General features: G+C 64.5%; 43 protein-coding genes, 1 tRNA gene and 1 CRISPR repeat array (1 of these 45 only partly in view). Of the genes, 7 read left to right on the top strand and 37 right to left on the bottom strand.

The genetic code is table 11. The features are described 5' to 3' along the window. Window positions 1-34: 34 nt before the first annotated feature. The 3 genes from CK625_RS03865 to CK625_RS03875 form a co-directional block, all read right to left on the bottom strand. Window positions 35-3,754 carry a nitrate reductase subunit alpha gene (locus CK625_RS03865; protein ID WP_095538887.1) on the bottom strand — a complete coding sequence of 1,240 codons (3,720 nt, stop codon included), beginning with the start codon at window positions 3,752-3,754 and terminating at the stop codon, window positions 35-37. 152 nt (window positions 3,755-3,906) lie between these two features. Continuing rightward, a complete protein-coding gene (locus CK625_RS03870) occupies window positions 3,907-5,298 on the bottom strand; it encodes a NarK family nitrate/nitrite MFS transporter (protein ID WP_095538888.1) in 1,392 nt (463 codons plus the stop codon). 108 nt (window positions 5,299-5,406) lie between these two features. Then, window positions 5,407-6,633 (bottom strand): MFS transporter, encoded by a 1,227-nt coding sequence (locus tag CK625_RS03875; RefSeq protein ID WP_429001289.1) that lies wholly within the window; start codon window positions 6,631-6,633, stop codon window positions 5,407-5,409. Window positions 6,634-6,925: 292 nt separating this feature from the next. Between CK625_RS03875 and CK625_RS03880 the strand changes: the two genes are divergently transcribed. From CK625_RS03880 to mog, 4 genes are all read left to right on the top strand, one after another. Beyond that, the gene (locus CK625_RS03880; RefSeq protein WP_095538890.1) at window positions 6,926-7,174 is read left to right on the top strand and encodes a MoaD/ThiS family protein; all 249 of its coding nucleotides are present in this window, start codon (window positions 6,926-6,928) and stop codon (window positions 7,172-7,174) included. A gap of 13 nt (window positions 7,175-7,187) precedes the next feature. Then, a complete protein-coding gene (mobA, locus tag CK625_RS14055; protein ID WP_238945483.1) occupies window positions 7,188-8,363 on the top strand; it encodes a molybdenum cofactor guanylyltransferase MobA in 1,176 nt (391 codons plus the stop codon). A gap of 201 nt (window positions 8,364-8,564) precedes the next feature. After that, complete coding sequence (locus CK625_RS03895) at window positions 8,565-9,836, top strand: molybdopterin molybdotransferase MoeA (RefSeq protein ID WP_095538891.1); 1,272 nt, start codon at window positions 8,565-8,567, stop codon at window positions 9,834-9,836. 8 nt (window positions 9,837-9,844) lie between these two features. Continuing rightward, complete coding sequence (mog, locus tag CK625_RS03900) at window positions 9,845-10,462, top strand: molybdopterin adenylyltransferase (protein ID WP_095539086.1); 618 nt, start codon at window positions 9,845-9,847, stop codon at window positions 10,460-10,462. A 123-nt stretch (window positions 10,463-10,585) separates the two neighbouring features. Here the strand turns inward: mog and CK625_RS03905 are convergent, their stop codons facing one another. From CK625_RS03905 to CK625_RS04005, 21 genes are all read right to left on the bottom strand, one after another. Further along, the gene (locus tag CK625_RS03905) at window positions 10,586-14,140 is read right to left on the bottom strand and encodes a mechanosensitive ion channel domain-containing protein (protein WP_238945484.1); all 3,555 of its coding nucleotides are present in this window, start codon (window positions 14,138-14,140) and stop codon (window positions 10,586-10,588) included. Window positions 14,141-14,438: 298 nt separating this feature from the next. Next, window positions 14,439-14,786, bottom strand: a complete 348-nt coding sequence (locus CK625_RS03910) for a winged helix-turn-helix domain-containing protein (RefSeq protein WP_095538893.1) — start codon at window positions 14,784-14,786, stop codon at window positions 14,439-14,441. A 151-nt stretch (window positions 14,787-14,937) separates the two neighbouring features. After that, a CRISPR array of direct repeats spans window positions 14,938-16,740; the repeat unit is 29 nt; unit sequence CGGTTCATCCCCGCTGGCGCGGGGAACGC. A gap of 67 nt (window positions 16,741-16,807) precedes the next feature. Further along, window positions 16,808-17,104, bottom strand: a complete 297-nt coding sequence (cas2e, locus tag CK625_RS03915) for a type I-E CRISPR-associated endoribonuclease Cas2e (RefSeq protein WP_095538894.1) — start codon at window positions 17,102-17,104, stop codon at window positions 16,808-16,810. Window positions 17,105-17,119: 15 nt separating this feature from the next. After that, a complete protein-coding gene (gene cas1e, locus CK625_RS03920) occupies window positions 17,120-18,007 on the bottom strand; it encodes a type I-E CRISPR-associated endonuclease Cas1e (protein ID WP_095539087.1) in 888 nt (295 codons plus the stop codon). 48 nt (window positions 18,008-18,055) lie between these two features. Then, a complete protein-coding gene (gene cas6e, locus CK625_RS03925) occupies window positions 18,056-18,670 on the bottom strand; it encodes a type I-E CRISPR-associated protein Cas6/Cse3/CasE (RefSeq protein WP_095538895.1) in 615 nt (204 codons plus the stop codon). Next, a complete protein-coding gene (cas5e, locus tag CK625_RS03930) occupies window positions 18,645-19,313 on the bottom strand; it encodes a type I-E CRISPR-associated protein Cas5/CasD (RefSeq protein ID WP_095538896.1) in 669 nt (222 codons plus the stop codon). Before cas5e ends, cas6e begins: the two co-directional genes overlap by 26 nt. A gap of 2 nt (window positions 19,314-19,315) precedes the next feature. Continuing rightward, window positions 19,316-20,449 carry a type I-E CRISPR-associated protein Cas7/Cse4/CasC gene (cas7e, locus tag CK625_RS03935; protein WP_095538897.1) on the bottom strand — a complete coding sequence of 378 codons (1,134 nt, stop codon included), beginning with the start codon at window positions 20,447-20,449 and terminating at the stop codon, window positions 19,316-19,318. Beyond that, a complete protein-coding gene (gene casB / locus CK625_RS03940) occupies window positions 20,446-21,009 on the bottom strand; it encodes a type I-E CRISPR-associated protein Cse2/CasB (protein ID WP_095538898.1) in 564 nt (187 codons plus the stop codon). Before casB ends, cas7e begins: the two co-directional genes overlap by 4 nt. Further along, window positions 21,006-22,586, bottom strand: coding sequence for a type I-E CRISPR-associated protein Cse1/CasA (gene casA, locus CK625_RS03945; RefSeq protein ID WP_095538899.1), 1,581 nt, complete (start codon window positions 22,584-22,586; stop codon window positions 21,006-21,008). Before casA ends, casB begins: the two co-directional genes overlap by 4 nt. Continuing rightward, window positions 22,583-25,255 (bottom strand): CRISPR-associated helicase Cas3', encoded by a 2,673-nt coding sequence (gene cas3, locus CK625_RS03950; RefSeq protein ID WP_238945486.1) that lies wholly within the window; start codon window positions 25,253-25,255, stop codon window positions 22,583-22,585. The genes casA and cas3 overlap by 4 nt, the downstream gene beginning before the upstream one ends. 96 nt (window positions 25,256-25,351) lie before the next feature. After that, the gene (gene typA / locus CK625_RS03955; protein WP_095538901.1) at window positions 25,352-27,184 is read right to left on the bottom strand and encodes a translational GTPase TypA; all 1,833 of its coding nucleotides are present in this window, start codon (window positions 27,182-27,184) and stop codon (window positions 25,352-25,354) included. A 71-nt stretch (window positions 27,185-27,255) separates the two neighbouring features. Continuing rightward, window positions 27,256-27,762, bottom strand: a complete 507-nt coding sequence (locus CK625_RS03960) for an O-acetyl-ADP-ribose deacetylase (RefSeq protein WP_095538902.1) — start codon at window positions 27,760-27,762, stop codon at window positions 27,256-27,258. A gap of 33 nt (window positions 27,763-27,795) precedes the next feature. Beyond that, the gene (locus tag CK625_RS03965; protein WP_095538903.1) at window positions 27,796-28,392 is read right to left on the bottom strand and encodes an excalibur calcium-binding domain-containing protein; all 597 of its coding nucleotides are present in this window, start codon (window positions 28,390-28,392) and stop codon (window positions 27,796-27,798) included. After that, window positions 28,382-29,365, bottom strand: a complete 984-nt coding sequence (gene truB, locus CK625_RS03970; protein WP_095538904.1) for a tRNA pseudouridine(55) synthase TruB — start codon at window positions 29,363-29,365, stop codon at window positions 28,382-28,384. The genes CK625_RS03965 and truB overlap by 11 nt, the downstream gene beginning before the upstream one ends. Further along, window positions 29,362-29,742, bottom strand: coding sequence for a 30S ribosome-binding factor RbfA (gene rbfA / locus CK625_RS03975; RefSeq protein WP_429001290.1), 381 nt, complete (start codon window positions 29,740-29,742; stop codon window positions 29,362-29,364). Before rbfA ends, truB begins: the two co-directional genes overlap by 4 nt. Before the next feature lie 17 nt (window positions 29,743-29,759). Continuing rightward, window positions 29,760-32,642, bottom strand: coding sequence for a translation initiation factor IF-2 (gene infB / locus CK625_RS03980; RefSeq protein WP_095539088.1), 2,883 nt, complete (start codon window positions 32,640-32,642; stop codon window positions 29,760-29,762). A gap of 26 nt (window positions 32,643-32,668) precedes the next feature. Next, on the bottom strand, window positions 32,669-34,177 hold the full coding sequence (nusA, locus tag CK625_RS03985; protein ID WP_095538906.1) for a transcription termination factor NusA: 1,509 nt from the start codon (window positions 34,175-34,177) through the stop codon (window positions 32,669-32,671). A gap of 129 nt (window positions 34,178-34,306) precedes the next feature. Continuing rightward, on the bottom strand, window positions 34,307-34,942 hold the full coding sequence (rimP, locus tag CK625_RS03990; RefSeq protein WP_095538907.1) for a ribosome maturation factor RimP: 636 nt from the start codon (window positions 34,940-34,942) through the stop codon (window positions 34,307-34,309). A gap of 468 nt (window positions 34,943-35,410) precedes the next feature. After that, window positions 35,411-36,187 (bottom strand): DUF6683 family protein, encoded by a 777-nt coding sequence (locus CK625_RS03995; RefSeq protein WP_095538908.1) that lies wholly within the window; start codon window positions 36,185-36,187, stop codon window positions 35,411-35,413. A gap of 246 nt (window positions 36,188-36,433) precedes the next feature. Beyond that, window positions 36,434-36,518 (bottom strand) — tRNA-Leu (locus CK625_RS04000). A 103-nt stretch (window positions 36,519-36,621) separates the two neighbouring features. Next, window positions 36,622-37,086 (bottom strand): MaoC family dehydratase, encoded by a 465-nt coding sequence (locus CK625_RS04005; RefSeq protein WP_095539089.1) that lies wholly within the window; start codon window positions 37,084-37,086, stop codon window positions 36,622-36,624. Between the two features lie 301 nt (window positions 37,087-37,387). Between CK625_RS04005 and CK625_RS04010 the strand changes: the two genes are divergently transcribed. Together CK625_RS04010 and CK625_RS04015 are read left to right on the top strand one after the other, a co-directional pair. Next, window positions 37,388-38,896 (top strand): reverse transcriptase family protein, encoded by a 1,509-nt coding sequence (locus tag CK625_RS04010; RefSeq protein WP_172425080.1) that lies wholly within the window; start codon window positions 37,388-37,390, stop codon window positions 38,894-38,896. Window positions 38,897-39,035: 139 nt separating this feature from the next. Next, entirely contained in the window at window positions 39,036-39,377 is a 342-nt protein-coding gene (locus tag CK625_RS04015; protein WP_095538910.1) for a rhodanese-like domain-containing protein, read from the top strand. Between the two features lie 28 nt (window positions 39,378-39,405). On the opposite strand, the gene parC is transcribed toward CK625_RS04015, so the two are convergent. After that, window positions 39,406-41,808 (bottom strand): DNA topoisomerase IV subunit A, encoded by a 2,403-nt coding sequence (gene parC / locus CK625_RS04020; protein ID WP_095538911.1) that lies wholly within the window; start codon window positions 41,806-41,808, stop codon window positions 39,406-39,408. 238 nt (window positions 41,809-42,046) lie between these two features. Between parC and nrdF the strand changes: the two genes are divergently transcribed. Next, window positions 42,047-43,006, top strand: a complete 960-nt coding sequence (gene nrdF, locus CK625_RS04025; protein WP_095538912.1) for a class 1b ribonucleoside-diphosphate reductase subunit beta — start codon at window positions 42,047-42,049, stop codon at window positions 43,004-43,006. A 7-nt stretch (window positions 43,007-43,013) separates the two neighbouring features. Here the strand turns inward: nrdF and dprA are convergent, their stop codons facing one another. The 12 genes from dprA to CK625_RS04090 all read right to left on the bottom strand — a co-directional run. Next, on the bottom strand, window positions 43,014-44,393 hold the full coding sequence (dprA, locus tag CK625_RS04030; RefSeq protein WP_095538913.1) for a DNA-processing protein DprA: 1,380 nt from the start codon (window positions 44,391-44,393) through the stop codon (window positions 43,014-43,016). A gap of 31 nt (window positions 44,394-44,424) precedes the next feature. Next, window positions 44,425-45,321: a LysR family transcriptional regulator gene (locus CK625_RS04035; protein WP_095538914.1), complete on the bottom strand. Its 897-nt coding sequence runs from the start codon at window positions 45,319-45,321 to the stop codon at window positions 44,425-44,427. 28 nt (window positions 45,322-45,349) lie between these two features. Continuing rightward, the gene (gene prmB / locus CK625_RS04040) at window positions 45,350-46,258 is read right to left on the bottom strand and encodes a 50S ribosomal protein L3 N(5)-glutamine methyltransferase (RefSeq protein ID WP_429001294.1); all 909 of its coding nucleotides are present in this window, start codon (window positions 46,256-46,258) and stop codon (window positions 45,350-45,352) included. A gap of 32 nt (window positions 46,259-46,290) precedes the next feature. Beyond that, window positions 46,291-47,505, bottom strand: a complete 1,215-nt coding sequence (gene dapE / locus CK625_RS04045; protein ID WP_095538915.1) for a succinyl-diaminopimelate desuccinylase — start codon at window positions 47,503-47,505, stop codon at window positions 46,291-46,293. A 189-nt stretch (window positions 47,506-47,694) separates the two neighbouring features. Continuing rightward, window positions 47,695-48,678: an Acg family FMN-binding oxidoreductase gene (locus CK625_RS04050; RefSeq protein ID WP_095538916.1), complete on the bottom strand. Its 984-nt coding sequence runs from the start codon at window positions 48,676-48,678 to the stop codon at window positions 47,695-47,697. Between the two features lie 89 nt (window positions 48,679-48,767). After that, the gene (locus CK625_RS04055) at window positions 48,768-49,934 is read right to left on the bottom strand and encodes a PilT/PilU family type 4a pilus ATPase (RefSeq protein ID WP_095538917.1); all 1,167 of its coding nucleotides are present in this window, start codon (window positions 49,932-49,934) and stop codon (window positions 48,768-48,770) included. 134 nt (window positions 49,935-50,068) lie between these two features. Beyond that, entirely contained in the window at window positions 50,069-50,701 is a 633-nt protein-coding gene (locus CK625_RS04060; RefSeq protein WP_238945487.1) for a class I SAM-dependent methyltransferase, read from the bottom strand. A gap of 569 nt (window positions 50,702-51,270) precedes the next feature. Next, window positions 51,271-52,611: a 3-deoxy-D-manno-octulosonic acid transferase gene (locus tag CK625_RS04065; RefSeq protein WP_095538918.1), complete on the bottom strand. Its 1,341-nt coding sequence runs from the start codon at window positions 52,609-52,611 to the stop codon at window positions 51,271-51,273. A gap of 195 nt (window positions 52,612-52,806) precedes the next feature. After that, complete coding sequence (locus CK625_RS13580) at window positions 52,807-54,561, bottom strand: hypothetical protein (protein WP_143326170.1); 1,755 nt, start codon at window positions 54,559-54,561, stop codon at window positions 52,807-52,809. Between the two features lie 131 nt (window positions 54,562-54,692). Next, complete coding sequence (locus tag CK625_RS04080) at window positions 54,693-56,852, bottom strand: type IV pilus secretin PilQ (RefSeq protein WP_095538921.1); 2,160 nt, start codon at window positions 56,850-56,852, stop codon at window positions 54,693-54,695. A 10-nt stretch (window positions 56,853-56,862) separates the two neighbouring features. Then, complete coding sequence (locus tag CK625_RS04085; RefSeq protein ID WP_095538922.1) at window positions 56,863-57,402, bottom strand: pilus assembly protein PilP; 540 nt, start codon at window positions 57,400-57,402, stop codon at window positions 56,863-56,865. Window positions 57,403-57,405: 3 nt separating this feature from the next. Next, window positions 57,406-57,671, bottom strand: the final stretch of a protein-coding gene (locus CK625_RS04090) for a type 4a pilus biogenesis protein PilO (protein ID WP_238945488.1). 358 nt of this gene lie beyond the right edge of the window; the window shows 266 of its 624 coding nt (coding positions 359-624); the start codon falls outside the window, past its right edge — the gene reads right to left on this strand; its stop codon occupies window positions 57,406-57,408.

The following is a 57,671-nucleotide window of genomic DNA, read 5'->3' on the forward strand; positions in this document are numbered from 1 at the left end:
CCAATAGCGGCAAGGCGTGTGGCGCACCGCGCGCTCAGCGTTGATCGGCATGTGCGACCTGCCTGGGCGCATCGGCCGGCTCGTCCATCCAATCGACCTTGTTCATCTTGCGCACGATGACCCACTCGTCGCGGTTGCTGCCCACGGTGCCGTAGTAGTTGAAGCTGTAGGCCAGCTGGGCATAGCCGCCGATCATGTGCGTGGGGTTGAGCACGGCCTTGGTCACGGAGTTGTGGATGCCGCCACGGATGCCGGTGCTCTCCGCCGCAGGGGTGTGCACCAGCTTTTCCTGCGCGTGGTACATCAGGATCATGGTCTCGGGGATGCGCTGGCTGACCACGACACGGCAGGCAATGGCGCCGTTGAGGTTGAACACCTCCACCCAGTCGTTGTCCACCAGGCCGGCGCGCTTGGCGTCGGCCTCGGACACCCACACGTGCGGGCCGCCGCGCGAGAGCGTGAGCATGCGGATGTTTTCCGAATACGTGCTGTGGATGCCCCACTTCTGGTGCGGAGTGAGGAAGTTCAGCGTGATCTCCGGGTTGCCGTTGGGCTTTTTGCCCAGCAGTTTCTTGGTGGTCTTGGTGTCCACCGCCGGGCGGTAGACACAGAAGCCGGCGCCGAAATTGCGCATCCACTGGTGATCCTGATAGAACTGCTGCCGGCCGGTGAGGGTGCGCCACGGAATCAGCTCATGCACGTTGGTGTAGCCGGCGTTGTAGCAAACCTCCTCGCTTTCCACGCCCGACCAAATGGGCGAGGTGACGATCTTGCGCGGCTGCGCCACGATGTCGCGAAAGCGGATGGCCGTGTGCTCGCTGCTGTTGATCAGGTGGGTGTGGTCGCGCCCGGTGGCCTTGCCCAGCGCCTGCCAGGCCTTTTTGGCCACGTGGCCATTGGTCTCGGGCGCCAGCGTCAGGATCATTTCGGCCGCCTCGATGGCCGTATCGATCCTGGGCTGGCCCTTGCCTGCGCCATCGGGCTGCACGCCGTTGAGCTTGCGCAGGAAGTCCACCTCATGCTTGGTGTCCCAGGCCATGCCCTTGCCGTTGTTGTTGACCTTCTCCAGCAGCGGGCCGACAGAGGTGTATTTTTCGTAGATGGCGCCGTAGTCGCGCTCCACCACCGTGATGGCAGGCATGGTCTTGCCGGGGATGGGATCGCACTCGCCGAGCTTCCAGTCCTTGGGGTCAAAGGGCTGGCCCAGCTCCTGCGGGCTGTCGTGCATCAGCGGCGTCAGCACGATGTCCTTGCGCACACCCAGGAAGTCCCGGGCCAGTTCGCTGAATTTCTTGGCCAGGCCCTTGTAGATCTCCCAGTCCGAGCGGCTTTGCCACAGCGGCTGCACGGCCTCGGTCAGCGGGTGGATGAAGGGGTGCATGTCGGAGGTGTTAAGGTCGTCCTTCTCGTACCAGGTGGCGGTGGGGAAGATCACGTCCGCATACAGGCAGGTGGTGTTCATGCGGAAGTCCAGCAGCGTGAACAAGTCCAGCTTGCCCTCGGCGGCGGGGCGCACCTTGACTTGCTCGGGCTTGATGCAGTCGGCCTCATCGCTCATCAGGCCGCTTTGCGTGCCCAGCAGGTACTTGAGCAGGTACTCCACGCCCTTGCCCGACGAGCCCAGCAGGTTGGAGCGCCAGATGAACATGTTGCGCGGGAAGTTCTTCGGGTTGTCCGGGTCGTTGCAGGACATGTCCAGCGTGCCTTCCTTCAACCCTTTGACGACATAGTCCGCCGCCGACATGCCAGCGGCCTCGGCCTGGTCGGCCAGATCCAGCGGGTTGGTCTCCAGCTGCGGCGCGCTGGGCAGCCAGCCCATGCGCTCGGCCTTGGCGTTGTAGTCGATGGCGGCCATGTTGGCCCATGCCGGATCGGTGCCCGGGGCCAGCAGCTCTGCCGCAGAGAGCTTTTCATGCCGCCACTGGCTCGAATGCGCATACCAGAACGAAGTGCCGTTCATCTGCCGCACGGGCCGGTGCCAGTCCGTGGCAAAAGCCAGGGGCAGCCAGCCGCTTTGCGGGCGCAGTTTCTCCTGGCCCACGTAGTGGCACCAGCCGCCGCCGGATTTGCCGATGGTGCCGCACATCATCAGCATGTTGATCAGGCCGCGGTAGTTCATGTCCAGGTGGTACCAGTGGTTCAGGCCCGCGCCCACGATCACCATGCTGCGGCCTTTGGTGTCGTGCGCGTTCTGGGCGAACTCGCGCGCGACCTGGATCACCAGCTCAGGCTTGACGCCGGTGTGCTTCTCCTGCCATTTTGGGGTGTAGGGTTTGTCGTCGTAGTAGTCCTTGGCGACGTTGCCGTCGCCCAGGCCGTTGTCCACGCCGTATTGCGCCACCAGCAGATCAAACACGGTGGCCACCAGTTGCGTGCTGCCGTCGGCCAGCCTCACGCGCTTGACGGGCACCTTGCGGTAGATCACATCGTCGTGCTCGCCACCGTAGTAGGCAAAGCCGACCTGCACGATGTCGTCGGCGCGCTCCTTCAGGCTCATGGCCGCATGCACATCCTGGCCCTGGCCGCTGTGCTGCCCGCGCGTCTCCAGATTCCACTTGCCGCTGCCATCCCAGCGAAAGCCGATCGAGCCGTTGGGCGCGCACAGGCTGTCGCTCAGCTCGTTCCACACCAGGGTTTTCCACTCCGGGTTTTTGTCTTCGCCCAGGTTACCATCGAGTTGCGAGGCGCGCAGCGTGTACTCCGGGCGGTAGCCCTGACCATCGTCCTTGAGGCACACCAGCATGGGCATGTCGGTCAGGCGGCGGCAGTAATCCTGGAAGTAATCCGAAGGATTGTCGACGTGGAATTCCTTGAGGATGACGTGGCCCATGGCCATGGCCAGCGCCGCATCCGTGCCCTGGCGCGGGGCCAGCCAGATGTCGCCGAACTTGGCCATTTCGCCAAAGTCCGAAGAAATGGCCACCGTCTTGGTGCCCTTGTAGCGCACCTCGGTGTAGAAGTGCGCATCGGGCGTGCGCGTCATGGGCACGTTCGAGCCCCAGACCAGCAGGTAATTGGCGTTGTACCAGTCTGCGGCCTCGGCCACGTCGGTCTGCTCGCCCCAGGTCTGCGGGCTGGCCGGCGGCAGGTCGCAGTACCAGTCGTAGAACGACAGCGGCACGCCGCCAATCAGGCCCAGGTAGCGCGCCCCGGAGGCGTAGCTGACCATGGACATGGCAGGAATGGGCGAGAAGCCGATGACGCGATCGGGGCCGTATCGCTTGATGGTGTAGGCATTGGCCGCGGCCACCAACTCATAGGCCTCGTCCCAGGTGGTGCGCACGAAGCCGCCCATGCCGCGCTGGGATTTGTAGGACTGGGCGCGTGCGGGGTCTTCGACGATCCAGGCCCAGGCGGCGATCGGGTCCATGCTCTTGCGCGCCTGGCGCCACAGCTCGGCCAGCGCGCCGCGCATCATCGGGTACTTGATGCGCTGGGCCGAATACACGTACCAGCTGTAGGAGGCGCCGCGCGGGCAGCCGCGCGGCTCGTGGTTGGGCAGATCGGGGCGCGTGCGCGGGTAGTCGGTCTGCTGCATCTCCCAGGTGATCACGCCGTTCTTGACGAACACCTTCCAGCTGCACGAGCCGGTGCAGTTGACCCCATGGGTCGAGCGCACCACCTTGTCGTGCGCCCAGCGGCTGCGGTAGGCATCCTCCCAGCCGCGGTCTTCCTCCACCAGCATGCCGTGCCCGCCCGAGAACGACTCACGCCTTTTCTTGAAAAATGTCAGACGGTCCAGAAAGTGGCTCATTGTTTTTTCTCCATGGGGCGCCAGGTCTTGGGCCTGGCAGGTCTCATCGTTGGGTTCAATCCACTGTAGAAGTCTTGGCCGCCGGCCGCCATTGCCCAGTGGCACGACAGCGCGCAGCCAAAGTGACTAGTCACTGCGAAGAGGGCATTGGCTCAACATGGCACGGGCGCGTTGCGGCGCGCGTAGAACCACCAGGTCACCAGCACGCAGGAGACATAAAACGCGATGAAGCCGTACAGCGCCGCCTGCGCGCCGCCGGTCATGGCCAGCGAGGAGCCAAAGCTGCGCGGGATGAAAAAGCCGCCATAGGCGCCGATGGCGCCGGAAAAGCCCAGCACCGCCGCCGACTCGCGCGCCGCATCGGTCAGGGCCTGCTTTTGCGCCGCCGCGTCGCGGCCCTTGGCCGCCTCGGTGTGCTGGTGCAAAAAGATCACCGGGATCATGCGAAAGGTCGAGCCATTGCCCACGCCGGTGAGGGCAAACAGCACGATGAACATGGCCAGGAAGCCGCCGAAGTGCCCGCCCTGGCCGCCCTGGCCGGGCAAAAAGGCCAGCACGCCCAGCACCGCGGCGACCATGCCGATGAAGGTCCACAGCGTCACGCGCGCGCCGCCGAGCTTGTCCGACACCCAGCCGCCCAGCGGACGCGTGAGCGAACCCACCAGCGGGCCCAAAAAGGCATAGGTGGTGGGGTTGACCTCGGGAAACAGCGTCTTGGTCAGCATGGCAAAGCCCGCCGAGAAGCCGATGAAGGAGCCGAAGGTGCCGATGTAGAGCCAGCACATCAGCCAGTTGTGCTTGCGCTTGAAGATCACCGCCTGGTCGGCGAAAGAGGACTTGGCATCGGCAATGTCGTTCATGCCGAACCAGGCCGCCACCGCCATCACGGCGATGGGCACGACCCAGATGAAGCCGGCGTTCTGCAGCCAGATGGGCGCGGCCTGCGGGTTGCCCTCGGGCACGTAGGGCTGGCCGCCCAGCGCGCCGAACACGCCCACGCCGATGATCATCGGCACCACGAACTGCACCAGCGACACGCCCAGATTGCCAATGCCCGCGTTCAGGCCCGTGGCCAGGCCCTTCTTGGCCTTGGGGAAGAAGAAGCTGATGTTGGCCATGCTGGAGCTGAAGTTGCCGCCGCCAAAGCCGCACAGCAGCGCCAGGATCAGCAGCGTGGTGTAGCTGGTGTCCGGGTTGCGCAGCGCAAAGCCCATGCCCAGCGCCGGGATCAGCAGCGAGGCGGTGGAAATGGCCGTCCAGCGCCGCCCGCCAAAAATCGGCACCAAAAAGGAATAGAACACGCGCAGCGTCGCACCCGACAGCGCCGGCAGCGCCGTGAGCCAGAACATCTGGTCCTTGGTGAAGCCAAAGCCGGCCTTGTCCAGATTCACCACCACCACGCTCCACAGCATCCAGATGCTGAAGGCCAGCATCAGCGCCGGGATGGAGATGATCAGGTTGCGGTAGGCAATGCGCTGGCCGGTGCTTTGCCAGAAGGCCGGGTCTTCGGGCTCCCAGCGGATCAATACGGACGAAGAGGACATGGGGCTTGTTTCCAGAAATGAAGAAAGACGATTGCGGCCATCAGGCATCAGGCGCTGCCCAAAACCTTGCTGCCAGTGGCAAAGGCTTTGAACAGAGGCGCTGAGGGCTCACTGGCGGCGGAAGCTGTAGTGCATGCAGATCAGCGACACGCACACCGTGCCGTACAGCAGCATGAAGGCGCTGGAGCGGATGCCGGTGAAGTCCAGCAGCGCGCCGAACATGATGGGCAGGATGAAGCCGCCCAGGCCGCCGGCCAGGCCGACGATGCCCGAGACCGCGCCGATGTTGTCCGTGAACTCATCGGAGATGAACTTAAACACCGAGGCCTTGCCGATGGCCATGGCAATGCCCACGATGAACAGCAGCGCCGTGAACACCCACACATTCAGGCCGATGTGAAAGCTCACCGGGCCATTGGCGCCCTGCATCGTGAAGTCCGTCTGCGGATAGCTCAGGATGAAAAAGCACACCCAGCACACCCACATCACCCACCAAGTGGTCTGGTAGGCGCCATAGCGGTCGGAGATCCAGCCGCCCAGCGCGCGCAGCACGCCGCCAGGCAGTGAGAAGCAAGCCGCCAGAACCCCGGCCAGCTCGATGCTGAAGCCGTACTCGCCGATGTAGTACTTGGTCATCCACAGCGCCAGCGCCACATAGCCGCCGAACACCACCGAGTAGTACTGGCAATAGCGCAGCACGCGCGGATCCTTGAGCAGCGCCAGCTGCTCGCGCAGGCTGACCTTGCTCTGCACCACGTGCTGCGGGTTGCTGGCCGAGAACAGCCAGAACACGATGGCCGTCACCAGCAGCGCCACGGCATACACCTTGGGCACGATCACCCAGGCCCCGCCCGCGGCGGCAATCAGCGAAGGCGCCAGCAGCTTGGTCAGCGCCGAGCCCGAATTGCCCGCGCCGAACACCCCCATCGCCAGGCCCTGGCGGTGCTTGGGAAACCAGCGCGCCACATACGGCGTGCCCACCGAGAACGAGCCGCCGGTCAGGCCCACGAACAGGCCCAGCACCAGGAACTGCCAGAACTCGGTCGCATAGGCCAGCAGCCACACCGGCACCACCGCCACCATCATCAGCGCGAAGAACACGATGCGCCCGCCATAGCGGTCCGTCCAGATGCCCAGCGGCACCCGCACCAGCGAGCCGGTCAGCACCGGCGTGGCCGCCAGCAGGCCGAACTGCGTCTCCGTCAGGTTCAGCTGCTCCTTGATCGGAATGCCCAGCACGGCAAACACCATCCACACCGCAAAGCAGATCGTGAAGGCAAAAGTGCTGGACAGCAGCACACTCATGGCAGTTCGGGACTGTGGGGCAGAGTTCATGGTCGGGACTCTTCTTCTTTCGACACGACGAAGGGGCAAGGCGGCAAGGCTGCAAGGCGACTCACGCTGCCTGCCCAATGGCATAGACAAGGCTTGCAGCGTAGGGGCTGGCCCATGGCCTGCCAATCCGCCGTCCGCACAGCCGCGCACGCCCAAAGTGACTAGTCACTTTTTCCCGCCCGCCGCACGCCCGAAGCGCCCTGCCACGCCCTTTGTGGCCGCCCTGCGCTTGCTACACTCAGCGCCGCCGCGCGCCCTGCGCCGCCCCTGCCCAGCCCAGCCCTGCCCCGCCATGATCACCATCGTCTATTTCGGCCCCCTCAAACTGCTGCAGCCCGCTGGCCGCGAGGCCCTGCCCTGGGCTGGCGGCAGCACCGAGGCACTGCTGCAACAGCTGCGCCAGCGCGGCCCGGACTGGGCCCAGGCCCTGGCGCCCGATCGCATCTTCAAGCTGGCCCTCAACCAGCGGCTGCTGCACGGGCCGGCCGAAATCGCCGATGGCGACGAGGTGGCCATCCTGCCGCCGGTCACTGGCGGCTGAAGGGGGGCGCGCCATGTCCCTGTTTCGCGTGCGCATCCAGGCCGAGCCGCTGGACCTGCAAGCCCCCGCCGCCATGCCCCAGGGGCAGTGCGGCGCCACGGTGCGCTTTGTCGGCCATGTGCGCAACGATGCGCGCCAGGCGCCGCTGAGCCATTTGCTGCTGGAGCACTTTCCCGGCGTGACCGAGGCCGAGATCGAGCGCATCGTCGCCCAGGCGCGCCAGCGCTGGGATTTGCAGGCCGCCACCGTGCTGCACCGCGTGGGCCGCATCGACGCGGGCGCGGCCATCGTGCTGGTCGAGACCGCCAGCGCCCACCGCCGCGATGCCTACGAGGCCAATGCCTTCATCATGGATTACCTCAAGACCGAGGCGCCGTTCTGGAAGCAGGAATGCTTTGCCGACGCCAGCGCGCACTGGGTGCAGGCCAAGGCCAGCGACCAGGCCGCGCAGCGGCGCTGGCAGGCCACGGCAGCGCCCGCCGCAGCGGTCAGCGCAAACGATCGCGCCATCGACACTGCCACCGGCAGCGCGATGGCCTGCACAACCAGCCAGACCGCCACCACCACAGCCACCGCCGCGCGCATCGGCGCGCTGATTCTGGCCGGGGGACAAGGCCAGCGCATGGGTGGCTGCAACAAAGGCCTGCAACCGCTGCTGGGCCAGCCATTGGTGCAGCACGTGGCGCAGGCGCTGCGCCCGCAGGTGCACAGCATCGCCATCAGCGCCAACGCGGACTTGCCCGCCTATCAGGCCCTGGGCCTGCCTGTCTGGCCCGATGCACCGCAGTGGCAGGGCTTGGGGCCGCTGGCCGGCATTGCCAGCGCCGCGCCGCAACTGCCCCCGGATCTGGACGCGCTGCTGGTTGTGCCCTGTGACACGCCGCTGCTGCCGCCACAGCTGGCCGCGCGCCTGGCGCAGGCGCTGTTTGCACGCCCTGGCTTGGCCGCCGTCTCGGCCGCCACCGCTTCGGGCCGCCACCCCAGCATCAGCCTGCTGCGCCCGGCCCTTTTGCTGGGCCTGCCGCAGTACCTGCAGGCCCAGCAACAAGGCCAGGGCGACCTGAGCCTGCGCCGCTGGCTGGAGCCGCGTGGCTGGCAAACGGTGTTCTTTGACGACGCCCAGGCCTTCGCCAACCTCAACGACCAGCAGGCCCTGCAAAGCCTGCAACAACAACTGCAATCGCGCTAGGGGGTGTTGAGATACGGTTTGCGAAGCGCTTGTTCGGGGCAAGCGCTGCCCCGCTGCGAAGCGAGAATGCGCGCAAAGCTCAAGAGCTTGCAAGCGTTTTCAACCCAGCTGCTGCGCAGGCCCAGCCGGAAACACCACCGCAATACTGAACTTCAATAGCACCCAAGCCGCCCGGCAGCCCCAAAGCACCGAAGCACCGCCATGTCCAAAGACCTGCTCGACTACCACGACGCCCTGAACACCTTGCTGCAAACCCACCAGCCCATGGTACGCAGCGAAACCCTGCCGTTGGCGCAGCTGCACGGCCGCATCCTGGCCGAGGATTTGCCCGTGCGGCTGGACGTGCCCAACTTCGACAACAGCGCCATGGACGGCTACGCCATCTGCGGCGCAGACCACAGCAGCTGGCAGGTCGTGCAGCGCATCGCCGCTGGTGACTCAGCCCAAGGCCCGGCGCTGCAACCCGGCCAGGCCGCGCGCATCTTCACCGGCGCGCCCATCCCCGCTGGCGCCCAGGCCGTGCTGATGCAAGAGCACGTCACGCACGATGCCAGCCAGGGCGCGATTGCGTTGGCGCCCGGCCAGGCGATCCGCCCCGGCCAGCACATCCGCCGCCGCGCCGAAGAGCTGCAAGCCGGCGCCACGCTGCTCTCGCACGGCGCGCGCCTGAACCCGGCCACCATCGGCCTGCTGGCCATCCAGGGCTATGCGCAAGCGCCGGTGCTGGCGCCGCTGCGCGTGACGGTGTTTTCCAGCGGCAACGAGCTGGTGCAGCCGGGCCAGCCGCTGCAGCCGGGGCAGATCTACGACAGCAACCGCGTCATGCTGCTGAGCTGGTTGCAGGCGCTGGGCTTTGCCGCCATCGACGGCGGCGCCCTGCCCGATGCGCTGGCCGCCACGCGCGAGGCCCTGCAGCGCGCGGCGCAGCGCAGCGACGCCATCCTGTGCTCGGGCGGCGTCTCCGTCGGCGAGGAAGACCACCTCAAGCGCGCGCTGGAGCAAGTGGGCACGCTGGTGCAATGGCGGCTGTTCATCAAGCCGGGCAAGCCCTTCACCTGGGGCCACATCGCCCGCAGCGCCCAGGGCGGCATGGATGAAGACGCGCCGCCCTGCCGCGTGTTCATGCTGCCGGGCAACCCGGTCTCCAGCCTGGTGACCTTCCAGCAGCTGGCGCTGCCGGCGCTGCGCCGCCTCAGCGGCCTGGACGCGCAGCGCGCCCGGCCGCTGCAATGGCAGGCGCGGGCCAATTTCAACCGCAGCAAGCCCGAGGCGCGCCGCGAGTTCGTGCGCGTGCGGCTGGAGCCAGGCCCGCAGGGCTGGCAGGCCACGCCGCTGGCGCAGCAAGGCTCGAACATGCTCTCGGGCGCAGCGTTTGCCAACGCCCTGGCCGAGACCGCGCCGGGCGCCCAGATCGCCCACGGCGACGCCCTGACCGTTTATCCCCTGTTTGACACCCTGTTCGACATCTTGTGAGCCAGGCCATGACCGCTGCCCCCCACCCCTCCCCTGCGGCCGATACTGCCGATGCCGCCCTGCCCTGCGTGCGCATCGGCCTGGTGGCCGCCAGCGATCGCGCCAGCAGCGGCGCCTACGCCGATGAAGGCCTGCCAGCGCTGCGCCAATGGCTGGGCCGCGCCGTGCGCAACCCGATGGAGTTCGCCCAGCGTCTCATCCCGGACGAGCAGCCGCTGATCGAGCGCACCCTGATCGAGCTGGTCGATGAGATCGGCTGCGATCTGGTGTTGACCACCGGCGGCACCGGCCCGGCGCCGCGCGACGTCACGCCCGAGGCCACGCTGGCCGTGGCCGATCGCGTCATGCCCGGCTTTGGCGAGCAAATGCGCCAGATCAGCCTGCACTTCGTGCCCACGGCCATCCTCTCGCGCCAGGTTGGCGTGGTGCGCGGCCGCGCGCTGATTCTGAACCTGCCCGGTCGCCCGCGCGCCATCGCCGAGACCCTGGGCGGCCTGCAGGGCCAGGACGGGCAGACCATCGCCCACGGCATCTTCGCCGCCGTGCCCTACTGCCTGGATTTGATCGGCGCAGCGCGCATCGAAACCGATCCGGCCGTCTGCCAGGCCTTCCGGCCCAAGAAATAAACCCAAGCAGCAAGGCCAGCAGGCAAGAGCCTGCCGACCTGAGCACAAAAAAGCGCCCGGCCAAGCCGGGCGCTTTGTCTTGGGCACACGACGCTGCGATTTATGCCGCTCTTGCCAAACGCATCAAGCCGTTGGCTTGGGCGCAGGCCCTTGGCCTGCAGCAGGCGACTGCGTCTGCTGCTGCGCCGCTTCCTGCGCCGCCTCCTGCACGGCGTCATGCACGGCCTGCTGCGCCGCCTGCGGCAGATCGCACAGGTGCACGTCCAGCTGCGGGAAGGCGATTTCGATATTGGCCTCGCCCAGCAGCTCGGTGATGCGGCGGTTCAGGTCGTTGCGCACCGTCATGCGCTCGCCCAGCGTGGCCACGTACACGCGCAGCTCGAAGTCCAGCGTGCTGCCGCCCAGCGCCATGAACCAGGCATTGGGCGCGGGCTCTGCCAGCACGTTCGGGTGCTCGTCGGCAGCGCGCAGCAGCAGCTGGCGCACCTGCTTGGCATCGCTGCCATAGGCCACGCCGACGTTGAGCACCAAGCGGGTGACGGTGTCGCTCAGCGTCCAGTTGGTCACCTGGCCGGTGATGAAGGTCTTGTTGGGAATGATGATTTCCCGGTTGTCGTAATCGAGCACCGTGGTGGCGCGGGTGCGGATGCGGGTGACGGTGCCGGTCAAATCCTTGTCGATGGTGACGGTGTCGCCCACACGGAACGGCCGCTCGACCAACAGGATCAGGCCGGAGACGAAATTGGCAAAGATCTCCTGCAGGCCAAAACCCAGGCCCACGGTCAGGGCCGCGGCCATCCACTGCAGCTGGCTCCAGCGCAGGCCAAACAGGCTGAAGGCCAGCAGCACGCCGGCAATGGTGATGGCGTAGCGCAGCAGCGTGGTCAGGGTGTAGCGCGTGGCGCTGCTGATAAAGCGCGAGGAGTTCAGCGCCAGCTCCAGCAGGCCCGGCAGGTTGCGCGCCATGCTGAAGGTCAGCAGCAGCAGCAGCGCGCCCAGCAGCACGTCCATCAGCGTCACCGGCACCTGCATGGGCTTGCCATCGGGCCCCGTGGCGCTGCTGCCCCACAGCTGCACGCCATCCAGGCGCAGCAGCGCGGGCAGCACTTCGGACCAGGCCCACAGCAGGCCCAGGGCCAGCAGCGTCAGGCGCAGCAGGCGCAGCAGGCGGTGCGTTTGCGCGCTGATGCTCACCAGCGTCAGCTCCGCCTCGCCCTCGGGCGGGGCCTCGCCCGACTCGGTGTTGACCACGCTGGCACTGCCTTGACTCAGCGCCTGCTCCAACAGGCGCTTTTGCTCCAGGCGGCGCTCGCTGAGCAGCAGCCAGCGGCGCAACAGCCCATCGACCACCAGCACGGCCAGCACCACCGTCAGGCTGGTGAACAGCGCGCCCAGCATCTCCGTGCTGGTGTAGATGTAGCCGCCCAGGGCCAGCAGCGCGATGGCGACGAAGGCCGCCGGCAGCAGCCAGCCCAGCAGGCGCAGCAGCCAGGGCGCGGCCTGCTCCGAGGTGCCCGGCCACAGGCGGCGCATCAGCCGCCAGGACAGCACCATCAGCCCCAGCGCCAGCACCACCAGGGCCAGGCGGCCCCAGGTGCTGATGATGCTGCCCGCGCCACGGTGCAAGGCCAGCATGGCGGCGAACGAGGCCGGCAGGATCAGCACCATGGCCAGGCGCTGCGCCCGCCGCAGGGCGGTGATCTGGGCGTTGGGCCAGCCAAAGTGCGCCTGGGCCAGGCCGCCGGGCTGCACGAGCGCGCCCCACAGCCCGGTGAGCAGCAGCAGCCGCGAGACATCGACCATCGTGCGGCCAATGGCTTCGACATCGCTCAAGTGGCGTGCGCCGACTTGCTGCAATGCCGTGCCCGCGCCCCACAGCGCCACGGCGCCGGGCAGGGCAATCAGCAGCGTCCAGAGCAGGGCCTGCAAGGTCAGGGAAAAACGATCCTGGCTGACATCGCGCATTTGCTCGCTGATGGCGCGCAGGCGCTGGGGCGCGCGCAGGCGCAGCGCCAGCAAGCTGCCCAACACCAGCGCCAGGGCCAGGTAAGGCAAGGGGTCGCCAAACAGATCGGCCAGCAAGAAGCGCAGCGCCTTGCCCAGCATGGCCGTCAGGGCGATGGCCTCGGCGCCCTGCTCGCCCCACTCGTGCAGCCACTGCTGGCCAACCCGGGGGTGGCTGGGCGTCCACAGCAATTGCCGGTCCATCAGCTGGCGCAGCTCATCGCCGCGCGTGAGCAGGGTCTGCAAAGTGCCGTCGGTCTGTTCCAGCACCGTGATGCGGCGGCGCAGCAGCTGCTCGAACTGGTCGATCAGCTCGGTCTGCGTGGCCTGCCAGGCATTGCGCAAGGCGCTGCCGGCCGCTGCGGCCTGGGCAGCGGCGGCCTGCTCGGCCGTCTGCCCGGCGGCTTCATCGGCCCCGTCAGCCTCGGCGGCCTTGCCGGCCTGCGCGGCCTGGGCTGGTTTTTCGGGCTGGGCCTGGCCCAATTCGATGGCGGCATAGCGCGTCTCGGTGGCGTTGTAGAGCTGCAGGCGCAACTCCGCCAGGCGCTGCTGCACTTGCTTGCGCTGGGCCGTCAGCGCCAGCAGCGAAGGCATGCCCAGGCGCTGCTGCCACAGCCAATAGCCGGTTGCCGCACTGCTGCTGCCCAGGCGCAGCCGGGCCTGGGTGTCGCGCAGCGCGGTGGCGATTTGCTCGCGCTCGCGCTCGTAGTCATTCAATGTGCGGCGCTCCTCACCCAGTTGCTGCGTGCCCTGCAGCAACTGCTGGGCCAGCTCGGCATTGCGCTGGGCCAGATCGTGCAGCGCGCCATCGTGCTGCGCGGCGCTGCTTTCGGCCAGGGCGGCCAGCTCCTGCGCCTGAGTTTGCAGGCGCTGCAGGCTGTTGGCGCTGATGCGCTGGCTGAGCCATTCGATGCGCGGCGCCCGCAGGGCCTGCTCCTGGCGCAGGGCCTGCAATTGGTTTTCCAGCTGGCGCTGGCGCAGCTCGGCCGTGGCCTGCTCGGCCTCGTACAGCGCCAGCTCGGCCAGCGCGCGCCGATGCTCGGCGGCGCGGCGCAGGCGGCGCGCCTCGAACAGCGCCGCAGGCTCATTGGCATCGCTGGCGGGCTCGCCCGCGCTGGCATCGGCGCGCTGGCGCAGCGCCGCCATCTGGCTCAGGCGCTGGCCCGGGCGCGAGATGAGGTTGGTCAGCTCACCGGCCAAGGCATCGATGCGCGCCTTGAGCGCGTTGCTGGCATTGCGCTCCTCGCGCAGCAGGTGCTCCAGCGCATCGTTGCCCATGCTCTGCGGCAGGCGCGCCGCCCATTGCTTGAACTGGTTCTCGCGCTCGGCCGCCGTCAACGGGGCCACCGCTGGGGCCGCCGCCTCGCGGCTTTTCTCCTGCAGCTGGGCCAATTGTTCGAGCAGCGGCTCGGCCTCTTTCTCCAGCGCGGCGGCGGCCTCCAGCTGGGCCTGGGCCGCCTCGCGCTGGGCCTGGCTCAGCTCGGCATTCTCCAGCGTGCTACGGGCCGCCTCGATGGCCGTGGCCTGCGTGGGCGGCACCTCCATGTCGGCCTGCGCCGCACCATGCAGCCACAGCGCCGCCAGCATCAGCAGGCACAGGCCCACGCGCAGCACATGGCGCCAGCCAGCCAGCCCCAGCGGCCCAGCGCCGCGCGGCAATGCAGGCCCTGGCAAGGGACAAGAAACAGCAACGGCCGCCCGCGGGCAGCCTGAAAAAGAGCGTTGATTTGGCATGGCGCGCTTTATAAGCCAGATTGCACATCCCGCTGCCCAGGCGGGTTTTGCACGCGCGGCATCCGCGCCGTTCACGGCACCCGTGCCCGCTTGCGGCGCTGGCGGCATCAGCGCGCACTGAAAACCCGTGGCTTGAGATGGCTTGGCCTGCAGCGCAGAGCGCCCAGGCGAGCGCGCCCTCATGCCGAGCATGCGCCGGGATTGATGTACTGGTGTTTTGTACAGGTCTCCGCAGCCCTCAGGGCGCCAGCATGTCCAGCAAGCCCTTGAGCTCGGCCTCAGCGGCCCGGCGCGCCTTGGCCTCGGCAGCGCGGTAATGCGCCACCAGTTGCAGGCCCAGCGGCGTCAGCGTCGCACCGCCGCCATGCGCACCGCCTGTGGCCGTGCGCACCGCCGGCTCGTGCAGCGCGCCATTGAGCTCCTCCACCAGCAACCAGGCACGCCGATACGACATGCCCAGCCGCCGCGCCGCCGCGGAAATCGAACCGACCTCGCCGATGGCCTCCAACAACTGCACCTTGCCCGGGCCCACGGCAATCACCTCATCACGGTAAATGCGCAGGCGAAACTTGATCTGGGATTGCATCGACACACCACAGCAAAAACAACAGCGCGGCATTGTGCCAAAGGGCTGCTGCGGTTGGTTTCCTGCAGCAATGCACGGCCCGATGGGCACACTCTGACCAGAGCAGATGCAGAGAAGAAAGCGGCAGGCGCAGCTTGCCGGCCTGTGCATCCGGTTCATCCCCGCTGGTGCGGGGAACGGCAGCCCTGCTTCGTCCGTCTCGCCGTCTGCTACGGTTCTCATCCCCGCTGGTGCGGGGAACGCACGTTGGCGCCAAAGCCAGCCTCCACCGCCGCCGGTTCATCCCCGCTGGTGCGGGGAACGCTATTTGCCCAGAAACTGGGGCATGTTGACGGCCGGTTCATTCCCGCTGGTGCGGGGAACGCTATGACGTCTGGCATGCCTATGAGGCAACATTCGGTTCATCCCCGCTGGTGCGGGGAACGCTAGGTTTGGTTAAGCCGATTATTGGCAGGGTGCGGTTCATCCCCGCTGGTGCGGGGAACGCGCGCCGATTTCCGTGTAAGCCTGCGTTACTCCCGGTTCATCCCCGCTGGTGCGGGGAACGCATACCTCGACGGAGGGAGAGGCGCCCAAACGCCGGTTCATCCCCGCTGGCGCGGGGAACGCGGTCAATGGAGAGTATCGTCCAGTGAACCAGCTGGTTCATCCCCGCTGGCGCGGGGAACGCCAGCTGGCCAAGTTCGGCCAGGATTCGGCGGGCGGTTCATCCCCGCTGGCGCGGGGAACGCTTGCATATTCATCCTCTGATCCATTCATAGCTCGGTTCATCCCCGCTGGCGCGGGGAACGCGTGATTCAATTCTCGGCATTCCTTGATTTGTTCGGTTCATCCCCGCTGGCGCGGGGAACGCGTGCAGTGGTCTGACATTCACGGCAAGCCTGTGCGGTTCATCCCCGCTGGCGCGGGGAACGCCGTGCCGGCCTTGGCCGAGACGTTGAACTGGCCGGTTCATCCCCGCTGGCGCGGGGAACGCGCACAGAACGGCATCGCCTTCGCACTGCCAGCCCGGTTCATCCCCGCTGGCGCGGGGAACGCTGCTTTTGCCTGGGAAGTAATGTTTTTCATTTCGGTTCATCCCCGCTGGCGCGGGGAACGCTACTGTTGGTAGTGTCAAGGGGTTCTGTTGCGCGGTTCATCCCCGCTGGCGCGGGGAACGCACCTTCAAACCTCCTGCGCTCTCCACCAAGCCCGGTTCATCCCCGCTGGCGCGGGGAACGCACATTAACGGGCCTTTACAGAGGCTTTACGCTCGGTTCATCCCCGCTGGCGCGGGGAACGCGCAGCCCTCGGCGAAGGCTTTCACATTGACTACGGTTCATCCCCGCTGGCGCGGGGAACGCCATCATCGGCATTTGCGCCGGGGCAGTATTGACGGTTCATCCCCGCTGGCGCGGGGAACGCACGCTGCACATCCAGCCCGACGTACTGATGGACGGTTCATCCCCGCTGGCGCGGGGAACGCGGCCGCAAAACTGCGAAGTGGGATTAAAACAGCGGTTCATCCCCGCTGGCGCGGGGAACGCACCCTCGAATGCGGGCGCTGCCTGCCCCCCTTGCGGTTCATCCCCGCTGGCGCGGGGAACGCCCAAGCCTACCAGATGTTTAAACGTTTTGAGGCGGTTCATCCCCGCTGGCGCGGGGAACGCTGCTGCAGGTACGCCACCTTCTCGGCGTCGGTCGGTTCATCCCCGCTGGCGCGGGGAACGCGCGCGAGCCCTGGGCTGCGGCAGGCCAGAAGTCGGTTCATCCCCGCTGGCGCGGGGAACGCGCCTTCAGCGTTTTTGAAACTGCCAGAACTGGCGGTTCATCCCCGCTGGCGCGGGGAACGCAAGAGAGTGTGAGCAGAGAAAGACGCCCTTATCGGTTCATCCCCGCTGGCGCGGGGAACGCGTTACAAGGGTTTTGTTGTTTTTCAAGGCATCCGGTTCATCCCCGCTGGCGCGGGGAACGCTCTTGGCGTAACTGGTTGATCTTACAAATGAAAATCAACCCGAGAAATTCTACCGATTTTCAGCTTGTCAAAGAACAGGGGATTCGGGGTGGAAGGCAACCAGCCGCAGGCCGTCAAATTCCACTGGCAAGCGGCGGTTGGGGCCGAGGGTCTGGAATTCGTAACCGGATTCGTTCGGGCTGGCCCAGGCCATGACGACATTGCCATCTTCGTGGCCGGCTTCGAGTTGTTGCCAGATCATTTCCCGGGTGCGGCGTGAGACGTTACCGATATAGACCCCGGCGCGCACTTCCAACAGCCAGATTGCCAGGCGGCCGCGCAGGCGAGGCGGGATGTTTTCGGTGACGACGGTCAAAAAGGCCATGGCGCTTGTCCATCGCTACTGGCTGCGATGACCGGCATCGCCCAGCGATTCGGGGTTGGGGATGGCAGGCGGCACGGCTTCGGGCGGGGCTGGTGGCGGGCTGATTTCGCCAGCGGCCAGGACTTCTTCGATGGTCGGGATGATGCGACCGAGCAGCTTGCTGCTGCGAAACAGGTCGCGGCAGGCCAGCCGTACTTCGCGCTCGGGCTGCGCGGGGGATTTGGCGGCGATACGAAACGCCAGTGGCACGACAGTTTCAAATTTGAACAGGTCGGCAATGTCGTACACGAAGGACAGCGGCTTGCCAGTGTGGATAAAGCCCACGGCCGGGGCGTAGCCGGCTGCCAGTACGGCGGCTTCGGTAATGCCATAGAGGCAGGCGGTGGCCGCGGACAGGCAGCGATTGGGGATGTCGGCGGCGTCCCAATCCTTCTGGTCGTAATTGCGCGCACGCCAGTTGACGCCGTATTGCCGAGCCAGCAGTTTGTAGGTTTCGCGCACGCGGGCGCCTTCGATGCCGCGCAATTGCTCCACGCTGCGGCGTTGCGGCGCCGGCTCGCCAAAGCGCAGCTCGTACATTTTGCGCACCACTTTCAGGCGCAGCTCATCATCGAGTGCCAGCTTGGCTTGGTACAGCAGCCGGTCGGCGCGGGCGCCGCCGGGCTGGCCGCTGGCGTACAGGCGCACGCCGGATTCCCCTACCCAAACCAGCAGCGTGCCGACAACAGCGGCCAGATGCGCGGCGGCATGCGACACCCGCGTGCCCGGCTCCAGCATGATGCAGGCCACCGAGCCGACCGGGATGTGAGTGCGCACGCCGTTCTTGTCGATGACGACGAAGGCGCCATCCAGCACGTCGATCTGGCCGTACTGGATGAAGATCATCGAGATGCGGTCTTTCATCGGCAGGGGCTTGAGGGGCGGCAGCAGCGGGCTGGGCATGGTGAAGGCTCAAATCCGGGCCAGACTCAAAAGGCCACAGCCAAAAGCCTTGCCGGGGCCGATGCCGGCAACCAGGGCGGCTTTGAGCCGATCGGCATCGGTGACCTGCAAAACACCCTCGTAACATGCGCGTTGCAGGCTGAGTACCGCCGCTTGCTTGCGGGGTTTCAAAACCTCGCTGTGGGTGACGATGGCTGCTTCCAACGCAAACCCATGGGATTGCCCCTGCCGTTGAAGCCAGGCCAATTGGGCGCCGTCCCCCACCAGCCCGATGCGTTTGCCGGCTCGTGTGACAGTCGGATTGGCGAACAGGCGAAAGCGGCAGCGCTGCCCGGCAGGAAACAATCGTTCCGGCGACAAGGCTTTGCTTGCAGGGGGCACTTTCAGGTAGCGCGGCAGGGCTTGCAACAGGCTCCAGTCGGCGCTGTGCTCAGACTGCACCAGTACGACAGGTGAACTGTTCCATGCCGCTTGCGGCTCCACACGCCAGAGAAAGCGCGGCACGTCTTGCGCATCACTCTGCGCGAAGGCGCGCACCAGGGTGCGGTGCAGCTCGTAGGGGTTGCCCAAATCACGACGCACCTGGGCACTGCGGGTGTCAAGCAATAGCCGGGTCAGGTACATGCGGCCCTCCTACAGACAACATCAGGGATTTCACAAAGCGCGGGCCGAAGCGCCGTTCGGAGAATGGCGCAATCGGCTGATCAAGGCGCACCGCGCCTTCCGCCGCATCTTCCAGCAGCAGACGCCGGGGTTCGGGCGGCGCTTCGCCTGTCAGTAGGCTGGGCCAGTCGCGCAATGCCTGCACCAGATCAGACTCCACCAGGCCGTCGGGAATATGCACAGGCACCGATGGCACAAAGCTCTTGCGCCCCAGGGCCAATGGCCAAACTGGCTGGCGCAATGCGAGGTGAATGGTTTCCAGCAAGGCGCGATCGCCCTCCAGACCCACCAGAAATACGGCATCGGACAGGTAATAGCGTGGGCTGACTACAGTACGCCCCATGTCCACTTTGCCTGTGGCCAGCAACACGCCGGTGGCTGTTTGGTAATCGCGCATCGGCACACCTTCGCGATCCACGCGCACGCCCATGCGCAAGGCGGCCAAGTCATCAATAGGCTCGTTGCGGTCACGCCCCATGGCCGCGCAAACCAGCCCGAGCACGCCAGACTTGGACGGCTCCAGTTGCGTGTCGCGCTCGTCAAAGCGGCTGGTCGTGCCCCAGGACTGCATCGGGCCTTGCAGCCGCAGCAGCAAGGTCGCCATGCTCACGCCTCCAGCCGGGTTGCGACCAGCTCACGCACACGCTGCGCCAGTGCGGTCAGGGACGTTTGCGCCTCGCCCTTTTCTTGCGGCCAGTGTCCGGTCAGGTCCAGATACAGCCACTGATCCTGCGGCGCGGCATACACCGTAGCGAGCTTGTCTTCGTAGTTCGACAGGGCAGCCACGGATGCGGCGGTCAGCGGAGTATCAGCCTGGGGGCGCACGGCCTGCTCAAACGCATTGGCCAGATTCAATGGTGTTGTATGGCGCAGGCTCACGCCGATGAATTCGGGCGGATTGTGCGCGGCAAAGCTGTTTTGTTTGCCACTGGGAATGGCGCGCCCTAGCGCCTGGGTAAAAGCTTCCACCACCGACAATGCCAGCTCGCGGTCGTTTTGCAGATTGGCAAGCAGCTTGTTGGCATCCAATACCGCATAGCGATAGAAGGTGGCGGAGTTGAATTCAACCTGCCCGATCATGCCCGCACCGGTTTCGTCCTCATCGCCACAGTCATCCACAGCCGTGAAGTAGTCGAATTCACGCTCGACGCGGTGGGTGCTGATGGCATGCGCCACCTGGCAAGCCGCATCCTGATTGACCGCCGGCAGATCGGCCAGCATGCGGCCAAACAAGGCCACATCCACGGCCTTGCCGCCATCCAGCAGTGCCTTGGCCGTTTTGACGATCTCAGCGGGAAGGCTGGCCTTGGCGTCTTTTTTGCTCTTTTTGTCGCCACTGGCAGTCAACGCGTCCCAATGCTGCTCAATCAGCGCCGCCAAGGCACTCACTTCGTTCTGGCCGAGAAACAACAGGTACTCGGTCTTGCCATCGTCCTTGAGCTTCAGGCCAGCTGCGCCCAAGGCCACCTTGATTTTTTCCTCGGCCTCGGCGGCATCGCGACCGGGGAGTTTTTCAAGCAGCAGGCTTTTCAGCTTCTTGGTGCGGATGCCGCGGTATTCCTGTGGCAGCAAATCATGCGCAGCGGTCGTCATGCGAATGGATCGCTTAAAGCACTGGCTGCTGACCCGTGCCCGACGCTGACCGCCAAAAATGGCATCTTTCGGCGCGCCGGTATCGTCGCGATTGAGGTTGGACGGGGCGAAGTTCTGGATCAGGTGAAACTCGAGAAACAGGCTCATTGCACATCTCCTTCAGGGTTTTCATTCGGGTTTTCGGCCTGGGCTTGGGCCGCACGGTAGAAGTCGCGCGCCCAGCGCTGGCGCAAGCGATCCACATCAAGCCGGGGGTTCATCCAAAGCGCGGCGTCATCCAGCAGCCGGGCGTAGTTCAGCCCGATCTCCGAAGTCTTCAGCAAGCTGATGGCATGGCGCAAATGGGTTTGGAGGGTCTCGGCATCCGCCTCAAGCAGCGCGATAAAGCGTTGCTCGATACTGCGGCTGTATTCATGCTCCGTCGATGCCTTGCGCAGCTGCGCCAAGCGGCCGAAAGCGGCGGCAAAGCTGTGTTCGCTGACCTGCGGGTGTGTGGCAAACAACCCAGCCACGACATACAAGGCCAAGCGGCGCGCATCCCGCTCATGCATCTCTTTGGCCACAAAGCGCTCCACGCAGGGGAACGCGCGCGGATAGCTGCCAGGATCGAAGGCCAAGCTGCGCCGCAACTCGGCCAGTGCGCCCAGATCTTGCTTCTCCTGCAAAGATTGCAGATAGGTGATGAATGTCCGTGCATGCTCACTCATGCGGCGGCCTCCTTGTAAACGGGGTTGGATTCTGGTTTTTTGAGATGCTTGTTCAAAAGAGTATGAAAACCGGGGTAGAGACGAGCCTCCACTCGCAAGGCAATGATTGAGCAACCAAGTCCAATAAATACTTGCTCCCAGGAAATTGTCGCGGCTTTCCTTAGGACGTCATCCCAATAGGCTGTTACCTCGGAAAACTCTCCCTTGGTCAATAATTCCAATGCATGTGGAAGTGCATGTTCGACATATGCAAAATAACTAGCTGCGAATGGCATGGCATCCAGAGCAGAAAGCATCCTCTTGTAAGCCTTCTTTTCATTATTCTTTGATTCCCGAAGGTTTTTCCTATCAGACCTCTCAATAACGCACATCAGCATATCAACAGCCAATACATGCAATTCTCCAAATAATTTTTCAGACTTTTCTACAAGATCACACAAATAAAGCGCCCTATCTGCGTTTTTCATTAATGAAATTGGCAAATTAATCCGCTCCAAACGCCAACGTAAAAGCTTGGCTTTATTGCTAGCCAGTCCTGCCACCAACAAGGGTTGATACACTTGGTCGAACTCAAGCTCAGCATGCAGCGCCATAGCATGGTTCAATACGGCGGCGGGCTGGCTGTTTTTCTTCTGGGGGTTGGGTACCAGAACCGGCAAATCACGCCAAAACGCACGCCCTTCCATAAAGCTTATCTGAACCAAATTTCCTTCGGTGTCAGTATGAAAGCTGACCATCGGATCGGGGGCGTTGCTGTCTTCCTCCAGTGCAAGCCCGGCGGCGAAATGCAGCCATCTCACACGCCCATCGGCTTCACGCCGTAAAAGCACGGCCCGGCTCTGCCGGGTATAGCGGTCATTAGGGCCGGTCGCCAGCACAGGCGCACCACGCAACTCAGGCAAGGTTGGTGCAGCCCTCTCCCATGCGGGAAGATCTTCATAGGAAGTCCACTTATGTAGCGACAACAGGAGTGTTTGCGCCAAATTTCCACCAGCTGGAATAATTGCTGCTGTATTTGCTAAAGCACCTGACTTTTCTGATTCCTTTAATTTCTTTCCTGGGAAAAAACCACCCGGCACGAACTGAAAGTATCCCAGCATGGATTTGATGACATATCCCGGATGCCAAGAATCACACTTATATACATCCTGATTGAATATTTCTGACCCGTAGAACTGCTCAAGAGAAATCGTATTAGGAGGATAGAGTGTTTGTGTCTCTGTACAAGATGCCAGTGCCGCCACCTGCATGAACGGGTGCTCTGGATGGAACAGCCAGAAGCGTTCACGCCAGTGCTCCAGGTAGGCGTTCACGACTTCGATAGGAAAGCCATCACGCCACCAGTGTGCACGGTCTTTGTCCTTCCAGCCCTGCGGATAAGCATGTTTCAGTGCCCGATGCAGAATGGCCAGCAGCAGCCGGTATTGCGCCACCAGACTGGGGGGCGCGGTTTCTGCCAAAGCCGTGATTTCAGCGCTGCGGCTAAACACTTCCAGCAGCCCCAGCATTTCGATGCGTCCATCGGCCAGCCGGACTGGCAGCCAAGGCTCGTCCAATAGGTTGAAATCCTTGCTCATTCATCACCCCCAGTGGATGGATCTTTTTCGTAAATCAGCCCCAGCTCAAGATCCAGCCGCAAATGGATACCGGGCTGGGCATAGCGTCCTTGGGTCAGCGGCAATAAGTGGCAGTGGCGCAACCAGGGGTGCTCGGCAAACGTCGCCGGTTTTTCCACACCTTGGAAGTGCTTGACCACGGCCTTGCGCGAGAGGCGCAGTTGGCGGGCGTACAGATGCCGGGCAGTGCGTTCATCAAGCGGCTGGACGGGGTCGATATCCATGCCCAGCACGCGCCAGCCATCCTCAGTTACTTCCACCGGTATCAGAGTGATGCCCTCGCGCCCCAGGCGGGTGACGTTGCGCAAGCCCAGCAAGTCGCTGTCGTCGTTGCCACGGGGTTTGTCGATATAAGCGCTCTGTGGCTCGCTTGCAGGATCGATGGCGACATTGCGCGCCTCCTGCCGCTCCTTGTTCACTTTGGCCCGGTATTCACCATAGGCGGTGATTTCAATAGCGTTTTGCACCTGCGCATCCAGTGCGGCAGGCAATGGCTGATCGCCATACACGGCTTGTACCAGCCGATCGATGTCACCGGGCAGGGTGAGCGTGCTCTCACACTGCAACAAGGCCCAGGTGCGCCCGAGGATGTAGGTGTCGTAAACGAACTGCCAGGCCGTGGTCTTCAGGTCAGGAAACGCCGGCTGCAATCCCGCCACCCAAAGACAAGGGGTGCGATGCAAGGCTGGCCGGGGACGCTGGTGACGATGCAGGCGGCCGGCACGCTGCAGCAACAAGTCAACCGGAGCCAGATCGCTGAGCATGAAATCAAAATCCAGATCCAGCGATTGCTCTGCAACTTGGGTGGCGATCAACAAAGCCTTCTCGGGGCGCTCGCCCTGCGGCCCGAAATGCGTCAGCACCTGCCGCTCGCGCTCAGCGCGCTCGTCCAGCGGATATCGCGCATGGAACAACAACAGCCTGATATCCGCTGACAGGCGCTCGCGCAGCAACAGATAAAGCTGCTGGGCGCGATCCACGGTATTGACGATGATCGCACCGCAGCCGCCGCCTTCGAGCAAGGCCAGGGCCTGGTTGGCCATGCACGTCAAGTCTTCTGCAAGCGGCTTCAGGGTGATTGGCGGCAGCTCGCGCGCCACAAACGATGCGCCCTGCACCCCTTGTGCATCGGCCAGCAGCACGCGCGGGTAGGCCAGTGCCGGCAAGGCATCAGGCACAGCGCCCCAGGCGGCCAGCAACTCATCCCGGCGCGCACGGGGCAAGGTGGCGCTCATCAGCACCACCGAGCTACCCAAGGCCTTGAGCCATTGCAACAGGCTGGCGATGAGGCCGGAGGTATAGGTATCGTAGGCATGCACTTCATCCAGCACCACGACCCGGTTGCCCAGCCCCCACAGGCGCACGAAATGATGTTTGACGTTGAGCGCCGCAAACAATGCCTGATCGATGGTGCCCACCCCGTAAGCTGAGAGCAGCGGGCGACGGCGCTGGGAGAACCAAGTGGCGGCTTCCAATGTTTCGCCTGCATCCTGATTGATGCTGCGCAAACGGATCGTGCGCAGACGCGCTGCCTCCTCGTTCATCCAGGCGCTGCCATGGATGAGCTGCACCTCGGTGGGATCTACGTCAAACGCCTCCAGAAAAGTCAGCGCGCGCGAGAACAAGGCGTTGCCGGTGGCCTGGGTAGGCAAGGCCACATACAGACCGCGATGGTCATTGGCCGCTTGCAGGTGCAGGTGGGCCAGAAAAGCCAACTCGGTTTTGCCCTCGCCCATCGGCGCCTCCACCAGCAACAAGGCCGGGCCTTGCACGTCGCGCAACAAAGCATCACCCGCCTGCTGAAGTGGCCGCGCCTGCAAGCCCGGCCGTCCGGTCACGCGCGAGAGCAAGGCATTCAGATCTGTTGGTGTTTCCAGCAATCTGCGCGCCGTGTTCCAGTGGATATGCCGCAATGCCGTGTCTGCCAGCGTGCGTGCATGGGCGTAGTAGCTATCCAGATCATCGTGTCGCTCGCCAAGTGCAAACCACTCGGGATTGGAAGCAATCCAATCGGCCATGCTGGTCAGGCCCGCCAGCCAGTTCACGGCAGGCAATGGGATTTCATCCGCAATGGGCGCGCCCTGCGGTGCCAACGTCTGCCAATAGGCATCGAAAATGACCTGCCGCGCCTGCGCCCATGCGCTCGGCTCCCCCTTGGGACGTGCGTCATGAATCTCTACGGGCGTGAAATGAAAACCGTGATGGGCGCTGATGGCTTGCAGCGCATGCCGCAGCCAAGCACGCTCGGCATCCACGGCATCGGACAGGAGCTTGCGCAGCAAGGCGGCAGTGGCGCGGGAATGTTCGGTCACGCCGCAGGCATGCTGGGGAAAGGACAGGCCATTGGCCTGATCGGCGGCCATGCCTTGCGGCCACTTGGCCTGAAAGCCCGCCATCGCCTTGCCAAAATCATGCAGACCCGCCAAGGCGGCCAACCACCGTGCGCAGTGCTGACGAGGCAGGCCGAATACCGCTGCCGCCCAATCCAGCGTGCGTACTGGCTCACGTACCAGCATCGCTTCGGCCACGGCGGCCACATCCAGCATATGCGCCAGCAGACCGTGACCAGAAGGCTCCCCACTTTTGGCCCAGATCCAGCGGGCATAGGGTGGCAAATCGGAAAATTTCACGCAACAAAAAGAAACTATTTATATCGAATGGTAATTTTAGGCACAAAAAAACGGGGGAATCCCCCCGTTTCTACGACTGATCGGCAGTGAAAACCCTCACGCCAGCGCCGCATTCTTGGCGCGCTTGCGCTCGTGTTCCTTGAGGAAGCGCTTGCGCAGGCGGATGGAGCTGGGGGTGATTTCCACCAGTTCGTCGTCGTCGATGAATTCCACCGCGTATTCCAGCGTCAGCTCGATGGGCGGGGTGATCTTGATGGCGTCTTCCTTGCCGCTGACGCGGAAGTTGGTCAGTTGCTTGGTGCGCGTGGCGTTGACCACCAGGTCGTTGTCGCGGCTGTGGATGCCTACGATCATGCCCTCGTAGACCGGGTCGCCGGCCTTGACGAACATGCGGCCGCGGTCGTCGAGCTTGCCCAGCGCGTAGGTGATGATTTCGCCGTCGTCCATGCTGATGAGCACGCCGTTCTTGCGCCCGCCGATCTCGCCGGCGTAGGGCTCGTAACCATCGAAGATGTTGGAGATCAGGCCGCTGCCGCGCGTGAGGTTGAGGAATTCGTTGGCAAAGCCGATCAGCCCGCGCGCGGGGATGCGGTATTCCAGCCGCACGCGGCCGCGCCCGTCGGGCTCCATGTTCACCAGCTCGCCCTTGCGCTCGCCCAGCGCCTGCATGACGCCGCCCTGGTGGCCTTCCTCGATGTCGGCGGTGACCAGCTCGTAAGGCTCGCATTGCTGCCCGTCGATCTCGCGGAACACCACGCGCGGCTTGGAGACGGCCAGCTCATAGCCTTCGCGGCGCATTTCTTCAAGCAGGATGGTCAGGTGCAGCTCGCCGCGGCCGGAGACTTCGAACACGCCGTCCTCGCCCGTTTCCTTCACGCGCAGCGCGACGTTGGAGCGCAGCTCTTTTTGCAGCCGGTCCCAGATCTGGCGGCTGGTGACGTACTTGCCCTCGCGCCCGGCCAGCGGGCTGGTGTTGACGCAGAAGTTCATGGTCAGCGTGGGCTCGTCGATCTTAAGCATGGGCAGCGGCTGGGGCTTGGCGATGTCGGTAATCGTCTCGCCGATGCCGATGTTCTCAATGCCGTTGACCAGCACGATTTCGCTGGGGCCGGCCTCGCTGGCCTGCACGCGGTCCAGCCCCTGGAAGGTCAGCACCTGGTTGACGCGACCTTTGTAGGTTTCGCCATCGGGGCCGCGCGCCACCAGCACGTCCTGGCCGGGCTTGAGCGTGCCCTGGGTGATGCGGCCCACGCCGATGCGGCCCACGAAGGTGGAGTAGTCCAGCGCGGAGATTTGCAGTTGCAGCGGCGCGCTGGCATCGCCCTGCACGGAGGGCACGTGCTTGAGGATGGTGTCGAACAGCGGGGCCATGTTCTCGCCCCATTTTTCGCCCGGCTCGCCCTCCTCCAGGCTGGCCCAGCCGTTGATGCCGCTGGCGTACACCACGGGGAAGTCCAGCTGCTCGTCGGTGGCGCCGAGCTTGTCGAACAAATCGAACGCGGCGTTGATGACCTTGTCCGGGTTGGCGCCGGGCTTGTCCACCTTGTTGACCACGACGATGGGTTTGAGCCCCAGGGCCAGCGCCTTTTTCGTCACGAAGCGCGTTTGCGGCATGGGGCCTTCCTGAGCGTCGATCAGCAGCACCACGCCATCGACCATGGACAGCGCGCGCTCAACCTCGCCACCAAAGTCCGCGTGGCCGGGCGTGTCCAGGATGTTGATGTGCGTGCCCTGCCAGTTCACGGCGCAGTTCTTGGCCAGGATGGTGATGCCGCGCTCGCGCTCGATGGCGTGGCTGTCCATCACCGTGTCCACGACTTTTTCATGGTCGGCGAAGGTGCCCGACTGGCGCAAAAGCTGGTCCACCATGGTGGTCTTGCCGTGGTCCACGTGGGCGATGATGGCGATGTTGCGGATTTCTTTGGTCATACAGGGTTTGTCAAAAGACTGATTTGAAAATGGATCGGCAGGGCGCGGCTTCTGGGCTTCTGAAAAGCTTTTCAGGGCGCGCCCAGCAAGGATTGGTACAGGGCCAGATCGGCCGGGCCGAAGCAGCAAAACAGCACTTGCTCCAGCCGCGCCAGATCGGGATGGCTTTGCACAGCCGCCACGGCCACGGGCGCGGCCAGCTCGGGCGGATAGCCATACACGCCCGTGCTAATGCAGGGAAATGCCAGGGTCTTGAGGCCGTGCTGCACGGCCAGATCCAGGCTGTTCACATAGCAGGCGCGCAGCAAATCCGCCTCGCCCTGCGCGCCACCGTGCCAGACGGGGCCGACGGTGTGGATGACATAGCGGCTGGGCAGGCGATAAGCCGCCGTGATCTTGGCCTGCCCCGTGGCGCAGCCTCCCAGCAGGCGGCATTGGGCCAACAGCTCGGGGCCAGCGGCGCGATGAATCGCCCCATCCACCCCGCCGCCGCCCAGCAGGCTGTGGTTGGCCGCGTTGACGATGGCATCCACGGCCAGGGTGGTGATGTCGGCCTGGAGGGCGCAAAGTTGGGTCATGGGCTTAACCTTCAACAAAACATATCCAAAGCGTTACCGGCCACCACTGCACCATTGCGATTCGCAGGGAACGCCGTCGTTGTCACTGTCCATCTTTGTGCCCGGGCAGTTGTTGATAAAAAATTTGGCCTCTTCACACGAGGTCATCTGCGAACAATGTGTGCGGCCATCGCACCGATAGACGGACGAAATGGCTTGCACAGGGGCTACAGGTGTACCGTTCGACATCTGGCTCAGTTCTTGCCGATGCTGCCTTTCGCTCCATTCTTTCTTCACATACGGGTAAGCCACAGCAGCGCCAATCACCAGCAGCACAACCCCAAACACGCTTCCAAGCCAAGATGTTGGTTTTCTGGCTTTTAAGCGCCTTCTTCGTGCATGAAGCTGCTTGTCCGCTTTGTCAGATCCAGTCTTGGGTCTATCCGGACAAAACAGGTTTTTGGCCTTCTTTTTGCCTTTTTCGTCAGTCACTACCTCAAACAACACACGCTCGCCCACCGCTGGCCGCCGCCCGCCCTTCGGGAACTCGGAGATGTGCACGAAGACTTCTGCATCATCGTTGCCAAAAGCCTTGAGAAAGCCAAAGCCCCGTTCATCGTTCCAACGGGAAACAACACCTTCAAACCGCATCGTGACCTCCTTGTTGCACCAGCACTTGCGCGATTTCCACCGGGCTGAGCAAACGCATCGCAATCAACTCCCCCGCCTTGACTTGCGCCGTGCCCAGCAGGGCGCGGGGTTGCGCGCCAAACACGGCCACCTGCGGCGCGTCGGGCCAGGGGCCGCGGCGGCGCATGCCGCTCAAGAATCGGCCGGCGTCGTCATGGCCCAGGGTGATCTGCGGCCAACCGTGCAGCAGAGTCTCAACGGGGTGCAGGGCTTGCAGGCGTTGCTCTTCGGGCAGGGCTTCGAGCTGCTCCAGCGTGATGGCATCCTGCACGTGCAGGCCGCCAGTGGCCACGCGGCGCAGCATGGTGAGGTGGCCGCCGCAGCCCAGGGCATTGCCAATGTCTTCGCCCAGGGTGCGGATGTAGGTGCCCTTGCTGCATTGCACGCGCAAATGCAGGTAGGGGTAGGGATGAGCGCCCTCGCCCGTCAGGGCGAAGTCCAGCAGCTCCAGGTCGTGGATGGTGACTGCGCGGGCTTCGCGCTCCACGCTTTGGCCCTCGCGGGCGTATTCGTACAGCGCCTTGCCGTCTTTTTTCAGCGCGCTGTGCATGGGCGGCACCTGGCGGATGGGGCCGGTGAAGTCGTCCAGCGTTTGCACCACATGCCCTGCGGTGCAGCTCACGGGGCGTTGCTGCAGCACCTCGCCTTCGGCATCGGCGGTGCGGGTGTTCACGCCCAGGCGCACGATGGTTTCGTAGGTTTTGTCGGCGTCGAGTTGCAGCTGGCTGAACTTGGTGGCCGCGCCAAAGCACAGCGGCAGCACGCCGCTGGCCAGCGGGTCGAGGGTGCCGGTGTGGCCGGCTTTTTCGGCGCGCAGCAACCATTTGGCTTTTTGCAAAGCCTGGTTGCTGGACAGGCCCAGCGGCTTATCGAGCAGCAACACCCCGTGTACAGGGCGGCGCTGCACCCTGGCACGGGATGGCGGCGCGGTCATTCGGTGGGGCCTTCTTCCTTGCCGCGCGATTCGACCGCCTTGGCGATCAAGGCGTTCATATCGGCCGCGCGCTCGGGCGTGCGGTCGAAGATGAAGTGCAGCGTGGGCACGGTGTGGATGTGCAGGCGCTTGAACAGGCCATTGCGCAAGAAGCCCGCCGCCTGGTTGAGGGCGGCCACGGATTCCTCCGGGTCGCCCACCAGCAGGCTGACATAGACTTTGGCATGGGCGTAGTCGGGCGTGACTTCCACGCTTTGGATGGTGACCATGCCCACGCGCGGGTCCTTGAGCTCGCGCGCAATCAGCTCGGCCAGATCGCGCTGGATCTGGTCGGCCACGCGGTAGCCGCGGTTGGGTCGGGATGCTTGTTTTCGCATGAGCACTGGCGCGGGCATCACAGCGTGCGCGCAATCTCCTTGATGTCAAAGAATTCGAGCTGGTCGCCTTCCTTGATGTCGTTGTAGTTGCGCAGCTTGATACCGCACTCGAAGCCCTCGCGCACTTCCTTAACGTCTTCCTTGATGCGGCGCAGCGATTCGATCTCGCCGGTGTAAACCACCACGTTGTCGCGCAGCAGGCGGAAGTGCGAGCTGCGGGTGACGAAGCCGCTGGTGATGTAGGAGCCGGCCACGGTGCCGATCTTGGAGGCCACGAACACGGTGCGGATCTCGGCCGTGCCGGTGACTTCCTCGCGCTGCTCGGGCGCCAGCATGCCGCTCATGGCCGCCTTCAGCTCGTCCACGGCGTCGTAGATGATGTTGTAGTAGCGGATGTCCACATCGTTGGTCTCGGCCAGCTTGCGCGCGCCAGCATCGGCGCGCACGTTGAAGCCGATGACGATGCCGCCCGAGGCAATGGCCAGGTTCACATCGCTTTCGCTGATGCCGCCCACGCCGGAGTACACCACCTGCACCTTGACTTCGTCGGTGCTGAGCTTGAGCAGCGACTGCGACAGCGCCTCCTGCGAGCCTTGCACGTCGGCCTTGATGAGGATGGGCAGGGTCTTGACCTCGCCGGCGGTCATGTCGGCAAACATGTTCTCCAGCTTGGCCGCCTGCTGCTTGGCCAGCTTGGTGTTGCGGAACTTGCCCGCGCGATAAGTGGCGATTTCGCGCGCGCGGCGCTCGTCGCTCATGACCATGAAATCGTCGCCGGCCAGCGGCACTTCGGTCAGGCCCTGGATTTCCACCGGGATCGAGGGGCCTGCGCTTTGCACGCGCGCGCCAGCCTCGTCCAGCATGGCGCGCACGCGGCCATAGGTCTGGCCGGCCAGCACCACGTCGCCCACCTTGAGCGTGCCCGACTGCACCAGCACCGTGGCCACGGGGCCGCGACCCTTGTCGAGCTGGGCCTCGATCACCAGGCCCTTGGCCATGGCCTCGACCGGGGCCTTGAGCTCCAGCACCTCGGCCTGCAACAGCACGTTTTCCAGCAGCTCGTCGATGCCCATGCCGGTCTTGGAGGACACGGCAATGAAGGGCGAATCGCCGCCGTATTCCTCGGGCACGACCTCCTCGGCCACGAGTTCGTTCTTGACCTTCTCGGGGTTGGCCTCGGGCTTGTCGGCCTTGGTGATGGCCACGACGATGGGCACCTTGGCGGCGCGGGCGTGCTTGATGGCCTCCTTGGTCTGGGGCATCACGCCATCATCGGCGGCCACGACCAGGATGACGATGTCGGTGGCCTGCGCGCCGCGGGCGCGCATGGCGGTAAACGCTTCGTGGCCCGGCGTATCCAGGAAGGAGACGATGCCGCGCGGCGTCTCGACGTGGTAGGCGCCGATGTGCTGCGTGATGCCGCCCGCCTCGCCAGAGGCAACCTTGGTGCGGCGGATGTAGTCCAGCAGCGAGGTCTTGCCGTGGTCCACGTGGCCCATGACGGTGACCACGGGCGCGCGCGGGTGCAGCTCGGCCTGGTATTGGCTGGCTTCGTCTTCGGTGAAGGCCTCGGGGTCGTCGAGCTGGGCCTGCACGGCGCGGTGGCCCATTTCCTCGACCACGATCATGGCCGTGTCCTGATCCAGCGGCTGGTTGATGGTGACCATCTGGCCCATCTTCATCAGCGCCTTGATGACCTCGGAGGCCTTGATGGCCATCTTGTGCGCCAGCTCGGCCACGGTGATGGTCTCGGGCACGTGCACGTCCAGCACGCGGAACTCCTGCTGCACCGGCTCGGCGCGGCGATCGCGCGCATCGCGGCTGTCGCGCTTGCCTTTGGCGGACTTGCCGCCAGCCTTCCAGCCGCTGGCGCCGCCGCGGCCCACGCCGCCGGTGGCGTCGCCCCGGGTCTTGATTTCCTTGCGGCGGCCGTCTTCAGAAGCCCAGCTGGAGGACAGATCCGAGGACTTGATTTCCTTGACCTTGCGGCCAGCGCCAGCGGCGCCCGTGCCAGTGGTTTTCTTCTTGTCGCCGGTGTCGGGCTTGGTCAGCGTGCCCTTTTTCGCCTCGGCCCCAGGGGCTGCGGCTTCCTCGGGCTTCTTGGCCACCAGCACCTTGCGCGGCGCGGACATCATGGCGCGGATGGCCTCGGCCTCGGCCTGGGCCTTGCGGCGGCGCTCTTCCAGATCCTTGGCGCGGCGCGCCTCTTCGGCGGCGCGCTGCTGCGATTCTTCCTCGGCCTTGCGGCGCTGCTCCTGCTGCTCCTTGGCGCGCTGCTCGGCTTCGAGCTTTTGCTCCTGCAGGGCCTGCTCCTTCTCGGCAGCGGCGCGGGCTTTCTTCTCGGATTCCTGGCGGGCGTAGGCGGCGGCGCGCTCTTCGGCTTCGCGCTCCTTGCGCTCGCGCTCTTCGCGGGCGGCGCGCTCACGCGCCAGGGCCTGCTCTTCCTCGCGCAGTTGCTCGGCCTCGCGGCGCGCCTGCTCTTCGCGGCGCAGCAGCTCGGCATCGGGCTGCGCAGGCGCAGCCGCCGGGGCATCGGCCGCTGGCGCTGCCGCAGTGGCCGCCGTTGCGGCAGCGGGAGCGGCGGCGGCTTCTGCCACTTCGTCGCGCTTGACGAAGGTGCGCTTCTTGCGCGTGACCACGTTGATGGTGCGCGCCTTGCCGGTGGCATCGGACTGCTTGATGGCGCTGGTCGAGCGCTTGGTCAGCGTGATCTTCTTGCGCTCGCCCTCGGCATGGCCGGTGACGCTTTGCAGATGCGCCAGGTACTGCTGCTTGTCGCCCTCGCTGATGGGGTCATCCACCGAGGTTTTCTGTACGCCAGCCTCCTTGAGGTGCTGCAGCACGGCTTCGGGGGTCTGCTTGATCTCAGCGGCGAATTCGGTAACGGTGTTGGTCGACATAAAACTGCTTTTGTCCTCCGTGATCTTCACGCCTGCTGGGCTTGTTCATCGTCGTTGTTGAACCAGTGGGCACGCGCCTGCATGATCAGCGCCGTGGCGGCCTCGGGCTCCAGGCCGCTGATTTCCACCAGCTCATCGGTGGCCAGATCGGCCAGGTCGTCGCGGCTGAGGATCTGGTTCTCGGCCAGCTTGGCCAGCAGCTCGCTGTCCAGGCCGGGCAATTCGCGCAAGTCCTGCGCCACCTGCGAGACGCTTTGCTCGCGCGCGATTTCCTGCGTCAGCAGCGCATCCTTGGCGCGCGCGCGCAGCTCGTTGACCGTGTCCTCGTCAAAGTCCTCGATCTCCAGCATTTCCTGCAGCGGCACGTAGGCCACTTCTTCCAGCGTGGTGAAGCCTTCGGCAATCAGCGTGTCGGCGATGTCCTGGTCCACGTCGAGCTTGCTCATGAACAGCGCGCGGATCTGGCTGTCCTCGTTGGCCTGTTTCTCGGCCGACTCGTTCGGATCCATGATGTTGATCTTCCAGCCCGTCAGGTCCGAGGCCAGGCGCACGTTCTGCCCGCCGCGGCCAATGGCGTTGGCCAGGTTTTCCTCGTCCACCACCACGTCCATGGCGTGGGTCTCCTCGTCCACGTAGATGGACTGCACCTGCGCGGGCGAGAGCGCGCCGATGACGAACTCGGCCGGATCCTCGGACCAGAGCACCACGTCGATCTTCTCGCCAGCCAGCTCATTGGTCACGGCATTGACGCGGCTGGCGCGCATGCCCACCGTGGTGCCGATGGGATCGACGCGCGGATGGTCGTGCGAGACCACGGCGATCTTGGCGCGAGAGCCCGCATCGCGCGCGCAGGACTTGATCTCCACCACGCCCTGGCCGATCTCGGGCACTTCGTTGCGAAACAGCTCGACCATGAACTCTGGCGCCGAGCGCGAGAGCTGGATGGCCGGGCCGCGCAGCTCGGGGTTGACCTCCATGATCATGGCGCGCACGCGGTCGCCGCTGCGCAGGTTCTCCTTGGGGATCATCTGCGAGCGGCGCAGCCGCGCCTCGATGCGACCGCTCTCGACGATGGCGTCGCCGCTCTTGTCGATGCGCTTGATCGTGCCGGAAAAAATCTTCTGCCCGTGCGAGAGGAACTCGTTGAGCAGCATCTCGCGCTCGGCCTCGCGGATCTTTTGCAGGATGACCTGCTTGGCCGCCATGGCGCCGATGCGCCCGATGGGGATGGACTCGATCTGCTCCTCAATGTAGTCGCCCACCTGCAGCTGCGGGTCGCGCTCCTGCGCATCCATCAGCAGCTCCTCGGCCTCCGGGTTTTGCAGCCCGGCCTCGTCGGGCACGACCAGCCAGCGGCGCATGGTTTCGTAGTCGCCGCTGTCGCGGTCGATGGCTACGCGGATCTCCACCTCATCCTTGTAGAGCTTCTTGGTGGCCTGCGCCAGCGCCAGCTCGATGGCGCCAAACACCACGTCGCGCTCGACGTTCTTCTCCAGCGAGATCGCATCGACCAGCATCAACAATTCGCGATTCATAAAAACTCCCGCAAGCGCTCGGCCCGCTTCATCAACCCCTGTTGTGTTCCTCAATCCCTGAAGCCGCAGCCCAGCGGACTGCAACCATTGTCTGCGCGGCAGCGCCGCGTCCTGTGCGCACAGGGCCCATCAGCGCCCCCAGGCTCCTGGCCCTTTGAAATTCACGATGGGCGCCAGCCGCACCTCCTTGACCTCATCGAGCGTGAAGCCCAGCGCCTGCGCCGGCGGCGGCACGTACTTCTTGCTGACCTTCTGGCCCGGCTTGCGCTCGGGCTCGTCGGTCCACACCACCTGCCACTGGCCAGGCTCCTGGCCGGCCTGCAACTGGCCGCGAAAACGCTTGCGGTTGGCGCTGACCTGGCCCTGCGCCGCCGCGCCAATGGGCTGCTTGAGCACCACGTCCACCACCTCGCCAGAGAAACGGCGCAGGTCCTGCTCATGGCGCAGCAGGCGGTCGATGCCGGGCGAGGAAACCTCCAGCCGGGCGTAGTCCACGCCCTCGACCTCCAGCGCAAACTGCAGCTGGCGCGTCACCACCTCGCAATCCTCGACCGTGATGGCCGCCAGGGGTGCGCCCGACTGCGCCGGCACACCCTGACCGAGCGCATCATCAGACGCATCGGGCGCATCAGGCCCCGTCTGGGCCGGCTCCTGCCAGGGCACATCGATGGTCACGCGCAGCAAGCCGCCGGCGGAGCGTTCCACCTCCACCAAATCAAACCCCAGACCGGCAACGGTCTGCTCCACCACTTGCTGCAATGCCAAGCCCTGCCCCTTTCATCGGCCCTGCGCGCGGTGGCCCGCGCGCAAGTCGCCCGTCTCCAAAAAACAAAAACCCGCAGGCGGCGAAACCCCGGGTCGTGCAGGCCCTCTTCACCACATCGAAGAAGGCGCCAAAACCAGCCACACCGTCGGCCGCACAGGCCCTGCCTGCAGCGCGACACTCCGCCAGCGCATCCCGCAAGGCCGGGCCTGCTTGCCTGGCCCAGGGCCGGCAACAAACCACGCGCAGCTTGCAAGCCCCCAAAAGAGGCCCAGAAGCCAGAACGCAGAAACAAAAAAGGGCGGTCTTGATGTCCGCCCAATCCAACGCAAGCCTCTGATCGAATGCAAAACGGCGCAGATTATAGCCGCACTCGGCGCGCCAGGAAAGCCCATGGGCGCCTGTCAGTCGCTGGGCCGTCGCGAGCCCGCCCAATGAGGCGCCGACCAACGCCTCAACGCCGTGCGGCATCAGCGCAGCTCCAGTCCATTACGCCCTTGCCCAATGCTGTCCACGCTCAAGCCCATCGTCCCCAAGGCCGCTTTGGCATCACTCACAAGGGTCGCCATGGCCTGGTGGTTCTTGTGTTGCTGCGCCTCTATATACATGGCCATTTGCAAGCTGCCCATCCAGTACAGCACTTCGGCCATTTCCTGCTTGTCGGCATGGCTGGCAGTGGCCAGGTCACCATGGCCCATGGCCGCTTGCAACTGCTGCACCAGGCCATGCCCTTTGATTTGGGAAAGGTCCGCCTGCTGGGCAATGCCGTAATTGACGAGCACCCAATACGCCATCGCCACGGCCACACTATCGGGGTGGTAACCATCGGATTTGAGCGCTTGCTGCACTTGCCCGATCAAGTTGGCATTGGCCAATTGGCTCAGGGCTTTTTCAGCCTCGGGCGTGAGCTGATTTTTCGATTGCAGCTTTTTGCGCAGGGTTTGCACCATTTGATCGCTGATCTTCTGGCTCAGGCTGCTCGAGTGGGTGTAGCGGTCTGCATCAGCCGCCTTTTGCTTGCCGCCAGCACTGCTCTTTGACTTGGCTTGATCGTAGGTCTTGCGATATTTTTTCTGTTGATTTCTCAACATATCACGCCTCACCGAGTCATCAATATGCCAAGTATAGAAATAATTGTCTGCCATGTACCCATAATCAAACGCCTTGACAGCCGGCATGGGCAGCGCAACAAGAAAAATCAGAGCCATCAGCGGCTGGAAAAATAAAATTTTTTTGCCTGATTTCATCACTCACTCCTTTCAAAAATATTTACGCCTCGCCCCTTTGCATTCCTGGTTTTCATCAAATCATTCTTGGGGGCTTTTCGTTGGGCTTTTCGTTGGGCTTTTCGTTGGGCTTTTCGTTGGGCTTTTCGTTGGGCCTTTTTGGGGCCGTCGGTTGTCGGTAGTTGCGGAAACGGGCGAAAAAAAGCCGCCCCGAAGGGCGGCTATCTTAGGGAATTTCCGATTTTTTCGGAAATTGACTGCAATGGATGGTGCCCGGAGCGGGAATCGAACCCGCACGCCCGAAAGCTCCGGATTTTAAGTCCGGTATGTCTACCAATTCCATCATCCGGGCTTACTGCCGTTGACTCGGCGCAGCGCAAGGCGAAAGCCTGCGCCGCTGGGCGCGCGATTCTACTGCAGGGCGGGCGGCGTATTGGCCGCGGCAGCACCCGGCCTCAAGGCCTGCCGCCATAGACCCGCGCGATCGTTTCGGCCACGCACACGGGCTTGTCCTGGCCCTGGCGCTCGATTTCCACATGCCAGCCAATCTGCAGGCCCTGCTGCTCCAGCGGCTGCGTCTCCAGCAGCGTGATGCGCGCGCGCAGCTGACTGCCCACCGGCACCGGCGAGGTAAAGCGCACCTTGTTCAGACCGTAGTTCACCCCCATGGCCACGCCTTCGATGCGCACGGCCTGCTCCATCATCTTGGGCAGCAGCGACAGGGTCAGGAAGCCGTGCGCGATGGTCGTGCCAAACGGGCCTTTGGCCGCGCGCTCGGCATCGACGTGAATCCACTGGTGGTCGCCCGTGGCCTGGGCAAACAGATTGACCTGCTCTTGCGTGATGGTCTGCCAATCGCTCACTGCCACCTGCTGGCCTTTGCACGCCGCCAGCTCTGCGTAACCGGGAAAGACTTTCATGCCGCGCACCATAGCGCAGGCCGCAGCCCCGGCCGGCCTGCCGCTGTCCATGCCGTGACAGCGCCGATGTTCTGCACAGACTTTTAGAATCCACTTCGGCGCGCGCTTCAGGTGCATGCAGGTCTTCACTGGCATCGCCCATGGCGACCGCATGACCATGGGGCACCCCCATGGATGCAGACACACTTGGAAATCACAGCGGCTGTGCCCCACATACCCCAGGGTATGCACCGCACAGCCAGGACACGACGGGCTGAAGCCGCGCGCCACCCCTGCACTTCACAGCCAGCGCGCGCTGCGCATGGCATTTGCACTGCCACACCCCATGGGCCTGAATCCGCACGACGATGTTGCCCTGCGCGCCTTTGCCCAGCATCTGGCGCGGGCGCTGCTTGCGGGCCCGTGGGCGCCCATGGCCATGCAGGCCCGTTTGCGGCGGGCGCTGGGCCTGGCGCGGGGCGGCGCCTCGCCCGATTGGTTGCGCCAGCTGGTGCGCCAGTTGCATGCCCAGCCCCCATTCGCCCTGCCGGCGCGGCCGCAGCGTCGCAAGGCTGCAAGCGCAGCGACTGGCCCAGCGCCGGGCAGTGCCCATCTGCAGGCCGTGGCCGATGCGGTGGCCCAGTGCCCGGCATTGCGGCGAGCCTGGGGCACTGCTCCCGCACATGCGCCATGGCGCATCAAGGGGTTTTTCCTGCCCCCGCCACCGCCCAAGCCGCCGGCCATTGCCAAGCTGCAGCCCTTTGTGCGGGAACTGCCGCCCCTGGCCCAAGTGGGCGACATCGCCGCCTGGCTGGAACTTGAGCCTGGGCAGCTCGATTGGCTGGCCAACTGCCAGGATCGCCCTGCCCCAAGCCCCAAGCTGGCGCACTACCGCGCCCACTGGCTGCCCAAAGGGCAAGGCGGCCTGCCGCGGCTGATCGAGGCGCCCAAGGCGCGGCTCAAGCAAATTCAGCGGCGCATTCTGCAAGAGCTGCTGGCCCCCATCCCGCTGCACAACGCTGCCCACGGCGGCGTGCGCGGGCGATCGTCCATCAGCCACGCGCAGGCCCATTCAGGCATGCCCGTGCTGCTGAAGTTCGACCTGCGCGATTTCTTCCCCAGCATCCGCGCCGCACGCATCCACGCCATTTTTGCCTGCCTGGGCCACACCCCGGCCGTGTGCCGTGTGCTGACGGCCTTGGTGACCACACGCACAGCCCATGGCGTTTTGCGCACGGCACCATGGGCTGCGCCGCCACAAAGCGCCCCATGCGGCGCAGGCGCCGCCCCCAGCCTGGCCGTGCAGCAGGCCCAGTTGCGCCAGCTCTATGGCCCGCGCCATCTGCCGCAGGGCGCGCCCAGCTCCACGCTGCTGGCCAATCTGGCCGCGGCGCGGCTGGACATGCGCCTGGCCGCCGCCGCGGCCGCGCTGCAGGGGCGCTACACACGCTACGTGGACGACTTGGCCATTTCCCTGCCGCAACTGCCCCGCGCCCAACTGCTGCGCATGCAGCGCCTGGTGCGCCGCATCGTCCATGAAGAAGGCTTTGTGCTGAACGAGGCCAAATGCGGGCTGTACACGGCCAGCCAGGCGCATTACCTCACGGGCATTTGCATCAACGCCCACCCCAATCTGCCGCGCGCGGCCTACGACCAGCTCAAGGCCATACTGCACCAGTGCGTGCTGCACGGCCCCAGCAGCGAGAACCGCGATGCACACCGCGATTTCCGCGCCCATCTGCAAGGCCGCATTGCCTGGTGCCGCAGCCTCAATCCGGCCCGTGCGGCCAAGCTGCAGCGGCTGTTCGAGCGCATCGACTGGCGACGCTGAGCCTGCGCCCCCAGCCACAGCGGCAGCGCCGCCAGGCCCGCACCAGACCTTCACCAAGCCCGCAGCCAGGGCGATTCGCCGCTACCATCGGCGCCCAACCCGCCATCGCCACTGAATTTGCACATGGAGAGCCTGCCCCGTGATCGAAGCCATTGCCCCCGCTGAGTTTGCCGCCTGGGCGGCGCGTCAGGACTATGCCCAGCCGCCGCTGTTGATCGACGTGCGCGAGCCCTGGGAATGGGCGCTGGCGCATTTGCCTGCGCAGCCGGGCTGCGAGTTGCTGCATCTGCCGCTGGGCAACCTGCCCTCGGAGCTGGCCCGGCTGGACCCCGACCGGCCCACGGCGCTGATGTGCCACCACGGCATGCGCAGCCTGAATGCGGCGATGTTTTTGCAGGCCAATGGTTTTGAGCGCCTGGGCAATGTGGTCGGCGGCATCGACGCCTGGGCGCAGTTCGACGCGCAGGTGCCGCGCTATTGAAGGGCGCGCGCCAAGGCGCGCGCGAACTTCACAGCACGCGCTGCACGCTCTCGGGCTTGAAGCCGAAGTCGCCCTTCTTGCCTTTTTGCGCGCGCTTGCCCAGGGCGTTGTTCAGGCTGCGGATTTCCAGGGTTTCCTCGCGCGGCTTGCCGCCGCGACCCAGACCGGCGATGCGCACGCTGCGCGTGTAGGCGGCCGCACCGGCCAGGCTGTCCTTGGGCTCCAGATCGAGCAGCAGCACGCCGCGCCCGCCGTTGGCCAGGGCTTTGACCTCCGTCAAGGCAAAGCCCAGGATGCGCCCGGCGGCGGAGACCGCGCAGACGTGGCTGGCCGGCGGCAGCGGCTGCGATTGACTGCCGCCGTCGATCAGTGACGGGGCGCAGGGGCGCTCGCCCTCGCCCACGCTGATGAAGGCCTTGCCCGCCTTGTGGCGCGAGACCATGTGGCCGACCTGCGCGACAAAGCCATAGCCGCCCGAGCTGCTCAAGAGCAGGCGCGCCTGCAGCGGCCCGGCAAAGTAGTGCAGCAAATCGGTGCCTTTTTCCAGCTCGATCAGGGTGGTCAGCGGCTGGCCATCGCCGCGCGCGCCAGGCAGGCTGGCCACCGGCACGGAATAGACGCGCCCATTGCTGCCCAGCGCCAGCATCACGTCCACCGTGCGGCATTCGAAGGTGCCGTACAGGCCATCGCCGGCCTTGAAGTTAAAGCCCTGCGGATCGTGGCCGTGGCCGCTGCGCGCGCGCACCCAGCCCTTGTTCGAAACCACGACCGTCACCGGCTCGTCGAGCACCTTGACTTCGGCCACGGCGCGCTTTTCCTCCTGGATCAGCGTGCGGCGCGCATCGGCGAACTCCTTGGCGTCGGCCTCGATCTCGCGCGCCATCAGGCGCCTGAGGCTGCCCGGGTTGGCCAGGATGTCTTCGAGCCTGTCCTGCTCGGCGCGCAGCTCCTTGAGCTCTTGCTCGATCTTGATGGCTTCCAGCCGCGCCAGCTGGCGCAGGCGGATTTCCAGGATGTCCTCGGCCTGGCGCTCACTGAGCGCAAAGCGCGCCATCAGCGCCGCTTTCGGCTCATCGCTGGCGCGGATGATGGCGATCACCTCGTCGATGTTCAGCAAGATCAGCTGCCGCCCTTCGAGGATGTGGATGCGCTCGAGCACCTTGCCCAGGCGGTGCTGGCTGCGGCGCGTGATGGTCTGCTGGCGGAACTCGATCCACTCAAGCAGCACCTGACGCAGCGATTTCTGCACCGGCCGCCCATCGATGCCCACCATGGTCAGGTTGATGCTGCACGAGCTCTCCAGGCTGGTGTGCGCCAGCAGCGTGGCCATGAGCTCCTGCGCGTCGATGCGGCTGGACTTGGGCTCGATCACCAGGCGCACCGGCGCGTCCTTGTTGGATTCGTCGCGCACGCCGTCGAGCACCGCCTGCACCGTGGCCTTGAGCTGGGTCTGCTCCTGCGTGAGGGATTTCTTGCCGGCCCTGACCTTGGGGTTCATCAGCTCCTCGATTTCTTCGAGGACCTTGCGCGCACTGACGCCCGGCGGCAGCTCGGTGACCACCATCTGCCACTGGCCGCGCGCCAGCTCTTCCATCACCCAGCGCGCGCGCACCTTGATCGAGCCGCGCCCGCTCTGATAGGCCGCAGCGATGTCGGCCGCGGCGCTGATGATTTGCCCGCCGCCGGGAAAGTCCGGCCCAGGCAGCAGCGCGAACAGCTCCTGATCGGCCAGCTGCGGCGACTTCAGCAGCGCAATGGCTGCATCGGCCACTTCGCGCAGGTTGTGGCTGGGGATCTCACAGGCCATGCCCACGGCAATGCCGCTGGCGCCATTGAGCAGCGTGAACGGCAGCCGCGCCGGCAGCTGACGCGGCTCCTCAAAAGCGCCGTCGTAGTTGGGCACGAACTGCACCGTGCCCTGGTCGATCTCCTGCAGCAGCAGGCGCGTGATCCTGGCCAGGCGCGCCTCGGTGTAGCGCATCGCCGCCGCGCCATCGCCATCGCGGCTGCCAAAGTTGCCCTGGCCGTCGATCAGCGGATAGCGCTGCGAGAAGTCCTGCGCCATGCGCACCAGCGCATCGTAGGCGGCGCTGTCGCCATGCGGGTGGTACTTGCCCAGCACGTCGCCGACCACGCGCGCGCTCTTGACCGGCTTGGCCGGCGCATTGCCGCTGTAGCCCAGGCCCATCTGCGCCATGGTGTAGAGGATGCGCCGCTGCACGGGCTTTTGCCCATCGACCACGTCGGGCAGCGCCCGGCCCTTGACGACTGAGAGCGCATATTCCAGATAGGCGCGCTGCGCATAGGCCGCCAGCGAGGAATCATCGTCGCCAGCGGCCAGCGCGGCCACTGGCAGCGGCGGCGGCACGGGCGGCTCGCCAGCCTGCGGCGCGTCGCCGCGCTCGGGGTCATGAATCAAATCTTGTGGCATGAAACAACAGAAAAAACTTGGCAGCATGCGCCTTCGCCGGCCATGCGCCCCCTCAGGATGCCGCGCGATTGTAGGGCCAGCGACTGGGCCGACGCTTGCGCCGCGCAGCGCCGCAACACGTGTTCGCCTGTGCTATAAATTTGCTTATAGCAATTGCTATAAATCCATTCCATCACATCTATGCTAAGGGCCTGTTCAAGCCAGAGATTTGAACTGCCGCACCGCCCCCTTTACCGCCATGGATCTGAAAATCACCCGCGCCGTCAACTGGAACCAGCTCGAAGACCCCATGGACCTGGCCATGTGGAACCGCGTCACCGGCAACTTCTGGCTGCCGGAAAAAGTGCCGCTGTCCAACGATCTGCCATCCTGGCGCACGCTCAGCGAGCAGGAGCAGCGCACCACCATGCACGTATTCACCGGCCTGACCATGCTCGACACCGTGCAGGCCGCCGTGGGCGCGCCGCGCATGATTGCCGATGCGCAAACCCAGCACGAAGAAGCCGTATTCGCCAACTTCACCTTCATGGAGGCGGTGCACGCGCGCAGCTACAGCTCGATCTTCTCGACCCTGTGCAGCACGCCGGAGATCGACGCCGCCTTCCGCTGGAGTGAGGAAAACCCCTGGTTGCAGGAAAAGGCTGCCATCATCGCGCGCGCCTACCGGGGCGACGACCCGCTCAAGGTCAAGATCCTGTCCGTGCTGATGGAGTCGTATCTGTTCTACAGCGGCTTTTTCTGCCCCTTCTACTGGGCCAGCAAGGCCAAGCTGACCAACACGGCCGACCTGATCCGGCTGATCCTGCGCGACGAGGTCTGCCACGGCTACTACATCGGCTACAAATTCCAGCAGCAATACCAGCGCCAGCCATTGCCCCGGCAGGAGCAGCTGCAGCGCTTTACCTACGCGACGCTGCAAACGCTGATGGCCAACGAGTACCGCTACGCGGCCGACCTGTACGACCGCCTGGGCTGGACTGAGGACGTCAAGCACTACATGCACTACAACGCCAACAAGGCGCTGATGAATCTGGGCTTCGAGGCGCTCTACCCCAAGGAGCGCTGCCAGGTGCCCGCCGCCATCCTCGCCGCGCTCGACCCTGGCGCCAACGAGAACCACGACTTTTTCTCCGGCTCGGGCTCGTCCTACGTCATTGGCAAGACCGAGGTGACGGCCGACGAGGACTGGGCGTTTTGACCGGCCCTCAGGCCAGGCCCAGGCGCTGGAACCAGCCGCCGGGCATGCGCGCCACGGCCTGGGCCAATTCCAGCTCCAGCAGCAACGCCTGCAGCTGCGCCGTGGGCAGGCCGGTGCGCGCCTCCAGTTGCTCCAGGCTGACCGGGTCGAAGCCCATGGCTTCGAGCAGCGCCTGCTGTGGCCCGAGCTGCCCGTGCGGCTTGGGTTGCGCCGGCGGCGCTGCGGGCGCAGCGCCATCAGCCGCCAGGGCCTGGACGGGCGCATCCTCTTGCGGCGGCGCATCATCACCCTGCCCTTTGCTACCCCGCCCTTTGCTGCCCCGCCCTGCACCGCGCGCCACGGCCTGCGCCGCAACTGCATCGGCATTGGTTGCCGCAGTGCTTGCGGCATCGGGCGCGGCATTGGGCGCAGTGGGCCCGGCCAACTCCTCCAGCACATCGGCCACGCAGTCCACCAGCTTGGCGCCTTGCTTGATCAGGCCATGGCAGCCGCGCGATTGGGGCGAGTGGATGGAGCCGGGGATGGCCAGCACGTCCCGCCCCTGCTCGGCAGCCAGCCGGGCGGAGATGAGCGAGCCGGATTTCTCCGCCGCCTCGACCACCAGCACGGCCTGGCTCAGCCCAGTGATGATGCGGTTGCGGCGCGGGAAGTTGGTGGCCAGCGGCAGCATGCCCAAGGGCTGTTCGCTCAGCAGCAGGCCCTGCTGGGCGATGCGCCGAGCCAGCGCGCGGTGCGCGGCCGGGTAAATGCGATCGGCGCCCGTGCCCATCACGGCGATGGTGGCCAGCCGCGCCCCAGGCTCGGCATCCTGCTGCGCCAGCAAGGCGCCTTCATGGGCTGCGGCGTCGATGCCGCGCGCCAGCCCGGAGACGATGCACACGCCCAGCTCCTGCAGCTGCTGGGCAAACTGGCGCGCGTTCTGCGCGCCCTGCGCCGTGGGCTGGCGGCTGCCCACCACCGCCAGCATGGGCCTGCAGCGCCGCCACCAGGGCGTGGGCGCCTGGGGATCCAGCCAGGCGCGCGGGCCCACGGCATACAACAGCAGCGGCGGGTCGTCGAGCTGGCGCAGCGCCCAGGGGTAGCGCGGGTCGTCCAGCGTCCAGACCGCGTGGGCCAGGCCCAGATCGGCATCGGCCTGGCCCAGCCATTGCTGCAGCCGCGCCAGCGCGGCCTGCAGCTCGGCCTCATCGGGCTGCAACAGGCGCTGCGCCAGCGCCGCCGAGCCCAGCGCCTGTTGCAACAGCGGCAACGGCTGTTGCAGCACGGCTTGCGGCGTGCCGAACTGGGCCAGCAGCCGCGCGCCGCGCAGCGGCCCAATGCCCTCGCACAGGCTCAGCTGCAGCCAGGGCAGCAGCCTGGCCCCATCCCATTCATTGCCTTGCTGCATGACCTGCCCCCTCGTTCATCGCCCAGCGTGTTCACTCTGGCTGCGGCAACAGCCCGCTTTGCGGCTTGCGGGCCACGTCGCGCAAAAACTGCCAGACGGCCTGCACCCGCGCCAGATGGCGGATTTCCGCTGGCATGGACATCCAGAACGTGCGCTGGAACTGCGCCTGCTGCGGCAGCAGCTGCACCAGCGCCGGGTCCCTGTCGCCAATGAAGGCCGGCAAGATGGCCAGGCCAGCGCCTGCGCGCACCGCCTGGTACTGCGCCAGCACGCTGGTGCTGCGCAGGCCGAAGTGCTGCGGCTGGAAAAAGCTCTCCAGAAACTGCAGCTGCTTGGAAAACAGCAAATCGTCCACGTAGGAGATGAAGGTGTGCTCGGCCAGGTCGTCCATGGAGGCGATCGGCGCATGTTGTGCCAGGTAATCGCGCGCGCCATACAGGCGCAGCACATAGTCGCTGAGCTTGGTGACTACCACCGAGCCGCGCGTGGGCCGCTCCAGCGAAATCACGATGTCGGCCTCACGGCGCGAGAGGTGCACCAGCCGCGGCAGCGCCAGCAAGTCGATCACCAGGCTGGGGTGCTGGCGCGCCAGCTCGGCCAGCGGCGCGGCCAGCACCTGGGTGCCCAGCCCCTCGGGCACGCCCACGCGCACCAGGCCCGACAGGCCCTCCTGCGTGACCAGCGAGCTGCTCTCGATCGACAGAAACGCCGCCTCCATGGCCTCGGCCTGCGGCAGCAGGTGGCGCCCGGCCTCGGTCAGGCGGTGGCCCGAGGCCTCGCGGGCGAACAAGGGCACGCCCATTTGCTTCTCCAGCGCCTGGATGCGGCGGCTGACCGTGGTGTGATCGACCTGCACCGTGCGCGCCGCATTGACCAAGGTGCCGGTGCGCGCCAGCGCCAGAAAGAATCGCAGATTGTCCCAGTCCATTGCCCTTGCCCCCTGCCGCCCGGCCGGCTCACGCGCCCGGGCTGCGCCCTTGCGCGGCGCGCCAGCGCAGCAGCTCGGCCTTTTCCAGCAGCAGCACGTCGCCGCCGTCCTCGGCATCGCTCAGCCACAGTGCCTGCAGTGGGCCAAAGGCCTGCTCGAAATGGGCGCGCTCGTGGCCGATCTCCAGCACCAGCGCCGCGCCGTCGTTCATGTGCTCGGGCAGGGCTTGCAGCATGGGGCGGATGAAGTCCATGCCGTCCTCGCCGCCGGCCAGCGCCAGCGCCGGTTCGGCGCGGTATTCGCCGGGCAGCGCGGCCATGCTGCGGCTGTTGACGTAGGGCGGGTTGCACAGCACTAGGTCGTAGCGCGGGCGGGCCGGCTGCAGCGCCTGCAGGCCGTCGGATTCGATCAGACGGATGCGCGCCTGCAGGCCGTGGCGCTCGCGGTTGATGGCGGCCACAGCCAGCGCGTCGGCGCTGATGTCGATGGCATCGACCTGCACCTGCGGCCAGGCCAGCGCGGCCAGCACGGCCAGGCTGCCGTTGCCGGTGCACAGGTCGAGTACCTGGCCGCCTTGCTCGGGCAGCCAGGCGTCAAGCCAGCCTTCGAGCAAGGGCGCGGCAATCAGGCTGCGCGGCACGATGCTGCGCTCATCGACGTAAAACGGCACGCCATGCAGCCAGGCTTCGCGGGTGAGGTAGGCGGCGGGCTTGCGCTCGCTGATGCGGCGCTGCAGCAGGGCCTGCAAGGCCTGGGCCTGGGCGCTGTCCAGCGTCTGCGGGGCCAGACTGGCCGGGTCGGTGTCCAGCGGCAGGCCCAGGCACCAGAGCGTGAGCCAGGCCGCTTCGTCCCAGGCGTTGTCGGTGCCGTGGCCAAAGGCCACGCCGCTGCGCTCGAGCTGCGCAGCGGCCTGGGCGATGGCCGCCTCGATCATCATGCCGGCGCGGATGCCGTCGTTCATTGCACTGCTCATGCCGCCGCCTGGGTGTTGTCGCCGGCTGCTCCCACATGCTGGGCATGCAGCAGTTGCAGCAGTTGCGCGTAGATGCGCGCCAGCGTCTCCAGATCGGCCAGAGCGATGTGTTCATCGACCTTGTGGATGCTGGCGTTGGGCGGACCCAGCTCGATGACCTGCGGGCACAGGGTGGCGATGAAGCGGCCATCGCTGGTGCCGCCGCTGGTGGACAGCTCGGGGCTGAGCCCGGTGACCTGGCCCACGGCCTGCTGCACCAACTGCACCAGCGTGCCGCTGGGGGTGAGAAAGGGTTGGCCGCCCAGGGTCCAGTGCAGCGTGTAGTCCAGGCCGTGGCGATCGAGCAGGGCGTGCACGCGCTGGCGCAGCTGGGCATCGCTGGATTCGGTGCTGAAGCGGAAGTTGAAGTCCACCACGAGCTCGCCCGGGATGACGTTGCCCGCGCCGGTGCCGGCGCGGATGTTGCTGATTTGCCAGCTGGTGGGCGGGAAGAACTCATTGCCCGCATCCCACTCGGTGGCTGCCAGCTCGGCCAGCGCCGGCAGGGCCTGGTGGATGGGGTTGCGCGCCAGGTGCGGATAGGCGATGTGGCCCTGCACGCCGTGCACGTGCAGGCGGCCGCTCAAGCTGCCGCGGCGGCCGCTTTTGATCATGTCGCCGGTGCGCTGTTGCGCCGTGGGCTCGCCCACGATGCAGTAGTCAAGGCGCTCGCCGCGCGCGCGCAGGGTTTCGATCACGTGGGTCGTGCCGTGCACGGCCGGGCCTTCCTCATCGCTGGTCAACAGCAGGGCCAGGCGCAGCGCCTGCCGGGGCTGCTGCTGAATCACCGATTCGAGCGCGGCCACAAAGGCGGCGATCGAGCCTTTCATGTCGCTGGCGCCGCGCCCGTAAAGCCGGCCATCGCGCTCGACGGGCGTGAAGGGCGGGCTGCTCCAGTGCGACTCGGCGCCACTGGGCACCACGTCTGTATGGCCGGCAAATACCAGTGTGGGCGCATCCGGCTGCACTGCCGCGCGCATGGCCCACAGGTTGCTCACGCGGGCCTCGGCCGGGCCGGCCGGCAGCCACTCCAGCTCGAAGCCCAGGGCCTGCAGGCGCTGGGCCAGCAGCGCCTGGCAGCCGGCATCCTCGGGCGTGACGGAAGGCTTGGCGATCAATTCTTTGAGCAAGGCCAGGGCGTTGGCTTGCAGTGGGGAGGCGGGCTCGGTCATGGCGCGGGCACAGGCAAATCGGGGGCAGAACAAGGCGCCCGGCCACGCGCTGTGAACAGCGCAGCTTGGGGCATGGGGCGCAACGGCAATGCGCAGTGCCGTGCGGCACATGGCAGTGGCCGGGCACGCGCGGCGGCGATGGTAGCCGATTGCCCACCCGGCGCGAACGAGCGCGGCGCTCGAAAGCCATCAAGCGGCTTGGTAGAGCACGGCCTCGATGGGCTTGCGCCAAGAAGCGGGCAGGCGCTTGGCATGGCCGATGCGCAGCAGGATTTGCGGCTGGGCCTGCACCCAGGGCTCGGCCGCCAGGCGCTGGCGCAGCGCCGGCACCTCGCAGGGCGGGTTGAGGTAGGAATGGGCGATGCCCGCACTGGTCAGGCGCAGCAGCAATCGCTGCAGACTGCGACCGGTGGCCACCCAGGCCGGGATGCTGTCCTCGTGGCTGCCGATCAGGATCAGGTGCGAGGCTGAGCGCAGGCGCTGGGCATCGCTGCGGTTTTGCCGCGCGGGATCGAGCGCATGGCGCACGATGGGGCGGGAGATCCACGCCGGCAGGCTGGGCGCGCCCAGCGCGGCATGGCTGATGCCGTTGCGGCTGCTGCGCGCCTGGCCGGCGTTGAAGCGAATCCACTGCAGCAGCTCCTGCTTGAAGGCGGCATCGCGCATCTGGATGGCATTGCCTTGCTGTATGTAGTCGCTCAGCCGCTCGAAGGGCGCCGAGCCCAGCGGCCAGGCCTGCAGCGCAATGCCCGGCTCGGCACAGCCTTGCTCCAGGATGCCGTGCAGCAGCTCTTCGGGCACCGGCGTGCCGTCGTAGCGGCAGCGGTTGGTCTGGCGTTCCTCGATGGCGGCGGCCAGCGGGTCTGCGCCCTGCGCGGGGTCTGGCGTCAGCGCGATGGTGATGATGCCTTGAGGACTGATTGTCTGCACCGTGCGCAGGCCGCGTGTGCTGGCGGCCAGACAGAGGTTTTCTGCGGCACAGCCAAGGCTGATGAACAGCTCGCGATGCTCGGGATCGACCACCGGCAGCGCCTGGCGCAAGTCCGGGTGGATGCGAATTTGCTGCGCGCCGGGCTCGAACAGCCAGGGCTGGGTGTTGTGGCCCGAGGGCGCCTTGCAGGCCTGTTCGATCAGAAAGCGCAGCGTGTCATCGATGGTGGTTTGACTGGCCATACCTCTCCCTCCCGCTCTGGCCTTCACTGCGGCGCTGCGGCGTGCCCCAGCGCGAACGCGCTGCCCACCACAAGAAGCAAAGTTGTGGCTCAGGCTTCTTCGTCGCGCACGTCCAGCGCGAATTCGGTGAACGAGGGCTCGTCGCTTTCGGCTTCGGGCGATTGCACGCGCGCCTTGGCGGCCTTGGCGGCCATGGCGAAGTCATTTTGCAGGCGCCACATGAGGTTGGTGGGCGAGTCGGCGTAGCTGAAGGCTTCCTTGCGGTCGATCAGCCCTTCGGAGACCATGAAGGCCAGCGATTCCTCGAAGGTTTGCGAGCCTTCGGACATGGATTGCTGCATGGCGTCGCGGATGCCGGAGAAGTCGCTGGCCTCGATCAGCTCCGAGACCAGCTTGGTGTTGAGCAGCACTTCCACAGCGGGGATGCGCTGGCCATCGAGCCCGCGCAGCAGGCGCTGCGAGATCACCGCCTTGAGGGTGGCGGCCAGGTCGCCAAGCATGGTCGGGCGCACTTCAACGGGGTAGAAGCTCAGAATGCGGTTGAGTGCGTGGTAGCTGTTGTTGGCGTGCAGCGTGGAGATGCACAGGTGGCCCGATTGGGCGTAGGCCATGGCCGCAGACATGGTTTCGCGGTCGCGGATCTCGCCGATCTGGATCACGTCCGGCGCCTGGCGCAGCGCGTTTTTCAGGCCGATCTGCAAAGATTCCGTGTCGGTGCCGACCTCACGCTGGTTGACGACGCTGCGGCGGTTGCTGAATTCGTATTCGATCGGGTCTTCGATGGTCAGGATGTGGTTGGCCACCAGCTTGTTGCGCAAGTCCATCATGGCCGCGATGGTGGTGCTCTTGCCCGAGCCGGTGGCGCCCACCAGCAGAATCAGGCCGCGCTTTTCCATGGCCAACTCTTCCATGACGGGCGGCAGGCGCAGCGTGGCCAGCTCGGGGATGTCGCGCGGGATGTAGCGAATCACCACTGCATAGCTGCCGCGCTGGCGCATGGCGCTGATACGAAAGCGCCCTACCCCTTCCAACGGCACGGCCATGTTCAGCTCGCCGCAGTGCTTGAGCTCGTCGATGCGCTCTTTGGGGACGACTTCCGCCAGCAGCTTGAGCGTGGCCTCCGGCGCCAGCACTTGGTTGTTGACGGGAATGGTCTCGCCGCGGATCTTGATCATCACCGGCGAGTGCGCAGAGAGGTAAATGTCGGAGGCTTTGTTCTCCGCCATCAGTCGCAATAAGCGCTCCATCGCTGCCATGGTTCATCCCTCCGTCGAAGTTGGCCAATCGCCTGAAAGTTTTTGCAACAAAATGCCTGAAGAGGCAAACGAATGTACCACCTTTGGCCTGTCGCAGCGTGGCACACGCACGACATCGGGCGCATTCGCCAGCGTCAACGGATGCGGCGCAGCCGCCAGACGTGCGCCGGCGGCACATTGGCCATGACGGTGTCGATGCGCTGCGCCTCGATGCCCAGGCGCTCGAGCACCTTGCGGCGCACCGGGCAGTGCCAGCCGTAAGTGAACAAATACAGGGCTCTGCCCGGTTGCAGCGCGGCAAATACGCTGCGCACGATGCGCAGTTGCTGTGCCGGGCCCATGTTCAGCAAGGGCAGGCCGCACACTGCCGCAGACAACGGCGGCAGGCTGGCATGGCACTGCGGGCCGGGCCGCCCCAGGCGGCTGGCGTCGTCGGTCACGACCAGGGCATCGGGGAAGGCCTGCTGCAAGGCCTTGGCCAAGGCCGCATCGCGCTCGACCAGGATCAAATCGCGCTGTGCCACGCCGCGCGCCAGCAAGGCCCGGGTGAACACGCCCGTGCCCACGCCCAATTCCAGAACCGGGCCTGTGCCCGGCTCCACATGGCGCGTGATGGCCCGCGCCAGCGCTGGGCTCGATGGCATCAGCGCGCCCACGGCCTTGGGGTTTTTGCGCCATGCCAGGAAGAAGTCCCGGTACTCGCGCACCTTGGCTTTTTGTGCGCTCAGCGTTGTCTTGAGCCGCGTTTGCCTGCTGGCCACTCTCATGATGAACGATGGTTGATTGAAACCTGTTGCTGCTGTGCGCTCCGCTCGGGCCTGCCCATGGCCCCGGCGCTCGGGTGCGGTGATGCCCATTCATGGGCCCCACAGGCTTGACAGGCCTCACAGGTCAATGCCCGATTGGTGCGGTCTCTCATCAATGGTTGCATGCAATGAAATCAATGGATTCGTGCGCAGGGCAAAGCGCAAACCGCTGCGATGCCGGGCGGTGTCGCTGTGCTTTGCGCCTTGCCTTGACACGACAGGCATCGGTTTTATTCGTGCAGCGATCTGCGCAAAATCGCTTCGCAAACCAAATCTCGAACCCCTTAGCGACGCCAAGCATCTCTCGCAGGGCCGGCACAAATGCCTTGCAGACCGATCTGCCCGCAAGGCATGAGCAGCGAGCTGCGCATTATGCGCCCCCTCGACCCCTGCCCATGCCTTGGCCTGCCGCGGCCCGGCGTGGTGGCGAGCCGTGCAATCGGCGGTGCATTACGCACACTGTACAGGCCAGCGCGGTCAACGCCTTTCGGCCCATACAGGGATTTTGCGCAGGCGCATTGCCCAGGCGCTCACGCCGCCTGCGCCCACCAGGCTTGAGCCACGGCATCGGCCAGCCGGTCCAATGCCCCCCGATGCTGTTGCGCGAATGTGCTGGCTGCAAGCTGCATGGCCTGCCAGCGGGCTTGCGCCTGACACACAGCCTGGGCTTGCGCCACAGCCTGCGGCATGTCGGCCACCCGCAATGCCGCTTGCGCCGCTACCGCGTCGTCAGCGGCCTGCGCGAAATTGAAGGTATGCGGCCCCAGCACCACAGGGCAGCCACAGGCGGCCGCCTCGATCAGGTTTTGCCCCCCCAGCGGCGCGAACGAGCCGCCCAGCAATGCCACGTGGGCTAGGCTGTAATACAAGGCCATTTCGCCCATGGAGTCGCCCAGCCAAATGCAGGACCGGGCATCGCCCGCGGCACTGCACCCGCCCCCTAGAGGGCCGGACTCCCCCCAGGCACTGCGGCGTGAGACTGCGTAACCGGCCTGCCTCAGCAAGCCCTCGACCTCATCAAAACGCTGCGGATGGCGCGGCACCACCAGCCATTGCAGCGCTGGCGCCTGGGCACCGCTGGCGCCGACAGTTGCCACAGGGGCGCGCAATGCAGCCAGCCACTGGGCCTCTTCGCCCTCGCGCGAGCTGGCCAGCATCGCAATGTGCTTGCCCGTCTGGCGCTCGAACGCCTGGCGCCAACCAAGGCCCTGCGCACGCTGCGCGGCATCGGGCCGAGCATCGAACTTGATGTTGCCAGTGACCTCCGTCACATGGGCGCCCACTGCGCGCAGGCGCTGGGCATCGGCCTCCGTCTGCGCCAGCACTGCACTCAGGCCTTGGTACGCCGGCCCCATCAGGCAACGCCCTTTTTGCACCGCTGCCTGCGACTTGGCACTCAAGCGCGCATTGACCAGCCACAGTGGCACAGCCATCTCCTGGCATTGCGCCACCATCGTCGGCCAGACCTCGGTTTCCATCAACAGGCCCATGGCTGGCCGATGCCAGCGCAGAAAACGCCGCACCGCCCCCTTCGTATCCCACGGGTACCAACATTGCCTATCGCCGGGCTGCAACAGCTTGGCGCCTTCAGCCCTGCCCGTGGCCGTGCCATGGGTCAACAGCAGCGGCAAACCGGGAATCCGCTCGCGCAAGGCCCCAATCAATTGGCCTGCCGCACGGGTTTCACCCAAAGAGACGGCATGAATCCACAGCGGCCGCGGCGCGGACAAAGCCAATGCCTGCGCCTCATAACGGCCAAAACGCTCGGCCACAAACTGGCCATACAAGGGCTCAGCCTGCGCACGCCGCGCCAGCTTGCGGCGTAGAAAAGGCTGGGCCAGCCAGAGGGCAGTGTTATAGAAAACGAGCATGAAAAATCAAGAAATTGCCATGAATGAAACTCAAGACTGCTTTATCAACGCCAATTTCCGCTCAGGCAAAAATCGATAAAAATTTTAAAACCCGAATAAAAAATTAGCCAAAGGCAATGCTTTTCAGCATCGCCTTTGGCCTTTCAAGGCATCTTCACAAGAAGATCAGCCTAGCCCTGAATCAAAAGCCATTGATCATGGGCAGCTTGTAGGTTGCGAACCATCACCCGTCACCTTGACGCGGACTGGCTGCCTGTGCGTAACCCCAGCCGATGTCACGGAGATGATGAAATCATAAGACTTGTCTTGGTACGCAAACGTATCAGGCGTAGCAGGCACAGGGGGGTTGGCACCAGGATTACCTGGATTGCCTGGGGTCTTGATGCATGTCAGCAACGATGCCGAAACTGGTCCTTCCGAGCTCAAAATTGCTTTCTGAGCATCAAAATTCAGGAAGCCATGAATGGGCGGCGGCGAAGCAGGCTGGGATTCCCAGGTGTATGTGCCATTTCCTCCAGCACCCGTCAGCACAAAGAGATAAGGACTGCCCACTACCGCAGGCGCCAACTCGCAAACAGCCCCAGGGGTTTCAGCATTACCGCACTCAGCAATATGCACCTTGTATTGGGACTCGTTGATGGTGATGGAGAACACATGGGTGTCGCCCTGATTGGCAGCCCATGGCAAACGGCTGGCAGTCGAATCAACCACTGCCACCTCGAACTTATGATCCTTGATGATTTCCTTGGGAGTTCCGGTAATCACCCCATTGGACTGCAGGATCAAACCTTCTGGCAGTCTGCCACTGACAAGGCGCCAAGTATGGGGCGGAATGCCACGCAGCTTGTTGCCGTTATTGTCCACAGCAAAATCCAGCACCGCCAAGAATGGCTGCTCGAAATAGCCCACCAACTCTTGATCGGCGATTACTACTGGAGTCACAGAATCCGGCGGCGGCTGATTCAAGGCATAAACCACCGTCAAATTACTCACAGGCACGGCAATGCCATTGTCAACGTTATTGTCCAGCGCATCGGTCAGGAACTCGATCAGGATCGGGCCTTCGTATTGGCCACCAATCACGGTAAAAGTGGCCCGACCATTGATGGTCTTTGAAGACACCCAGGTATTGCGACCTGTGCTGCCTGCGCCTGCAGAGCCCAGGCGTGCACCGATGGCAGCATCACTGTAACCCGACACGATACGGGCATGCAGGTTATTGCCAATCGGGTCGGGCACACGCTGGTTCTGTACGTCAAAAATGGCAGCCTGAACCTGAATCTGATTATTGAGCTGCGAGCCTTGTGTGAAGGTATAGCCCACGCTGCCAGTAGTGCGAGTTTCAATGTACAAGTCCGTAGGGCTCGGATTCGGGTTGTCCTCGCCAACCTTGATCTCTACGCTGGCTTCACGCACTTGCTGATCGCGCGGATCCTGGATGGTGCAAGTGATTTTGGCAACACCTGCCGTATCGTCGGCATGGAAGTGGAAAGTCGCCATACCCGAATTCGATGGCAAAGTAATTGCCCGATATGCTCCTGGGAGCTTGAGTTGCCGCCCATCTTCCAGGGTGACCTCCACCTCATGCTCTGACTTGCCATCCAAGTAGTACAGGGCTACATCATTGCCGACGGTACGATCCAAGGAACAAGAAAACGCATTATCTTCATTGCTTGGAATAGGTCGCCCAGCAATGGTGGCCTTGACATCCAAAGCCACTGTATATGGTGACAATCGGCCAAATCCAGAATAGCCGTCCAAGCCTGGCCTCTTTCCCTCCAAGTTCAAAGGTAAAGAATAACGCTGGGCTGTCAGCTCAATCTTGTAAGGCGCATTCGGGGTGCCGCCACTGCCCCCACCGCCCCCACCGCCGCAGGCGAGCAGCACGGTGGCGGCGCCAGCAACCACTGTCCAATACATGCCTTTACGGCAAATCTTTTCTATATTCACCTCATTACTCCTTCATCAGAATTCATGATTTCGTGACGTTCAATTCATTCAAAGCAAACAGCTCATCCAGTCCATTCAAACAACCAGGCTGACAACCATCGCAGAAAGAATCCAGCAATCCAACGCCTTCATCAACGGCGCATTGTATTTTGCTCGGTCACGATCTTGGGGGTGATGAACACCAGCAGCTCACTCTTGCTGGTATTGCGCGTTGTTTTCTTGAACAAGTGCCCAGCGATGGGCAGATCTCCCAAGAAGGGGACTTTCGTCTCGCCAGAGGTTTCCTGAAGCTCAAAGATGCCCCCGATCACCACCGTACCGCCGTTTTCGACCAGAACTTGCGTCGTCACTTTCTTGGTGTCGATGGCAACCGTGCCACCTTCATAGTTCGGGCTGTCCTTATTGACTTGCAGGTCAAGAATGACATTGCCTTCCGGGGTGATCTGTGGCGTCACCCCCAAGCGCATCACGGCCTTCTTGAACTCAACGGTTGTAGAGCCATTGGGCGCTGTGGCCGTGAACGGAATTTCGCGGCCTTGCTCAATGAATGCCTCCACCTGGTCGGCCGTGACGACGCGCGGGCTGGAAATCACCCGGCCTTCACCGGTGGACTCCAGCGCAGAGAGCTCCAGGTTCAGAAAGCGATTGGCCGCAGCATTGAAAATGGAAAGTGCGAAACTTGCCGCGGGACTACCTTCTCCGAACCCTGAGGCAGGCAGATTGATGAACGCCCCATTGCTACTGGAGCCCGCCGCAGCCCCAGAGCTGGTCAGTACATTGGCGTAGCTGCCACCAAATACCACACGATTGCCTCGGCCGATGTGGTAGCCGCCATCTCCGCCCCGTTCGGCGCGCAAGTCATTACCGCCGAGACGCGCACCCAGGTTGCGTCCGAAGCTGTCCGTGGCCTCCACAATGCGCGCCTCAATCAAGACCTGACGTACCGGAATATCCCAAGTGGAAATCAGTCTAGCCACTTCCTCCAACCGCGAAGGCGTGTCGGTCACGAACAGCTGATTGGTGCGGCGCTCGGCAATGGCAGAGCCGCGCTCCGTGAGGAAGCGATTGCTATGCGTATCACCCGTCCCAGAGCCAGTACTACTGTTGGTCAACTGTTCTGCGATGTATTCAGCGCGCGCATAATTCAACTGAAACGCTTGGGTGCGCAACGGCTCCAGTTTTTGCAATGCCGCCTGCGCCTCATAATCTTTTTGGCGCCGCGCATCCAACTCATCCTTGGGCGCCACCCACAGCACATTGCCGTTTCGTTCGTAGCCCAACTCCTTGGAATCCAGAATGATTTGCAAGGCCTGATCCCAAGGCACATCCTGCAAGCGCAGCGTCAAGGTCCCTTGCACAGAATCAGAAGTCACGATATTGAAATTGGTGAAATCTGCAATGACCTGCAGCAGCGACCGAATTTCAATATTCTGAAAGTTCAGCGAGAGCTTCTCCCCTTTGAATCCAACCCCCGCTGTCAGCTTATTGGGTTCAGGCTCCACACGGCGCAACTCCAATACATATTGTCCGTCGGCTTGATACGCACTGTGTGCCCAATCGCCTTCTGCCTCGACTTCGACGCGCGTTGAATTGGCCGTTTGACGCGCCTGCACAAACGTCACTGGTGTGCCGAAGTCCGTCACATCCAAGCGATTGCGCAATTGGGTCGGCAACGACACATTGGGGATTTCCAGCACGATTTTCTTGCCCTCCTGCCGCAGATCAACCTCTGCGCCTTGCACAGGTAAGTCAATCAGCACACGCGCAGCGCCGTCAACGCCTCTGCGGAAATCCAAACCTTGCAAGGCCACTGCCCCAGCGGCAGGGGCGGAAGCTGCACGATGCCCTCCCCCCAAGCTGCCCCCGGAAGGCTTCGCCACCTGGGTATTGATTGGCGAATTCAAGAAAACCTTCACCGTCTTGCCAGCCCGCTGCACTTCGTAATTGGCTGGCTCACGCAGGCTCAAAACGACTCGAGCGCGGTCTGCAGCATCAATTGCGTTAATGGTGCGCAAGTTGCCCTGATTGATGACAGCACTTTGACGCCCAGAAATCACGCCAACCCCAGGAAAATCCAAGGAAATCCGCGCGGGCGACTGCACCAGAAAAGCCACTGGATCGAAATCGATTTCGTCATTCAACTCGATCTGAATGACCTCTCGTCCATTTTGCTGCATACCAGTCACAGAAACGATGTCTGCAGCATCAACGGAAAAAGCCGAACTCAGAAACAAGCCACTAAGCAGCAATTTGGCGCCCAGAACGCCCTGCTTCAAATTCATCTTTTGCATTTTTTCTCCTTCACTCCTGCAGCTCAAGCACTGTCGACTGTTCAATCCATTCACCTGTTGCATCCTGCACGACTTCCTGCAGCTTCATCTGTGTTTCGGAAATATTGCGGATCAGGCCATAGTTCTGCCCGATGTAGTTGCCGGCCACGACTTGATACAAATGGTTCTCAACCAGAACCAGTGCCGTTGGCCTGCCTGCCTTTTGCATGAAACCCACCATCTTGATGGAATCCAGAGGATAGGCCTCCAAAGGCTCTTTGCGTCGATTGCGGTGCTGATCGATCAAACGCGTGTCGCCTCGCACCTGCCCCGATTGGAACACTCTTGCCAATTTTTCAAAGGCAAACGGATCCTCGGCAGAACCACGATCATAAGCGATGGGCTGGAACACCAGCGGCTCTCGCAAAGGCTGGATATTGGGAACGGCCTGGCTCTTTTCACGGGCCATCCAGGCTGACACCTCACTTTGCCTGGAGTCCATGCACCCCATCAAGGCACTGCTCACACCCAAAATCACCAGATATCTTGACCAATGAAATGAAGATGCCATGACTTACCTCTTCTGCTGTTTTTGCTTCTCACGCTGCACACTGGCCACTTCTTCCGGATCGAGATAGCGATAAGTCACAGCAATCGCCTTCATATTCAGCCGCTCATCCGTTGGGTTTTTCTTCTTGATTTCCATATTCCCCACGGTCACAATACGGGGCAGGTGGGCAATATCGGAAAGAAACTCACCAATGGCATCATAAGTGCCGGTGACAAGAATTTCTATCGGCTGCTCGGCATAATAATTCTTCAGCTGTGGCGCCCCCGGTT

The organism is Vandammella animalimorsus (assembly GCF_002285265.1).
GTDB lineage: Bacteria > Pseudomonadota > Gammaproteobacteria > Burkholderiales > Burkholderiaceae_C > Lampropedia.

Excerpts from the sequence above, each read along its gene's own strand:
- CK625_RS04035 (WP_095538914.1), bottom strand. The coding sequence starts at position 45,321 with ATGGACTGGGACAATCTGCGATTCTTTCTGGCGCTGGCGCGCACCGGC.
- CK625_RS04010 (WP_172425080.1), top strand. The coding sequence starts at position 37,388 with ATGGCATTTGCACTGCCACACCCCATGGGCCTGAATCCGCACGACGAT.
- cas7e (WP_095538897.1), bottom strand. The coding sequence starts at position 20,449 with ATGAGCCTGTTTCTCGAGTTTCACCTGATCCAGAACTTCGCCCCGTCC.
- CK625_RS03910 (WP_095538893.1), bottom strand. The coding sequence starts at position 14,786 with ATGCAATCCCAGATCAAGTTTCGCCTGCGCATTTACCGTGATGAGGTG.
- casA (WP_095538899.1), bottom strand. The coding sequence starts at position 22,586 with ATGAGCAAGGATTTCAACCTATTGGACGAGCCTTGGCTGCCAGTCCGG.
- CK625_RS04050 (WP_095538916.1), bottom strand. The coding sequence starts at position 48,678 with ATGGCCAGTCAAACCACCATCGATGACACGCTGCGCTTTCTGATCGAA.
- mobA (WP_238945483.1), top strand. The coding sequence starts at position 7,188 with ATGTCCCTGTTTCGCGTGCGCATCCAGGCCGAGCCGCTGGACCTGCAA.
- CK625_RS03960 (WP_095538902.1), bottom strand. The coding sequence starts at position 27,762 with ATGACCCAACTTTGCGCCCTCCAGGCCGACATCACCACCCTGGCCGTG.
- CK625_RS04085 (WP_095538922.1), bottom strand. The coding sequence starts at position 57,402 with ATGGCATCTTCATTTCATTGGTCAAGATATCTGGTGATTTTGGGTGTG.
- cas1e (WP_095539087.1), bottom strand. The coding sequence starts at position 18,007 with ATGAAAGACCGCATCTCGATGATCTTCATCCAGTACGGCCAGATCGAC.
- CK625_RS03880 (WP_095538890.1), top strand. The coding sequence starts at position 6,926 with ATGATCACCATCGTCTATTTCGGCCCCCTCAAACTGCTGCAGCCCGCT.
- rbfA (WP_429001290.1), bottom strand. The coding sequence starts at position 29,742 with ATGCGAAAACAAGCATCCCGACCCAACCGCGGCTACCGCGTGGCCGAC.
- nrdF (WP_095538912.1), top strand. The coding sequence starts at position 42,047 with ATGGATCTGAAAATCACCCGCGCCGTCAACTGGAACCAGCTCGAAGAC.
- parC (WP_095538911.1), bottom strand. The coding sequence starts at position 41,808 with ATGCCACAAGATTTGATTCATGACCCCGAGCGCGGCGACGCGCCGCAG.
- mog (WP_095539086.1), top strand. The coding sequence starts at position 9,845 with ATGACCGCTGCCCCCCACCCCTCCCCTGCGGCCGATACTGCCGATGCC.
- CK625_RS03895 (WP_095538891.1), top strand. The coding sequence starts at position 8,565 with ATGTCCAAAGACCTGCTCGACTACCACGACGCCCTGAACACCTTGCTG.
- cas6e (WP_095538895.1), bottom strand. The coding sequence starts at position 18,670 with ATGTACCTGACCCGGCTATTGCTTGACACCCGCAGTGCCCAGGTGCGT.
- dapE (WP_095538915.1), bottom strand. The coding sequence starts at position 47,505 with ATGACCGAGCCCGCCTCCCCACTGCAAGCCAACGCCCTGGCCTTGCTC.
- prmB (WP_429001294.1), bottom strand. The coding sequence starts at position 46,258 with ATGATGATCGAGGCGGCCATCGCCCAGGCCGCTGCGCAGCTCGAGCGC.
- CK625_RS04080 (WP_095538921.1), bottom strand. The coding sequence starts at position 56,852 with ATGCAAAAGATGAATTTGAAGCAGGGCGTTCTGGGCGCCAAATTGCTG.
- CK625_RS03875 (WP_429001289.1), bottom strand. The coding sequence starts at position 6,633 with ATGAACTCTGCCCCACAGTCCCGAACTGCCATGAGTGTGCTGCTGTCC.
- CK625_RS03995 (WP_095538908.1), bottom strand. The coding sequence starts at position 36,187 with ATGAAATCAGGCAAAAAAATTTTATTTTTCCAGCCGCTGATGGCTCTG.
- dprA (WP_095538913.1), bottom strand. The coding sequence starts at position 44,393 with ATGCAGCAAGGCAATGAATGGGATGGGGCCAGGCTGCTGCCCTGGCTG.
- nusA (WP_095538906.1), bottom strand. The coding sequence starts at position 34,177 with ATGAATCGCGAATTGTTGATGCTGGTCGATGCGATCTCGCTGGAGAAG.
- CK625_RS03870 (WP_095538888.1), bottom strand. The coding sequence starts at position 5,298 with ATGTCCTCTTCGTCCGTATTGATCCGCTGGGAGCCCGAAGACCCGGCC.
- cas5e (WP_095538896.1), bottom strand. The coding sequence starts at position 19,313 with ATGGCGACCTTGCTGCTGCGGCTGCAAGGCCCGATGCAGTCCTGGGGC.
- CK625_RS03965 (WP_095538903.1), bottom strand. The coding sequence starts at position 28,392 with ATGCGGTTTGAAGGTGTTGTTTCCCGTTGGAACGATGAACGGGGCTTT.
- infB (WP_095539088.1), bottom strand. The coding sequence starts at position 32,642 with ATGTCGACCAACACCGTTACCGAATTCGCCGCTGAGATCAAGCAGACC.
- CK625_RS04060 (WP_238945487.1), bottom strand. The coding sequence starts at position 50,701 with ATGAGAGTGGCCAGCAGGCAAACGCGGCTCAAGACAACGCTGAGCGCA.
- CK625_RS04005 (WP_095539089.1), bottom strand. The coding sequence starts at position 37,086 with ATGAAAGTCTTTCCCGGTTACGCAGAGCTGGCGGCGTGCAAAGGCCAG.
- typA (WP_095538901.1), bottom strand. The coding sequence starts at position 27,184 with ATGACCAAAGAAATCCGCAACATCGCCATCATCGCCCACGTGGACCAC.
- casB (WP_095538898.1), bottom strand. The coding sequence starts at position 21,009 with ATGAGTGAGCATGCACGGACATTCATCACCTATCTGCAATCTTTGCAG.
- truB (WP_095538904.1), bottom strand. The coding sequence starts at position 29,365 with ATGACCGCGCCGCCATCCCGTGCCAGGGTGCAGCGCCGCCCTGTACAC.
- CK625_RS03865 (WP_095538887.1), bottom strand. The coding sequence starts at position 3,754 with ATGAGCCACTTTCTGGACCGTCTGACATTTTTCAAGAAAAGGCGTGAG.
- CK625_RS04055 (WP_095538917.1), bottom strand. The coding sequence starts at position 49,934 with ATGGCAGCGATGGAGCGCTTATTGCGACTGATGGCGGAGAACAAAGCC.
- cas2e (WP_095538894.1), bottom strand. The coding sequence starts at position 17,104 with ATGGCCTTTTTGACCGTCGTCACCGAAAACATCCCGCCTCGCCTGCGC.
- CK625_RS04065 (WP_095538918.1), bottom strand. The coding sequence starts at position 52,611 with ATGCTCGTTTTCTATAACACTGCCCTCTGGCTGGCCCAGCCTTTTCTA.